At 62.6% G+C, this 57,671-nt stretch carries 50 protein-coding genes and 1 pseudogene (1 of these 51 running past the window's edge); 30 read left to right on the top strand and 21 right to left on the bottom strand.

What is annotated here, in order from left to right:
• The first annotated feature begins 306 nt into the window (after positions 1-306).
• On the top strand, positions 307-1,755 hold the full coding sequence (locus HU806_RS22500) for a catalase (protein ID WP_186614513.1): 1,449 nt from the start codon (positions 307-309) through the stop codon (positions 1,753-1,755).
• Between the two features lie 158 nt (positions 1,756-1,913).
• Positions 1,914-2,378 carry a bacterioferritin gene (gene bfr, locus HU806_RS22505; RefSeq protein WP_024778335.1) on the top strand — a complete coding sequence of 155 codons (465 nt, stop codon included), beginning with the start codon at positions 1,914-1,916 and terminating at the stop codon, positions 2,376-2,378.
• 107 nt (positions 2,379-2,485) lie between these two features.
• Here the strand turns inward: bfr and uvrA are convergent, their stop codons facing one another.
• The gene (gene uvrA, locus HU806_RS22510) at positions 2,486-5,320 is read right to left on the bottom strand and encodes an excinuclease ABC subunit UvrA (RefSeq protein WP_186614515.1); all 2,835 of its coding nucleotides are present in this window, start codon (positions 5,318-5,320) and stop codon (positions 2,486-2,488) included.
• 168 nt (positions 5,321-5,488) lie between these two features.
• Between uvrA and HU806_RS22515 the strand changes: the two genes are divergently transcribed.
• Both HU806_RS22515 and HU806_RS22520 read left to right on the top strand, forming a co-directional pair.
• Entirely contained in the window at positions 5,489-6,886 is a 1,398-nt protein-coding gene (locus HU806_RS22515; protein ID WP_186614517.1) for an MFS transporter, read from the top strand.
• Positions 6,887-6,895: 9 nt separating this feature from the next.
• Entirely contained in the window at positions 6,896-7,420 is a 525-nt protein-coding gene (locus HU806_RS22520) for a single-stranded DNA-binding protein (RefSeq protein WP_186614519.1), read from the top strand.
• Positions 7,421-7,509: 89 nt separating this feature from the next.
• Here HU806_RS22520 and HU806_RS22525 read toward each other — a convergent pair whose 3' ends face one another.
• A complete protein-coding gene (locus tag HU806_RS22525) occupies positions 7,510-8,073 on the bottom strand; it encodes a cysteine hydrolase family protein (protein WP_186614521.1) in 564 nt (187 codons plus the stop codon).
• Between the two features lie 97 nt (positions 8,074-8,170).
• On the opposite strand from HU806_RS22525, the gene HU806_RS22530 reads away from it, so the two are divergent.
• From HU806_RS22530 to HU806_RS22540, 3 genes are all read left to right on the top strand, one after another.
• Positions 8,171-9,154 carry a GlxA family transcriptional regulator gene (locus HU806_RS22530; protein WP_186614523.1) on the top strand — a complete coding sequence of 328 codons (984 nt, stop codon included), beginning with the start codon at positions 8,171-8,173 and terminating at the stop codon, positions 9,152-9,154.
• A gap of 203 nt (positions 9,155-9,357) precedes the next feature.
• A complete protein-coding gene (locus HU806_RS22535; protein WP_186614525.1) occupies positions 9,358-10,467 on the top strand; it encodes a DUF3182 family protein in 1,110 nt (369 codons plus the stop codon).
• A complete protein-coding gene (locus tag HU806_RS22540) occupies positions 10,457-11,215 on the top strand; it encodes an alpha/beta hydrolase family protein (RefSeq protein ID WP_186614527.1) in 759 nt (252 codons plus the stop codon). The genes HU806_RS22535 and HU806_RS22540 overlap by 11 nt, the downstream gene beginning before the upstream one ends.
• A 65-nt stretch (positions 11,216-11,280) precedes the next feature.
• Here HU806_RS22540 and HU806_RS22545 read toward each other — a convergent pair whose 3' ends face one another.
• The 4 genes from HU806_RS22545 to HU806_RS22560 are packed head-to-tail and all read right to left on the bottom strand — an operon-like array spanning position 11,281 to position 15,299.
• The gene (locus HU806_RS22545) at positions 11,281-12,282 is read right to left on the bottom strand and encodes a lysylphosphatidylglycerol synthase domain-containing protein (protein ID WP_186614529.1); all 1,002 of its coding nucleotides are present in this window, start codon (positions 12,280-12,282) and stop codon (positions 11,281-11,283) included.
• Positions 12,269-13,567 (bottom strand): cardiolipin synthase ClsB, encoded by a 1,299-nt coding sequence (gene clsB, locus HU806_RS22550; protein WP_186614531.1) that lies wholly within the window; start codon positions 13,565-13,567, stop codon positions 12,269-12,271. Before clsB ends, HU806_RS22545 begins: the two co-directional genes overlap by 14 nt.
• The gene (locus HU806_RS22555; protein WP_189672547.1) at positions 13,564-14,376 is read right to left on the bottom strand and encodes an endonuclease/exonuclease/phosphatase family protein; all 813 of its coding nucleotides are present in this window, start codon (positions 14,374-14,376) and stop codon (positions 13,564-13,566) included. The genes clsB and HU806_RS22555 overlap by 4 nt, the downstream gene beginning before the upstream one ends.
• A complete protein-coding gene (locus HU806_RS22560) occupies positions 14,373-15,299 on the bottom strand; it encodes a DUF72 domain-containing protein (RefSeq protein ID WP_186614533.1) in 927 nt (308 codons plus the stop codon). The genes HU806_RS22555 and HU806_RS22560 overlap by 4 nt, the downstream gene beginning before the upstream one ends.
• 276 nt (positions 15,300-15,575) lie before the next feature.
• Here HU806_RS22560 and HU806_RS22565 point away from each other — a divergent pair, with 276 nt between their 5' ends.
• Positions 15,576-17,687, top strand: coding sequence for a mechanosensitive ion channel family protein (locus tag HU806_RS22565; protein ID WP_186614535.1), 2,112 nt, complete (start codon positions 15,576-15,578; stop codon positions 17,685-17,687).
• Positions 17,688-17,737: 50 nt separating this feature from the next.
• Here HU806_RS22565 and HU806_RS22570 read toward each other — a convergent pair whose 3' ends face one another.
• Entirely contained in the window at positions 17,738-22,051 is a 4,314-nt protein-coding gene (locus tag HU806_RS22570) for an Lhr family helicase (protein ID WP_186614537.1), read from the bottom strand.
• 204 nt (positions 22,052-22,255) lie between these two features.
• On the opposite strand from HU806_RS22570, the gene HU806_RS22575 reads away from it, so the two are divergent.
• Both HU806_RS22575 and pgnE read left to right on the top strand, forming a co-directional pair.
• Entirely contained in the window at positions 22,256-23,140 is an 885-nt protein-coding gene (locus HU806_RS22575; protein WP_186614538.1) for a sugar nucleotide-binding protein, read from the top strand.
• Positions 23,133-24,062 (top strand): UDP-N-acetylglucosamine epimerase PgnE, encoded by a 930-nt coding sequence (pgnE, locus tag HU806_RS22580; RefSeq protein ID WP_186614540.1) that lies wholly within the window; start codon positions 23,133-23,135, stop codon positions 24,060-24,062. Before HU806_RS22575 ends, pgnE begins: the two co-directional genes overlap by 8 nt.
• A gap of 95 nt (positions 24,063-24,157) precedes the next feature.
• Here pgnE and HU806_RS22585 read toward each other — a convergent pair whose 3' ends face one another.
• From HU806_RS22585 to HU806_RS22605, 5 genes are all read right to left on the bottom strand, one after another.
• A complete protein-coding gene (locus HU806_RS22585) occupies positions 24,158-24,856 on the bottom strand; it encodes an OmpW/AlkL family protein (protein ID WP_186614542.1) in 699 nt (232 codons plus the stop codon).
• 98 nt (positions 24,857-24,954) lie between these two features.
• Positions 24,955-25,473, bottom strand: a complete 519-nt coding sequence (locus tag HU806_RS22590; RefSeq protein WP_186614544.1) for a DUF3299 domain-containing protein — start codon at positions 25,471-25,473, stop codon at positions 24,955-24,957.
• An 11-nt stretch (positions 25,474-25,484) separates the two neighbouring features.
• Positions 25,485-26,750: an ABC transporter permease gene (locus HU806_RS22595; protein WP_186614546.1), complete on the bottom strand. Its 1,266-nt coding sequence runs from the start codon at positions 26,748-26,750 to the stop codon at positions 25,485-25,487.
• A 1-nt stretch (position 26,751) separates the two neighbouring features.
• Positions 26,752-27,462, bottom strand: a complete 711-nt coding sequence (locus HU806_RS22600) for an ABC transporter ATP-binding protein (protein WP_186614548.1) — start codon at positions 27,460-27,462, stop codon at positions 26,752-26,754.
• A gap of 70 nt (positions 27,463-27,532) precedes the next feature.
• Positions 27,533-28,123 carry a DUF2796 domain-containing protein gene (locus tag HU806_RS22605; protein ID WP_186614550.1) on the bottom strand — a complete coding sequence of 197 codons (591 nt, stop codon included), beginning with the start codon at positions 28,121-28,123 and terminating at the stop codon, positions 27,533-27,535.
• 119 nt (positions 28,124-28,242) lie between these two features.
• Here HU806_RS22605 and HU806_RS22610 point away from each other — a divergent pair, with 119 nt between their 5' ends.
• Positions 28,243-28,587, top strand: a complete 345-nt coding sequence (locus HU806_RS22610) for a hypothetical protein (protein WP_186614552.1) — start codon at positions 28,243-28,245, stop codon at positions 28,585-28,587.
• A gap of 73 nt (positions 28,588-28,660) precedes the next feature.
• Here the strand turns inward: HU806_RS22610 and trxA are convergent, their stop codons facing one another.
• From trxA to HU806_RS22625, 3 genes are all read right to left on the bottom strand, one after another.
• Positions 28,661-29,533, bottom strand: a complete 873-nt coding sequence (gene trxA / locus HU806_RS22615) for a thioredoxin (RefSeq protein WP_186614554.1) — start codon at positions 29,531-29,533, stop codon at positions 28,661-28,663.
• Positions 29,534-29,614: 81 nt separating this feature from the next.
• Positions 29,615-30,274 carry a class I SAM-dependent methyltransferase gene (locus tag HU806_RS22620; protein ID WP_186614556.1) on the bottom strand — a complete coding sequence of 220 codons (660 nt, stop codon included), beginning with the start codon at positions 30,272-30,274 and terminating at the stop codon, positions 29,615-29,617.
• Positions 30,271-30,735 (bottom strand): YbaY family lipoprotein, encoded by a 465-nt coding sequence (locus HU806_RS22625; RefSeq protein ID WP_186614558.1) that lies wholly within the window; start codon positions 30,733-30,735, stop codon positions 30,271-30,273. Before HU806_RS22625 ends, HU806_RS22620 begins: the two co-directional genes overlap by 4 nt.
• A gap of 127 nt (positions 30,736-30,862) precedes the next feature.
• Between HU806_RS22625 and nrdR the strand changes: the two genes are divergently transcribed.
• The 12 genes from nrdR to HU806_RS22685 all read left to right on the top strand — a co-directional run bounded on the left by nrdR (position 30,863) and on the right by HU806_RS22685 (position 39,699).
• Positions 30,863-31,327, top strand: coding sequence for a transcriptional regulator NrdR (gene nrdR / locus HU806_RS22630; protein WP_013694316.1), 465 nt, complete (start codon positions 30,863-30,865; stop codon positions 31,325-31,327).
• Complete coding sequence (ribD, locus tag HU806_RS22635) at positions 31,324-32,457, top strand: bifunctional diaminohydroxyphosphoribosylaminopyrimidine deaminase/5-amino-6-(5-phosphoribosylamino)uracil reductase RibD (RefSeq protein ID WP_186614560.1); 1,134 nt, start codon at positions 31,324-31,326, stop codon at positions 32,455-32,457. The genes nrdR and ribD overlap by 4 nt, the downstream gene beginning before the upstream one ends.
• Positions 32,458-32,503: 46 nt before the next feature.
• A complete protein-coding gene (locus HU806_RS22640; RefSeq protein ID WP_186614562.1) occupies positions 32,504-33,178 on the top strand; it encodes a riboflavin synthase in 675 nt (224 codons plus the stop codon).
• A 16-nt stretch (positions 33,179-33,194) separates the two neighbouring features.
• Positions 33,195-34,286, top strand: a complete 1,092-nt coding sequence (ribBA, locus tag HU806_RS22645; protein WP_186614564.1) for a bifunctional 3,4-dihydroxy-2-butanone-4-phosphate synthase/GTP cyclohydrolase II — start codon at positions 33,195-33,197, stop codon at positions 34,284-34,286.
• 258 nt (positions 34,287-34,544) lie between these two features.
• A complete protein-coding gene (gene ribH, locus HU806_RS22650; RefSeq protein ID WP_186614566.1) occupies positions 34,545-35,021 on the top strand; it encodes a 6,7-dimethyl-8-ribityllumazine synthase in 477 nt (158 codons plus the stop codon).
• The gene (gene nusB, locus HU806_RS22655) at positions 35,018-35,518 is read left to right on the top strand and encodes a transcription antitermination factor NusB (RefSeq protein WP_186614568.1); all 501 of its coding nucleotides are present in this window, start codon (positions 35,018-35,020) and stop codon (positions 35,516-35,518) included. Before ribH ends, nusB begins: the two co-directional genes overlap by 4 nt.
• A 17-nt stretch (positions 35,519-35,535) precedes the next feature.
• On the top strand, positions 35,536-36,501 hold the full coding sequence (thiL, locus tag HU806_RS22660) for a thiamine-phosphate kinase (protein WP_186614570.1): 966 nt from the start codon (positions 35,536-35,538) through the stop codon (positions 36,499-36,501).
• Positions 36,498-37,001, top strand: a complete 504-nt coding sequence (locus tag HU806_RS22665) for a phosphatidylglycerophosphatase A family protein (protein ID WP_186614572.1) — start codon at positions 36,498-36,500, stop codon at positions 36,999-37,001. Before thiL ends, HU806_RS22665 begins: the two co-directional genes overlap by 4 nt.
• Positions 37,002-37,012: 11 nt before the next feature.
• Positions 37,013-37,771, top strand: a complete 759-nt coding sequence (locus HU806_RS22670) for a substrate-binding periplasmic protein (protein ID WP_186614574.1) — start codon at positions 37,013-37,015, stop codon at positions 37,769-37,771.
• Positions 37,772-37,880: 109 nt separating this feature from the next.
• The gene (gene ribA / locus HU806_RS22675; RefSeq protein ID WP_186614576.1) at positions 37,881-38,498 is read left to right on the top strand and encodes a GTP cyclohydrolase II; all 618 of its coding nucleotides are present in this window, start codon (positions 37,881-37,883) and stop codon (positions 38,496-38,498) included.
• Positions 38,495-38,914, top strand: coding sequence for an MFS transporter (locus HU806_RS22680; RefSeq protein ID WP_186614578.1), 420 nt, complete (start codon positions 38,495-38,497; stop codon positions 38,912-38,914). Before ribA ends, HU806_RS22680 begins: the two co-directional genes overlap by 4 nt.
• Entirely contained in the window at positions 38,914-39,699 is a 786-nt protein-coding gene (locus tag HU806_RS22685) for a cobalamin-binding protein (protein WP_186614580.1), read from the top strand. Before HU806_RS22680 ends, HU806_RS22685 begins: the two co-directional genes overlap by 1 nt.
• 35 nt (positions 39,700-39,734) lie before the next feature.
• Here the strand turns inward: HU806_RS22685 and HU806_RS22690 are convergent, their stop codons facing one another.
• The 5 genes from HU806_RS22690 to HU806_RS22710 form a co-directional block, all read right to left on the bottom strand.
• Entirely contained in the window at positions 39,735-41,615 is a 1,881-nt protein-coding gene (locus tag HU806_RS22690) for a TonB-dependent receptor domain-containing protein (RefSeq protein WP_186614582.1), read from the bottom strand.
• 76 nt (positions 41,616-41,691) lie between these two features.
• Positions 41,692-43,590, bottom strand: a complete 1,899-nt coding sequence (dxs, locus tag HU806_RS22695) for a 1-deoxy-D-xylulose-5-phosphate synthase (protein WP_186614584.1) — start codon at positions 43,588-43,590, stop codon at positions 41,692-41,694.
• A 113-nt stretch (positions 43,591-43,703) separates the two neighbouring features.
• Positions 43,704-44,591, bottom strand: a complete 888-nt coding sequence (ispA, locus tag HU806_RS22700; RefSeq protein WP_186614586.1) for a (2E,6E)-farnesyl diphosphate synthase — start codon at positions 44,589-44,591, stop codon at positions 43,704-43,706.
• Positions 44,588-44,830, bottom strand: a complete 243-nt coding sequence (locus HU806_RS22705; RefSeq protein ID WP_003185917.1) for an exodeoxyribonuclease VII small subunit — start codon at positions 44,828-44,830, stop codon at positions 44,588-44,590. The genes ispA and HU806_RS22705 overlap by 4 nt, the downstream gene beginning before the upstream one ends.
• 231 nt (positions 44,831-45,061) lie before the next feature.
• Complete coding sequence (locus tag HU806_RS22710; protein WP_186614588.1) at positions 45,062-46,198, bottom strand: Fic family protein; 1,137 nt, start codon at positions 46,196-46,198, stop codon at positions 45,062-45,064.
• Between the two features lie 268 nt (positions 46,199-46,466).
• Here HU806_RS22710 and HU806_RS22715 point away from each other — a divergent pair, with 268 nt between their 5' ends.
• Genes HU806_RS22715 through HU806_RS22740 form a run of 6 tightly spaced genes read left to right on the top strand, consistent with a single transcriptional unit; the run spans position 46,467 to position 56,661 of the window.
• Positions 46,467-47,255, top strand: a complete 789-nt coding sequence (locus HU806_RS22715; protein ID WP_186614590.1) for a DUF2135 domain-containing protein — start codon at positions 46,467-46,469, stop codon at positions 47,253-47,255.
• A gap of 29 nt (positions 47,256-47,284) precedes the next feature.
• Positions 47,285-48,994, top strand: coding sequence for a DUF2138 domain-containing protein (locus HU806_RS22720; RefSeq protein ID WP_186614592.1), 1,710 nt, complete (start codon positions 47,285-47,287; stop codon positions 48,992-48,994).
• Positions 48,979-49,638 carry a DUF1175 domain-containing protein gene (locus HU806_RS22725; protein WP_186614594.1) on the top strand — a complete coding sequence of 220 codons (660 nt, stop codon included), beginning with the start codon at positions 48,979-48,981 and terminating at the stop codon, positions 49,636-49,638. Before HU806_RS22720 ends, HU806_RS22725 begins: the two co-directional genes overlap by 16 nt.
• On the top strand, positions 49,635-54,203 hold the full coding sequence (locus tag HU806_RS22730) for an alpha-2-macroglobulin family protein (protein WP_186614622.1): 4,569 nt from the start codon (positions 49,635-49,637) through the stop codon (positions 54,201-54,203). Before HU806_RS22725 ends, HU806_RS22730 begins: the two co-directional genes overlap by 4 nt.
• Position 54,204: 1 nt before the next feature.
• Positions 54,205-55,824, top strand: coding sequence for a DUF2300 domain-containing protein (locus HU806_RS22735; protein ID WP_186614595.1), 1,620 nt, complete (start codon positions 54,205-54,207; stop codon positions 55,822-55,824).
• 3 nt (positions 55,825-55,827) lie between these two features.
• Entirely contained in the window at positions 55,828-56,661 is an 834-nt protein-coding gene (locus HU806_RS22740) for a YfaP family protein (RefSeq protein ID WP_186614597.1), read from the top strand.
• Between the two features lie 216 nt (positions 56,662-56,877).
• Here the strand turns inward: HU806_RS22740 and HU806_RS22745 are convergent.
• A pseudogene (locus HU806_RS22745) lies at positions 56,878-57,000 on the bottom strand (type II toxin-antitoxin system RelB/DinJ family antitoxin); the annotation flags it as partial.
• 284 nt (positions 57,001-57,284) lie between these two features.
• On the opposite strand from HU806_RS22745, the gene HU806_RS22750 reads away from it, so the two are divergent.
• Positions 57,285-57,671, top strand: partial view of an MBL fold metallo-hydrolase gene (locus tag HU806_RS22750; protein ID WP_186614599.1) — the start only. Its footprint extends 501 nt past the window's final position; the window shows 387 of its 888 coding nt (coding positions 1-387); the start codon lies at positions 57,285-57,287; its stop codon lies off the right edge, out of view.

A 57,671-nucleotide genomic window follows, 5' to 3' on the forward strand; every position in this document is an offset into this window, starting at 1 on the left:
GTCTCGATACTGGATACGATTAACGGTTTATCCGTATAACCTGAACCGCCGTATACGGAACCGTACGTACGGTGGTGTGAGAGGACGGCGGCTGTGAGGCCGCCTCCTACTCGATGCGTAACAAAAGCGTTATCCATACAAGCTTTCACGCCTCAGTGGGCTTCACTATGAACGTTGGGACTATTGGTAGAGAATTTCTATTGATGCCTACAATTTAATGAATTTGTGGGCGTCATGTTGTTGATCAATACTCCTCACCAGCCGATTAGCCGGCAGTTCGAAGACCGACCTAGGAAGAAATTGAGCATGAGCCAGACCAAAACGCTTACGACCGCCAGTGGCGCTCCTGTCGCCGATAACCAAAACTCTCGCTCAGCCGGCCCACGCGGTCCGCTGCTGCTCGATGACTTCCACCTGATCGAGAAGCTTGCTCATTTCAACCGTGAGAACATTCCCGAGCGTCGCGTGCACGCCAAGGGGTCGGGTGCTTACGGCACGTTCACCGTAAGGCGCGATATTACCGAATACACCAGCGCAAAATTGTTCGAGTCGATCGGTAAGCAGACGCCTACCTTCCTGCGTTTCTCCACGGTAGGTGGTGAACGTGGTTCCGCCGATACCGAGCGCGATCCACGCGGTTTTGCGCTGAAGTTCTACACCGAAGAGGGCAACTGGGACATCGTCGGTAACAACACACCGGTATTTTTCATCCGTGATCCGTTGAAATTCCCTGACTTCATTCATACCCAGAAGCGCCTCCCACAGAGCAATCTGAAAAGCGCGCAAATGATGTGGGACTTCTGGTCGCACTCGCCTGAGGCACTGCACCAAGTCACCATTCTGTTTTCCGATCGCGGGATACCTGACGGCTACCGCCACATGCACGGCTTCGGTAGCCACACTTACAGCCTGATCAACGCCCGGGGCGAGCGTCACTGGGTGAAGTGGCACTACAAGACCAAGCAGGGGATCAAAAACCTCGCACCGGCCGAAGCCGCGCGTCTGGCGGGCACCGATCCGGATTACGCCCAGCGTGACTTGTTCAACGCTATCGAGCGCGGCGACTTCCCGAAATGGAGTGTGTGCATTCAGGTCATGACCGAAGCTCAGGCCGCCGCTCATTACGAAAACCCGTTTGATGTGACCAAGACCTGGTCGCAAAAAGAGTTTCCATTGATCGAAGTCGGCGAGCTCGAACTCAACCGGAACCCGTCGAATTACTTCGCCGAGGTCGAGCAGGCGGCATTCGGGCCAAGCAACATGGTGCCGGGCGTGGGACTTTCGCCTGACCGCATGCTGCAAGGCCGTGTATTTGCCTATGCCGATGCACACCGCTACCGCGTAGGCACCAATCACCAGCAATTGCCAGTGAATGCCCCGCGCAGTCCGGTCAATACCTATCAGCGCGACGGTGCGATGGCGTTCGGCAGCAACGGCGGCGCAGCGCCGAACTACGAGCCTAACAGTTATGTTGAAGCACCCAAGCAGGCCCCCCGTTATGCGGAGCCGGCATTGGCCCTCAGTGGTGCGGCGGATCGTTACGACCATCGCGAGGACACCGATTACTACAGCCATGCCGGTGCGTTGTTTCGCTTGATGAGCGATGAGCAGAAGGCCCTGCTGATCAGCAATATCGCTGGTGCGATGGCCGGTGTATCGGCGGATGTTGTCGATCGCCAACTGCAGCATTTCTTCAAGGCAGACGCTGCTTATGGAGAAGGTATCGCGAAGGCGTTGGGCGTACAGCTTAACTAAGTCTAAACGAGAAGCAGAACCGCCCTCATTTGGGCGGTTTTTGCGTTATTTAACCTGCTTTTCTCGGATTTTCTTCACTTTTATTGCGATCAGCGAGTGACCTCCAAGTCAGCTTGGTTCAAACTAGGGCCTTTCAAAGCTTGTGGAGATGTAGGGCGATGCAAGGTCACCCAGACGTAATCGATTACCTCAACACGCTGCTGACCGGCGAGCTGGCAGCCCGTGATCAATATTTCATCCACTCGCGGATGTACGAGGATTGGGGTTTTACCGAGCTCTACGAACGTATCAACCACGAGATGGAAGAAGAAGCTCAGCACGCCGATGCATTGATGCGCCGCATCCTCATGCTCGAAGGCACGCCACGCATGCGCCCGGATGACTTGGACATCGGCACCACCGTGCCCGACATGCTCGCTGCTGACCTGCGCCTGGAATACAAAGTCCGTGCAGCGCTGTGCAAGGGCATCGAGCTGTGCGAGCAGCACAATGACTATGTGACCCGCGAGATTCTGCGAGTCCAGCTCAACGATACTGAAGAAGATCACACCTACTGGCTGGAGAAGCAGTTGGGCCTGATCAAGCTGATCGGGTTGGAAAACTACCTGCAATCGCAGTTCTGATTGCAGGAAACGCAGAGCGTCCTGAGCTGCATTCCCACGCAGAGCGTTGGAACGAAAAAGCCCCTGTCATCGTGAGATGGCAGGGGCTTTTTGTTGAGCGGGCGAAATCAGTCCCGATCACGTTCCAGCAACGGCTTGAGGTAGTAGCCGGTGTATGACTGCTTCATCTCGGCCACCTGCTCCGGCGTACCGACGGCAATGATCTGACCGCCCTTGGAACCGCCTTCCGGGCCCAGGTCTACCAGCCAGTCAGCAGTCTTGATCACGTCCAGGTTGTGCTCGATTACCACCACGGTGTTGCCGTGGTCGCGAAGGCGATGCAGCACGTCGAGCAACTGTTGGATATCGGCGAAGTGCAGACCTGTGGTCGGCTCGTCGAGGATATACAAAGTCTTGCCGGTATCGCGCTTGGACAACTCGCGTGACAACTTGACCCGCTGCGCCTCACCGCCAGACAAGGTCGTCGCCGACTGCCCGAGCTTGATGTAGGAAAGCCCTACGTCCATCAACGTCTGGAGCTTGCGAGCCAGCGCCGGTACCGCGTCGAAGAACACCCGGGCTTCCTCGATGGTCATTTCCAGGGTTTCGTGGATGTTCTTGCCCTTGTATTTGATCTCCAGGGTCTCGCGGTTGTAGCGCTTGCTCTTGCACACGTCGCACGGGACATAGATGTCGGGCAGGAAATGCATTTCCACCTTGATCAAGCCGTCGCCCTGACAAGCTTCGCAGCGTCCGCCCTTGACGTTGAACGAGAACCGACCAGGGCCATAGCCCCGTGAGCGGGACTCCGGTACCCCGGCGAACAGTTCGCGGATTGGCGTGAACAACCCGGTGTAGGTCGCAGGATTGGAGCGCGGCGTCCGACCGATCGGGCTCTGGTCGATGTCGACGACTTTGTCCAAGTGCTCCAGGCCCTTGATACTGTCGTGAGCGGCAGCCTCAAGCGTGGTGGCGCCGTTCAAGGCCGTGGCGCTGAGAGGAAACAGCGTGTTGTTGATCAGCGTCGACTTGCCGGAGCCGGAGACCCCGGTAACACACGTCAGCAGGCCGATCGGGATTTCCAGGTCGACGTTGCGAAGGTTGTTGCCGCGAGCCCCCTTAAGGGTCAGCGACAGCTTTTTATTGCGCGGGGTGCGCTTGGCCGGCACTTTGATCTTCACTCGGCCCGACAAGTATTTGCCTGTCAGCGAGTCGGGGTGCGCCATGACTTCGGCGGCGGTGCCTTGAGCGACGATATGCCCACCGTGCACGCCGGCGCCTGGGCCGATGTCCACCACGTAATCGGCCAGGCGAATCGCGTCTTCGTCGTGCTCGACCACGATTACTGTGTTGCCGATGTCCCGCAGGTGTTTCAGCGTTCCGAGCAACCGGTCATTGTCGCGTTGGTGCAGCCCAATGGACGGTTCGTCGAGGATATACATCACCCCGACCAGGCCCGCGCCGATCTGGCTGGCCAGGCGGATACGCTGAGCTTCGCCGCCGGATAGAGTGTCTGCGCTGCGGTCGAGGGTCAGGTAGTCCAGGCCGACGTTCACCAGGAACTGCAAACGCTCACGGATTTCCTTGAGGATCTTGTCGGCGATTTCGCCACGGCGGCCAGTGAGCTTGAGGCCGCCGAAGTAATCGGTGGCATCGCCGATTGGCAGGCTGGTCACCGCCGGTAGGGTTTTTTCACCGACCCACACATGTCGCGCTTCCCGGCGCAAGCGGGTACCGCGGCAATCCGGGCAAGGCTGGGTGCTGAGGAACTTCGCCAGTTCTTCGCGCACGCTGGCCGACTCGGTTTCGCGGTAACGCCGCTCCAGGTTCGGCACGATGCCTTCGAACGGGTGGGAGCGCTTGACGATATCGCCGCGGTCATTCAGGTATTTGAAATCGACGTTCTGCGAGCCGCTGCCGTGCAGGATGAATTTTTGCTGGTCGGCGGGCAGCTCGTTGAACGGTTTGTCCAGGCTGAATTTGTAGTGGGCCGCCAGCGAACCGAGCATCTGGAAGTAATAGACGTTGCGCCTGTCCCAGCCGCGTATCGCCCCCTCGGCCAGGGTCAGCTCGCCATTGACCAGCCGCTTGGTGTCGAAGAACTGCTTGACCCCCAAGCCGTCGCAGGTCGGGCAGGCGCCGGCCGGATTGTTGAAGGAGAACAGCTTGGGCTCCAGTTCGCTGATGGCGTGGCCGCAGATCGGGCAGGCGAAGCGTGCGGAGAAGATGATCTCTTCGCCGGGCTCGTCATCCATCGGGGCTACCAATGCTATGCCGTCGGCCAGTTTCAGCGCGGTTTCGAAGGACTCCGCCAGGCGCTGTTGCAGGTCGGCCCGGACCTTGAAGCGGTCGACCACTACATCGATCGAATGCTTCTTCTGTTTATCCAGCTTCGGCAGCTCGTCCAGCTCGCACAACTTGCCGTTGACCCGCGCACGCACGAAACCCTGGGCGCGCAGTTCTTCGAAAACCATCAGGTGCTCGCCCTTGCGTTCGCGAATCACCGGTGCGAGCAGCATCAGCTTGCTGCCTTCCGGCTGGGCCAGTACCAGGTCGACCATCTGGCTGACGGTCTGGGCTTCCAGCGGGGCGTCGTGATCAGGGCAGCGCGGAATACCGACTCGCGCATACAGCAAGCGCAGGTAATCGTAGATCTCGGTAATGGTGCCGACCGTCGACCGCGGGTTATGCGAGGTCGACTTCTGTTCGATGGAGATCGCCGGCGACAAGCCTTCGATGGTGTCGACGTCGGGTTTTTCCATCATCGACAGGAACTGCCGGGCATAGGCCGACAGCGATTCGACATAGCGTCGCTGGCCTTCGGCGTACAGGGTGTCGAAGGCCAGGGAAGATTTGCCGGATCCGGACAGGCCGGTGATGACGATCAGTTTGTCCCGTGGCAGGGTCAGGTCGATGTTCTTCAGGTTGTGGGTACGGGCCCCACGAATCAGGATCTTGTCCAAAAGTGGCCTCGCTCGGCGGGCATCGAAAACGTAGGAGTATACGGGCAAATACTGGATGGATGCACACTATCGGAAGCCATCATGAAGACTGCGCGGCAAACGGTCGCCCTATACCCCCTCAATCGATGGGACTGGTAGAATCCCCGCCGGTTCACACGAGGTTTTTCCATGCAAGATCCCCACAGCGAACGCATGAGTAGCGGCGAGACCCGCGCGGCAAGCGGCCTGGCCCTGGTGTTCGCCTTCCGCATGCTAGGCATGTTCATGGTGCTGCCGGTGCTGGCGACCTATGGGATGGACCTGGCGGGCGCGACCCCGGCCCTCATCGGCTTGGCGATCGGTGCCTACGGCCTGACCCAGGCGATTTTCCAGATTCCATTCGGGATGATTTCCGACCGTATCGGCCGACGGCCTGTGATTTACCTGGGGCTCATTGTGTTCGCTCTCGGCAGTGTCCTAGCGGCGAATGCGGACTCGATCTGGGGCGTGATTGCCGGACGGATCCTACAAGGAGCGGGTGCTATTTCCGCAGCGGTCATGGCCTTGCTGTCAGACTTGACCCGCGAACAGCATCGGACGAAAGCCATGGCCATGATCGGCATGACGATTGGCCTGTCCTTTGCGGTCGCCATGGTTGTAGGCCCGCTGTTGACCCGGGCTTTCGGCCTGTCGGGCCTGTTCCTGGCCACCGGCGCCATGGCCTTGGTCGGCATCCTGATCGTCGCGTTCATCGTGCCGCGCTCCACCGGGCCGTTGCAGCATCGTGAATCCGGCGTGGCTCGCCAGGCGCTAGTGCCAACGCTCAAGCACCCGGACCTGCTGCGCCTGGACCTGGGCATCTTCGTGCTCCATGCGATGCTGATGTCGAGTTTCGTGGCGCTGCCGCTGGCATTGGTCGAGAAGGCCGGCCTGCCCAAGGAACAGCACTGGTGGGTCTACCTGACTGCGCTGCTGATTTCATTCTTCGCCATGATCCCTTTCATCATCTATGGCGAGAAGCGACGCAAAATGAAACGAGTTTTGCTCGGCGCCGTCGTGACGCTCATGCTCACTGAGCTATTCTTCTGGCAGTTCGGCGACAGCCTTCGAGCGCTGGTGATCGGCACGGTGGTGTTCTTCACCGCGTTCAATCTGTTGGAAGCGTCGCTGCCGTCGTTGATCAGCAAGGTTTCGCCAGCGGGCGGCAAGGGCACGGCCATGGGGGTTTATTCCACCAGCCAGTTCCTCGGTTCGGCGCTGGGCGGCATCCTCGGCGGCTGGTTGTTCCAGCATGGCGGTTTGTCGGTTGTGTTCCTGGGTTGTGCCGCGCTGGCTGCACTTTGGCTGCTCTTTGCTGTTACCATGCGCGAACCTCCGTATGTGACGAGCCTGCGCTTGCCGTTGTCGCCCGAAGCCATCCGCGAAGCAGGCCTGGCCGAGCGCCTCAGGGCCGTCGTCGGAGTAACCGATGCAGTGGTGGTCGCCGACGAAGCGGCCGTTTATATCAAACTGGACACCGAATTATTGGATCGTGCGACGCTCGAGCGCCTGGTGAACAACCCGGCCCCGGTAGCGTGCGAAGCCTAGGAGAACGTTATGGCCCGTGGGGTTAACAAAGTCATATTGGTCGGTACTTGCGGCCAGGATCCAGAAGTTCGCTACCTGCCCAATGGCAACGCCGTGACCAACCTGAGCCTGGCGACCAGCGAACAATGGACCGACAAGCAGACCGGCCAGAAGGTCGAGAAGACCGAATGGCACCGCGTGTCGATGTTCGGCAAGGTGGCTGAGATTGCTGGCGAATACCTGCGCAAGGGTTCGCAGGTGTATATCGAAGGCAAGTTGCAGACCCGCGAGTGGGAAAAAGACGGTATCAAGCGCTACACCACCGAAATCGTGGTCGACATGCAAGGCACCATGCAATTGTTGGGCGGCCGTCCGCAGGGCGACCAACAGCAAGGTGGCAACAACTACCAGCAGTCGGCTCCGGCTCCGCGTCAGCAGGCGCCTCGTCCGCAGTCGGCGCCACAGCCACAACGCGAGCGCCCGGCCGCGCCGCAACAGGCCGCGCCGCAACCGGCTCCGGATTTCGACAGCTTTGATGACGATATTCCGTTCTAAAGCAGCTCATAGCTTCAAGTCGCAAGCTTCAAGCTAAAGACAAAACCGCGCTTCGGTTTCCGAGGCGCGGTTTTTTTTTCGCTTGAGGCTTATGGCTGCGTCCGACTGCCAGCCAAAAACTGCTCGGTACTCACCACACTCGCATAAGCAAACCCCAGCGCCGACATGAAGGCCGCATGTGCTTGGGCGGCTGGGACGATCACGCCATTGAATTCGAGATCGCGAGTCGCGCAAGCGTCATGAATCACCGTGACGCCGTAACCCAGGTCCGCCGCTGCACGAGCGACGCCATCGATGCACATATGGCTCATGCTGCCGACCACTACCACTTGCTCGATGCCATGCTGGTCGAGGATGGCTTGCAGCTCGGTTTCACGAAACGAATTGACGAAGTGCTTGAGGACCACCGGTTCGTCAGGGCGGTTGAGCACCTTGGGATGCAACTGCGCGCCTTCGGAGCCGGGCGTGAAGAATGGCGCTTCGTCGGAAGTGAATTCGTGGCGAATGTGCACCACTTGCTTTGCCGCCTGACGAAACGCTTCGATCAACCGAGCGGCGTTATCGGCGGCGGCGTCGACACCGACCAGTGGCCATTTTCCCTGGGGGAAGTAGTCGTTCTGGATATCGACTACGATGAGCGCTTGCTTGGACATGAGGCTTCCTTGATCAGGTTGGGTAGGGCGTCAGTATTGGCGTTTACCGCCGGGTCGAGGATTGGCCGCAACGACAATAAGCGAGGGAAAACTGACAATGGCGCAGCAAACGGCAATCGCCGAGCTTGGGGTACTCATCTATCCCGGCGCGCAAATGGCCGCGGTGCATGGCTTGACCGATCTATTCGCCGTGGCACAGCGGATCGCGGCCGAGCATGCCAGCGCAGCGTTGCCGCGGTTACGAGTGAGTCATTGGCAGACCGACAACAATGAGGCGCCACGGCGGGTATTCGACAGCGAGGCCGGCCCGGCGGGCCCGTTGGTGGCATTGCTCATCCCGCCATCTATCGCCGGCTTCAACGAAGACTTGGTCTCGCCGACGCTAATGGATTGGCTGCGCACGCTCCATGCCGGCGGCACGGTGCTGGGTGGGGTGTGCATCGGGTCTATCCTGCTGGCCGAAAGCGGCTTGCTGGATGGGCGCAGCGCCACGACCCACTGGACCTCGACGAAGACGTTTGCGGCGCGTTATCCGAAGATCAAGCTCGACGCCGATAAACCCATTGTCGACGACGGCGACCTGATCACCACGGCCGGGCTGATGGCTTGGTCGGAGCTTGGACTGCGCCTGGTCGATCGTCTGCTCGGGCCCAGTATCGCCACGCGCACGGCGCAGTTCCTGGTGATTGAGCACAGCGACAGTGCGAGCCAGTGCGGCAGCAATTTCGCGCCGATCCTCGGGCACGGTGACGGGGCGATCCTCAAGGTCCAGCATTGGCTGCAACGCAGCGGCGCGGTGGACGTTTCCCTTGGCGCGATGGCTGAGCAGGCCGCGCTGGAAGAGCGCACTTTCCTGCGCAGGTTCCGTGCGGCCACCGGGCTCAAACCCACCGAATACTGCCAGCACCTGCGGGTGGGCAAGGCCCGGGAAATGCTTGAGTTTACCAACGGCACCATCGATCACATTGCCTGGACCGTCGGTTATCAGGATCCCGGCGCCTTTCGATCGACCTTCAAGAAAATCACCGGGCTGGCGCCGAGTGACTACCGTACGAGATTTGGGGTAAGCCCAAAGGGCTGAGCGCATCCTTGGATTTTTGTGCCCTGCGTCGTGCAATTTGCCGGATGCGCACTGCCGGTCGTGCAGAATGAAACAGGCCCTGTGCCACAGGGTCGACCGTTTTGTCCCCGTTTCCTTGACCGTTCGTCCCCCGACACGCCGTTGGCCTGATCTCTGCAATCCTTATAGCTACAGCTATTGAGCGCAGTTAAGAAGGACAACGCATGACGTCCATCCATCGCAACAAAATGGTAGTGGCCCATTCGGTCAATCCCCACGCACCGCAGCATGAAGTCGAGACCAACCGGGCGCTGGCCCGCTGGCTGGCGAACATCCTGGGCTTGGAGTACGGAGGTAGTCATGACAGCCGCCAGCATGCAGGACGGGACCTGTATCTGTTGCCCACGCAAACCCTGATCGGTGCCGAGGCGGCATTGCGCCTTGGCATCAAGGGGCCAGAGGACTTGTGGGGCGGCTATGTCGACCATGATTTTATCTGCACCAAGGCGATCGCCCATGGTCTCTTGAACAAGGATGCGGTTGCGCCGAAGGGGTGGTCGCCGCTGTTCGCCAAACTGACCCGTGGCGTGGTGCTCGACGGGGTCAGCGTATTCTCGCTCAAGGATGCGCGCCCAGCCGCTGAACATTTGCTTTACGCGGGGCCGATTCGCTTCAAGCCGATTCATGCCTGTGCGGGACGTGGTCAACGGGTGATCAACAGCCTCGCCGAGTTTGATGAAATTGTCGCTGCGCCTGACGCCCAGTCAGTGTTTCGCGACGGTGTCGTGCTTGAGCAGAACCTCAGCGGAGTCAGGACCCAGAGCGTCGGCCAGAGCTTCATCAATGGCAAGGTCATGAGCTATTGCGGGGTGCAACACCTCACCCACGACAATGAAGGGCTCGAGGTCTACGGCGGCTCGGACCTGTTGGTGGTGCAGGGTGGCTACATCGAGTTGCTCGGCCTGGAGCTGCCGGACGATGTGCGTGAGGCGGTGCGGCTGGCGCAAGTATTTGACGACGCGGCCAACCAGGCATTTCCGACCTTCTTTGCCTCGCGGCGCAATTACGACATCGCCCAGGGCATCGACACCGGCGGACAACCACGCGGCGGTGTGCTGGAACAATCCTGGCGCATGGGCGGCGCCAGCAGCGCGGAACTGGGGGCACTTCAAGTGTTTGTCGAAGACCCTTCGACCCGCGCGGTTCGTGTCTCTTCGGTGGAAACCTACACCGACCAGCCGCTGCCTGTCGGCGCCACTGAAATCTATCGCGGCGCGGCGGAAAATAGTGATTTCCTACTCAAATACGTAACGGTTCAACCCTATGACGGCTAGAAGCGAAACGATCCAGATTGCAATAGATGACGAGCACATGAACGGGACCTTCCTGAGCCCAAAATCGAAGGTTCCCGGCGTGCTGTTCGTACACGGTTGGGGCGGCAGCCAGGAGCGTGACCTGGAGCGGGCCAAAGGTATCGCCGGCCTGGGCTGCGTGTGCCTGACCTTCGATTTGCGCGGGCACACGGGCGGGGCGGGAATCCCGCTGTCGCGGGTCACACGCGAGGACAATCTGCGGGACCTGTTGGCAGCCTACGACCGGCTGCTCGCCCACCCAGCGTTGGACACCTCGGCGATTGCCGTGGTGGGCACCAGCTACGGCGGTTACCTGGCTTCGATCCTGACCGCGCTGCGACCGGTGCGCTGGTTGGCCTTGCGGGTGCCGGCGCTGTACCGCGACGAGCAATGGCACACGCCCAAGCGCGACCTGGACAAGGCCGATCTGCTCGATTACCGCAGTACTCTGGTACACGCCGACACCAACCGCGCTTTGCAGGCCTGCTCGCAGTTCACCGGCGACGTGTTGCTGGTGGAATCCGAGACCGACGACCATGTGCCCCACGCGACCATCATGAGTTACCGAGCCGCCTGCCAGCAGACTCATTCACTGACTCATAGGATTATTGATGGCGCCGACCATTCGCTGAGTGACCCCATATCACAGCAGGCTTACACCTCGATCCTGGTGGGCTGGATCACGGAAATGGTGGTGGGCGAGCGCTTGAGCATCATTCAGGAGCGGTAATTTCCAGCATCAATGAGACCCGGCCCCGCACGTCTGCCCGTGCAGGGGCCAACCCAGCCGATCCCTCACTTGGTTCCAGGCTTGACCCGCAGCGCCTTGGCCTTCGCCTCGATCACCAGGTACATCACCACGGTCACCAACAGCGGCAGGATGAAGTAGATCGCCCGGTAGGCAATCAATCCCGCTAACAGGCTGCCCCGCGATACCTCGTGTTGCAGCAGCGCAATGAACACCGCCTCCAACACCCCGAGCCCCGCCGGAATGTGCGTGATTACCCCGGCAATGCTGCTGATCAGCAACACCCCGAGCACCACCGGATAATCCAATTTGCTTGGCAGTAATGTGAAGATCACTGCCGCCATCAACGACCAGTTCAACGCTCCAAGCGCCAGTTGCAGCACGGCCATGCGCAGGGACGGCAGATTGATTTCCATGCCGCGAACGGTCCAGGCCCGGCGCTTGGAAAAGCGGCAGGCCACCAGGTAGCCGGCGCTGATCAGCAACAGCAGCACGCCGACGCCTTGCAGTGCGTTGCTGCTCAGCTTCCAGCCCGGCGGCATCGTCACCAGGCCGCTGCTGAACACCACGCCGGCCAAGGTCATGTAGCCGAACCAGTTGGTAGCCAGGCTCAGGCCGAGGATCTTGGCGATGTTGCCGTTACTGACCCCGAGTCGCGAATACAGCCGATAACGCATGGCGATGCCACCGACCCAGGCGCTGAGATTGAGGTTGAAGGCATAACTGATCACCCCCACCGGCAAGATCTGCCGCCAACCCAGCTTTTGTCGGATATAGGTGCGGCCAATCAAATCGAAGCAGGCGTAGGTGATGAAACTGGTCACTGTCAGCGCGGCGGCGATGAGCAAGGTGCGAAGCTTGAAATCGGCCAGGGTGGTGAACACCTCCGACCAGTCGATGCGTCGGGCCAACGCGGTAAACAGGACGATCAGCAGCAGGAAGAAGGCCAGCGTCAGCGGCCGTTTCCAGCGGCTCCAGCGGGATTTTGGCTTGGCCTGTTCCGGCGCATGGGCATCTCTCGGCGCGGTGTGCGCGTCAGAGTGGTTCATGGGGTTCGCTCCGGACCGCCGTCGGCGGTGAGAAAGGTTTCAAACGGGGTTTATGAGCCGGCAGCCATCCGGCCCAGGCCGGGAAGTGACGCAAGAAGTGGAACACCATGAAGCCGATGGTCATGCGCCAGAGCAGCCCACGCGGGGCGTGGTTCTCGGGCATGACCGTGCAATGGTTGCGACTCAGGTGATCGAGGCGCTCGAACAGCTCGCGGTTGAACGCCCGGTCGCGGATCAGCACGTTGGCTTCCAGGTTCAACGACAGGCTCAACGGGTCGAGATTGCTCGAGCCCACTGTGCTCCAATCCTCATCCACCAAGGCGACCTTGCCGTGCAATGGTCGCTCGCAATATTCGTAGATCGTCACACCGGCCTTGAGCAGATAGTCATAGAGCATCCGCGCGGCGAGCTTGGCGATCATCATGTCCGGCTGCCCTTGCAGGATCAGCCGCACTTCGACGCCACGCCGGGCGGCGTTGCGAATCTCACGCAGCAAGCGATAACCGGGAAAGAAGTAGGCGTTGGCAATCACCACCCGACGCTGGGCGCTGCGCAGCACCTGCAGATAGACCTCCTCGATGTCGGTCTGGTGCTCATGGTTATCGCGATAGACCAGGCGCACCTGGCCGTCATGGTCATTGAACGCCAGCTCGGAGCGCCGGTTGCGGCGACGTTGCCACCAATATTTGGCCCGTGCCGGACGACCGCTTTGCAGCAGCGCGAAGTGATGGATATCCACCACCGCCGGGCCTTTGATCTCCACCGAGTAGTCCTGCTTGGCCTCGGGGCCGAAGTCGCCGAGGTGATCGGCGGAAAAGTTGATCCCGCCAATAAACGCGATGACGCCATCCACCACCACGATCTTGCGGTGCAGGCGGCGGAACCAGTTGGTGCGGATCCCGAGGTGTCGGGGCGCCGGGTCGAACATCTGCAAGCGCACCCCGGCATCGCTCAACGATGCGAGGAATTCGGTAGTCAACTCGCCGCAGCCGAAACCGTCCAGGTTGACGGTGATGCGCACGCCGCGCCGGGCGGCATCGACCAGCAAGTCGCGTAACTCAACGCCGACCTTGTCCTCGAACAGAATAAAGGTCTCCAGGAGAATTTCCTCTTGGGCGCGGCGAATGGCCTCAAAAACCCTTGGGAAAAATTCCTCGCCATTTTCCAGCAGCGTGACGCGGTTGTTGCCATGCCAGCCGTATTCGATATCGGCCAGCGCCGGGTTGCGTTCGGTCGGCGGGACTTCAATCTTTTCCACCGTCGCCTTGTTCATCGTCGCGCTCATAATTCGATCTCCACCGACAGCGGTGCGTGGTCGGAAAGGTGCGACCAAGGACGTACATTCAATACCTGGGTATGATGGGCCTTGAGGTTGCGCACATAGATACGGTCCAGGCGCAGGATCGGCAGGCGCGCAGGGAAACTGCGCGCCGGTTTGCCCCATTGTTCGGCGAACACTTCCCGCAGGCCGCAAGGCTCGAGCAGATCATTGGCTTTGCCGCGCCAGTCGTTGAAGTCGCCCGCGACAATCACCGGGGCGCCGGCGGGCAATTCGCTCAGGCGCTGGCAAAGCAGTTTCAGCTGTTCAATGCGATGGCCTTCGCGCAGCCCCAAATGCACGCAAATCGCGTGGACTTCTTGGCCTTCGCCGCCGGGCAGGCGCAGCACGCTATGGAGCATGCCGCGGCTTTCATGGCCGCTGATGGAGACGTCTAGATTGTCATGGCGGATGATCTGGAATTTCGACAGCAACGCGTTGCCATGGTCGCCCGCCGGGTACACCGCGTTGCGCCCGTAGGCGAACTGCGGCCAGAGGGTGTCGGCGAGGAATTCGTATTGCGGCATGCTCGGCCAGTTGCTGTAGCGCTGGGGATGGTGCTCGTGGGTCCCATGCACTTCCTGCAGGAACACCACGTCGGCGGACACGCTGCGTACCGCTTCGCGCAGTTCCGGCAGGATGAACCGTCGATTCAACGCCGTGAATCCCTTATGTGTGTTCACCGTGAGCACCGTGAAGCGGTTTACTCGATCAAGGTCTTGCGCCACGTCTGGGATCGGCTCGCGGGTGGCTTCGCTGGATTCTGGCGTGGTCATGGCAAGACCCCTTCGGCCGGGCGCACGCCGGGAGCAGTGGCGAGATGCTTGGCCAGGTCAAAACGCTCCAGCAGATGGCGCGCGTCATACGGCGCGCGAACCTTGATGTCGTTGTCGAAATAGCAGAACACCTCCCGGCTCTTGCGGGCCCGGGGTTTCTTTTTCGGATCGATCAGGTGCGCGTCGCCCGGTTGGCTGCCGTGGCTCCAGGCTTCGATTCGATCGCCCCAGCGTTGCAGCGCCTCGTCGGTGTAGCCACTGGCATACAGCTCCTCGGCACCGTGCAGGCGCAGATAGACGAAATCGCTGGTGACGTCTTCGCGATAGGGCCACTTGCCGGCGGTGTCGGCGACCACCAAGGCGACGTCGTAGCGCTTGAGCAGGGCAACGAAGCGCGGGTCGATGAAGCTTTCATGACGGATCTCGACCGCATGGCGCAGCTGACGCTTTTTGTCCGCCTCGGTGCTGGCATGGCCATCCAGGCGCGGCTCGTGCTCGCGGGCCAGCGCGGCGGCGGCTTCGGTGTCGTGGGGCAATTGCTTGAGAAAATCCTCAAACAGTTCCGGGTCGAATTTGAAGCTGGGCGGAAACTGCCAGAGGATGGGGCCGAGCTTTTCCTTGAGCTCCAGCACCCCGGAGGCGAAGAAATTCGCCAACGGCTTATGGATGTCTCGCAGGCGCTTGATATGGGTGATGAAGCGCGGCGCCTTGACGCTGAACACGAAGTCGGACGGCGTCTCGGCGTACCACTGGGCATACCGTTCGGGACGTTGCAGGGCGTAGAACGATCCATTGATTTCGATGCTGTTGACCGCTCGCGAGGCAAATTGCAATTCCCGTTTCTGAACCAGCCCCTTGGGGTAGAAATCTCCCCGCCAAGGCGTGTAGCGCCAACCGGAAATGCCAATGTGGATCGCCGTCATGTATCCCTCCCGTCCCAATGACCTCGTACCGCCTGTGTCTTTTGATGACTGCCGCGTGGGCTGGAAAGTTTCGCTGGAGTGCCCGGCGGCAGTGAACCTGTGGCGAGGGAGCTTGCTCCCGCTGGGCTGCGCAGCAGCCCCAAAAAACAGGGCCGCTGCGCGCCCCAGCGGGAGCAAGCTCCCTCGCCACAAGGTTTTGTATTGACCTTCCGAGCGAACTTGCCGGCCCATTATCGATCAGTTCCTTACCGACCCTGTCCGAAGGAGCCTCGCGTTTTGTCTCGATTGAGTACTGCATTGCTGCTGGTCTTGTTGACGTTGACCGGTACCAGCGCCTACGGGACCGCCGCTGTCCCTGGCACCGCTGCGCCCAGTGAGGCCCCCGCCGAACCCGAGCCGCTGGTCCAGGGCGGTTTGCTCGGGGCGATCAGTTCGAGCATCGACGATGTCCAGGATAAACTTGATCTCAACCAGAGCCTGGTCGATGCCTGGCGCCTGCGTGCGGACCGGGCGGCGGACGAAGTGGATCGCCTGGTGGACCAGACCTCTCGTTCCACGTGGCGCGTGGCGGGGGATTTCCTCTTGCTCTCAGGCGTCTGGCTAGGGGCGTTTGCGCTGATCTGGGCCAGCGCGCGATTGTTGGTGCGGCGCCTGGGTCGCCGCCGCTGGTTACGCACCCGCCAGCGTGTGCGAGACCTGCTCGGTTACCTGCTGCCCTACACCTTGCCGGCCGTGGCTTGCCTGCCGTTGACCCTCTACGTCAGCCATTTCCTGCAAGTCTCGGTCGGCCGGGCGTTGGCGCTTTGCTTTGCCTACGCCACCAGTAGCGGCATCGTCTCGACATCGGTGCTGCTCTGCGTGATCGTCATGTTCAACGCCGGCCACAAACGGCGGGCGGTAGCGATGATTCGACGTTTCTGTCCGCGGCCGCTGTTCATGATCGGTTTTCTGGCTGCCCTCAGCGATGCCTTGACCAGCCCGCAGATCGCTCGGCAACTGGGCGGCAACATCACCAGCAGCGTCGCGGTATTTACCGGGCTGTCGGCCTCGATGATTTTCGGCTGGTTGGTGATTCACATGCGCCGCCCGGTGGCCCACCTGATCCGCAACCGCCCGCTGGCCCAACGCCTGAAACAGCCGGCGTTGCAGGAATCGCTGCGGATTTTTTCCGGGCTCTGGTACTGGCCGATCCTGCTGATGTTGCTGGTCTCGGCGGTGAGCCTGATCGGTGTCGGCGAGGACAACCAGAAAGCCCTGCGTTGTGCCTTGTTCACCACCCTCCTGCTGATCGCGACGGTGTTCCTCAGTACCGTGTTCCAGCACATTTTCAAATCCCCCAAGGCCGAGGTCATCCAGCGCAACAGCGCTTACAAGGGGCGACTGTTGAGCTTGCTGCACGCGTTGTTGCGCATCGTCATGGCGGTGGCGTTCATAGAGATCCTTGGACGGATCTGGGGCATTTCCCTGTTCGAGTTCGCCTCGCGCAATGCCCTTGGCCGGGCAATCAGCGATTCCTTGAGCCGCATCGGGCTGATCTTCCTGGTGACGTGGCTGACGTGGGTCGTGCTTGATACGGCGATCCAGGAAGCCCTGAAGCCGCCGCTCAACAAGCGCGGCGCCCGTCAACCCAGCACGCGGGTCAAGACCATCCTGCCGTTGTTGCGCAACGCCGCGAAAATCATCCTGGTGGTGATCTGCGCAATCACCACCATGGCCAACCTTGGCATCAACGTCGCGCCTTTGCTGGCCGGTGCCGGAGTGGTGGGGCTGGCGATCGGTTTTGGTTCGCAGCAACTGGTGCAGGACGTCATTACCGGGCTGTTCATCATCATTGAAGACACGCTGTCCATCGGCGACTGGGTGGTGCTCAGCTCCGGCCATGCCGGCACCGTGGAGGGCCTGACCATCCGCACCCTGCGCCTGCGCGACGGCAAGGGCTTCGTGCATTCGGTGCCGTTCGGCCAGATCAAGGCCGTAACCAATCAGTCCCGGCAATTTGCCTTTGCGTTTTTCTCGGTGCAGTTCACCTATGACACCGACGTGGACCGTGCCATTGAATTGATCCGCGAAGCCGGGGATTCAATCTCTGAAGACCCGTTTCTCAAGTTCAATTTGCAAGGGCCACTGGATGTGTTCGGGGTGGACAAGATGGACCTCAACGGCGTGGTGCTAACGGCCCAGTTCCGCACCGTGTCGGGTGGGCAATATGCGGTCAGCCGGGCGTTCAACCAGCGACTGAAAAAGCTTGTGGATAACGACCCGGCGGTGCATTTCGCGCAGACTTATCCACAGCAGGTGATGATGCCGAAGCGGTTGGATACGCAAGCTGAACACTCACCGCCTTCGCCGGAGGAGTCATCGAAGCCGTCCGACCAGCCTGCCCGATAACCCCGTGGCGAGGGAGCAAGCTCCCTCGCCACGGGTTATTGCGTTTCTGGTTAATGGTGTTGAATCAGCTTGGTGCGAATCTCAGACATCACTTGGGCATCCAGCTCCGCCCAAAACTGCGCCTTGCCGGCAATCTGCGCCGCCACTGGCAACCCATCGCGGTATACCAGTCGATTACTCACCAGCGCCGGTACTTTCGCCCCCGGCAGCAAAGTGCCGGCGAGGTTCAGCGGATCAACGCCGCATACCGCGACCAGGCTGCCATCGGTGGGGCGGCGGCGTACTTCGCGCAGCAACGGGATGGCTTCGGGCAAGGCGAACTGTTCGCCGGCCAGCCCGCTGACGAAACGCCCGCCACGAATCTCGCCCCGTGCTTCCAAACGATGAAAAGTGCGCAGCAGTTCGCGCCAGCTCGGCAACCAATCGGCTTCGCGCTCCAGCAGCCGCCAGAACACCACACCGTAGCGGCGCAACAGGGTCATGGCGATGTGTTCCAGAGTCTCGGGCGGCGTCGGCGCGGGCTGGTTATCCGGCGCTGGGGCGGGTGAGCTGCGGCGCAACAAGGCCCAGCGCCCGGCGTCTTCCATGCCGCCGACAAACGCCCCGCGCCCGCGCCGGCTGCTGCGGGCCTGGCGCTTGCTGGCAGGCGTGATCAACGCCCGCAGCCCGGCGAAGCTGTCGGCATTCACCCGTCCGGCGCCCACCAGTTCCTGCAGGGCGATTTCCAGTTCGCTACGCAGCAGGTGAGCTTCGTGCAGCAGCTCATCGAAAAACAGCGCGCCCTGTTCGCTGAGGGCGTGATGGACTTTTTGCGTCTTGGGCGACAGTTCGCTGACCGGCGTCTGCTCGGTCAGGTTGCTCCACAGCGCGACCCTGGCGCGCGGCAGCAAGACAATCGGCGTGCTGCGCAAGGCGCTGGCGGCCAGCTTCTGGCGGGCACTGAGGCGTGTCCAGACGAATTTGCCGCTGCGACAGAGCTCGTCGAGCCAGCTCGGCGAGTAATCCTTGATCCGTGCCGGCAGCAGATCGCTGTCCCAGGCCGAGGCAGCGGCCGGGTAACCCTCGAACTGGCTGACGATCGACGGCAGCACGGCGCTGCCCCGGCCTTGGGTCGACGGCGCCAAGTGCTGCCAGTCGAACAGGAAGCGCATGAAGTCCTGCAACATCACCGGCTCGATTTCCCGCCGCAGACGCTTGACGGTGTAACGGTGGATACGCGCCAACAGATGCCGCTCGCACCATTCTTCCTGGCCAGTGCCCGGCGTGAACCGCCCGCGCAACACGTAGCCTTGTTGTTCCAGCTGGGCCAGGGCCTGGGTCGCTTGTGCCGGTGACAGCCCCAGCGGGTAGGCAATCGCCGTCAAAGGCTGCGGGCCAAAGGCACTGAGCCGCGCCCGGAGTACTTCCACTACCGCGTCGTCGGCGTCCCACTGTTCATCGAACCCTGGCAGCGGTGTCAGCGCTGGCTGCCATTGGGCCTGTGGATAAATCGCTTGCAGGCAAGTCAGCCGTTCCAGCGGCACCCACAGGCCGCGTTCGTCGCTGATCTCGACATGACTGGCGCGACCCTGCTCGGCCAGGGTCCGCAACCCCTCCAGCCACGCCGGCTCGGCGCAGGCTTCGCTGTCGGCGATGCATGCCAGGCTCATGAGTGCTTCATGGATCTCATCGAGGTTGGTCGGCGTCGGCCAGGCTTCGTCCCGCACGGCCTGGATGGCATCGGCGTCCAGCGCGCCCAGGTCATCGGTGGACTGCGGATCGCTCCAGCGGCGGTTGATCACCGCTTGGGTGCGGCGCTCTTCCAGCGGCGCGTCGTCGAGAAAGGTGTAAGGACGGGCGCTGAGAATTTCCGCCGCCAGGGGCGAGGGTGCCGGCAGGTCGCGGCTGATCAAGCGAATCTCGCCTGCCTCCATTCGCCGCAACAGGGCCAGCCAGCCTTCGCTGTCCATGGCTTCGTGCAGGCAATCGTCCAGGGTTTGTTCGACCAGCGGATGGTCGGGAATCTCGCGTTCGCCGGCGAGGTTTTCCAGGCAGGCGATCTGGTCCGGGAACACGCTGGCGATCAGATCTTCGCTTTTCATGCGCTGGATCTGCGGGGCGACTTTGCGCCCGCCGGTATAGCGTGGCAAGGCCAGGGCCACGCCGGCGTTCCAGCGCCAACGAACGCCGAACAGCGGCGCATCCAGCACCGCTTGGACGAGAATCTGCTCGGCGCTGTGACTGTTGAGGTAGCGCCAGACCTCGTCCAGCTCGAAGCTGTGGCTGGTGGACAGCGAAAGCACGATGGCGTCCTCGCTGGCGGCAGCCTGCAGTTCGAAGTTGAAGGTGCGGCAGAAGCGCTTGCGCAGCGCCAGGCCCCAGGCGCGGTTGATCCGGCTGCCGAACGGCGTGTGGATGATCAGTTGGGTGCCGCCGGACTCATCGAAGAAGCGCTCCATCAGCAGCGTTTCCTGGGACGGCAAGGCGCCGAAGGCCAGGCGCGCCGGGGCCAGGTAATCAATTAATTGTTCGGCGCTGGCGAGGTTCAGTTGCAAGGTGCCGGTCAGCCAGTCCAACGCCGGTTGCAGGCTGCCCGGCGTGGCACCGAGCAACGGGTCCAGCTGGGCTTGCAGGCGGGCGACGGCCAGGGACAACTCGGCGCTGCGCCCCGGCGCCTCACCGAGCCAGAACGGAATGGTCGGCGGCTGGCCCTGGGCGTCCTCGACCCGCACGCGGCCGGTTTCGACGCGAATGATGCGATACGAGGTATTGCCCAGTTGGAACACGTCGCCAGCGATGCTCTCGACCGCGAAGTCTTCGTTGACGCTGCCGATGTTCAAGCCCTGGGGTTCGAGCAGCACGCTGTAGTCGGCGTTGTCCGGAATCGTCCCGCCACTGGTCACGGCCGTCAGCTTGCTGCCCCGACGACCGCGCAAGGTCCGTGTCACGGCGTCCCGGTGCAGGTAGGCGCTGCGCACGCCCTGCCTGCCATTAAGACCTTCAGCGAGCATTCGCAGCAGCGCCTGGTAATGCTCCTCGTCGAGTTCGGCATAGGGTGAGGCGCGGCGAAACATCTCCAGCAGCGCCGGTTCGTGCCATTCCTGGCAACTGACCTCGGCGACGATCTGCTGGGCCAGCACGTCCAGCGGCGCCTTGGGGATGTGCAGGATGTCGAGTTCGCCACGGCGCACGCAATCGAGCAACGCGGCGCATTCGATCAAGTCGTCGCGGGTGGTGGCAAACAGGCGACCCTTGGGCGTGCCGCCCACCTGGTGACCGGAGCGGCCGACTCGTTGCAGGAACGCCGAGATCGAACGGGGCGAGGCGATCTGGCAAACGAGGTCGACATCGCCGATATCGATACCCAGCTCCAGGGACGCGGTGGCGATCAAGATTTGCAGTTCGCCGCGCTTGAGGCGTTGTTCGGCGTCCAGGCGAAACTCCTTGGCTAGGCTGCCGTGGTGGGCGGCCACGGCGTCTTTGCCCAGGCGCTCGCTCAAATGACGGCTCAGGCGTTCGGCCAGGCGCCGGGTGTTGACGAACACCAGCGTCGTTCGGTGCTCGCGCGCCAATTCGGCGAGGCGGTTGTAGACCAGTTCCCACACATCGTTAGCCATCACCGCCGAGAGCGGCACCGGCGGCACCTCGATGTCCAGGTCTCGCGGACGGGCGTGGCCGATGTCGACGATTTCGCAGCTCCGCCCGTGACCCACGAGGAAGCGCGACACCGCCTCGATGGGTTTTTGCGTGGCGGACAGGCCGATGCGCACCAGCGGTTCGGCGCACAACGCTTGCAGCCGTTCCAGGCTCAACGCCAGATGACTGCCGCGCTTGCTGGCGGCGATGGCGTGGATTTCGTCGACGATCACCGTGCGGGTGCTGGCGAGCATCTGCCGGCCGGAGTCGGAGCCGAGCAGCACGTAGAGCGATTCAGGCGTGGTCACGAGGATATGCGGCGCGGTCTTGCGCATCGCCGTGCGCTCTTTTTGCGGAGTGTCGCCGGTGCGCACGGCGGTGGTGATGGGCAAGGGCGGCAGGCCCATTTGCTGCAATTGCCCGGTGATACCAGCGAGGGGATTTTGCAGATTGATCTGGATGTCGTTGCTCAAGGCCTTGAGCGGCGAGACATAAACCACCAGGGTCTGGCCCGGCAGGCCACCCTGTTCCAGGCCGCGATGCACCAAGTCATCGAGCACCGCCAGGAACGCCGTCAGGGTCTTGCCCGAGCCCGTGGGCGCCGCGACCAACACCGAACGGCGCTGGCCGATCAACGGCCATGCCTGGGCCTGGGCGGCCGTGACCGCCGGGAATGTCTGATTGAACCAGGCGCGAACGGCAGGGTGAAAGCCTGCCATGGCGTGGTCGGCTGCAAGGGGCAGATTCATGGGGGCAGTTTAGGCGGGTGGGGTGGGGGAGGTGCAAGTACCGCTTGAGCCTCTCATCGACGGCCCAAGGCCTGCACCAACCCGGCGATCTACACTTTACGGATGACGGTTGCGCACTAAACCCGCAAAATGCAACGATTCCGGCGACGCCCACGGGCGTTGTCGACCAAATTCTTGTGCCAACAGACTGGGCCTGCTGACTTTATGCGAATGCGCCTTATGTTACTGGGCGGCGGAAATGCCCTTGGGCAGGCGCTGATTCGCCTCGGTGCAGAAGAAGACATCGGTTTTCTTGCCCCCCGCCCGCCCGAAGACGGCTGGGATGCCGCGAGCCTGACTCAATTGCTCGACGACACCCGGCCGGACGCCTTGATCAACCTGGCGTACTACTTCGACTGGTTCCAGGCCGAGGCTGTCAGTGAACAGCGCCTGGCCAGCCAGGAGCGGGCGGTCGAGCGCCTGGCCGAGCTTTGCCAGCATCACAATATCGTTTTGCTGCAACCGTCGAGCTACCGCGTGTTCGATGGCTCCCGCGCCACCGCCTACAGCGAAAAAGACGAGCCCGTGCCCCTGGGTTTGCGTGGACAGGCATTGTGGCGCATCGAGCAAAGTGTGCGCGCCACTTGCCCGCAGCACGTGTTGCTGCGTTTCGGTTGGCTGTTGGATGACAGCCCCGACGGCATCCTCGGGCGTTTCCTGGCCCGGGCCGAGCAGCCCGAAGAATTGCTACTGGCCGACGACCGGCGGGGCAATCCGACGCCAGTGGACGATGCCGCGCGGGTAATCATCTCCGTGCTCAAGCAACTCGACTGCGCCGCACCGCTGTGGGGCACCTATCACTACGCGGGGCACGAGGCGACCACGCCGCTGGCGCTGGGTCAGGCGATCCTCACCGAAGCCCGCGCCCTGCACCCCCTGGCCATCGAGTCGCCCACGCCTCAGGCCCATGCCGCAAGGCCGGACGCGGCGGAAGAACCGCAGCACGCGGTCCTGGCCTGCAAGAAAATTCTGCACACCTTCGGGATCAAGCCCCGCGCCTGGCGCGCGGCACTCCCGAGCTTACTGGATAGGTTTTATCGCCATGGCTGAAGGCCCTGTTTTAATCACCGGCGGCGCGGGTTTCATTGGTTCGCACCTGACCGACGCCTTACTCGCCAAGGGGCATTCGGTGCGCATCCTTGACGACTTGTCCACCGGCAAGCGCAGCAATCTTCCGCTGGACAACCCCGCGCTCGAACTGATCGAGGGCGATGTCGCCGACGCCGCGCTGGTCGCCCAGGCCATGCTCGGTTGCAGTGCCGTGGCGCACTTGGCGGCCGTGGCTTCGGTGCAAGCTTCGGTGGATGACCCGGTGCGCACGCACCAGAGCAATTTCATCGGCACCCTGAATGTTTGCGAAGCCATGCGCCAGGCCGGCGTGAAGCGTGTGTTGTTTGCCTCCAGTGCGGCGGTCTATGGCAACAACGGCGAAGGTCAGTCCATCGACGAGGACACGCCCAAGGCTCCGCTGACGCCCTATGCCTCGGACAAACTGGCCAGCGAGTTCTACCTCGACTTCTACCGTCGCCAGCATGATCTCGAGCCGGTGGTGTTCCGCTTCTTCAACATCTACGGCCCGCGCCAGGATCCGTCCTCGCCCTATTCCGGGGTGATCAGCATCTTCAGCGAACGGGCACAGAAAGGCTTGCCGATCAGCGTATTCGGCGATGGCGAGCAGACCCGCGATTTTGTCTATGTCGAAGACCTGGTGGACGTGCTGGTGCAGGCCCTTGAAAAAACTGAAGTGGACGCAGGCGCGGTGAATGTCGGCTGGAACCAGGCCACCAATCTCAAGCAGATGCTCCAGGCCCTGGCCGAGGTCGTGGGTGACTTGCCGTCGATCAGCTATGGCCCGGCGCGCTCCGGCGACATTCGTCATTCGCGGGCCGATAACCGTCGGTTGCTGGAGCGTTTCCAACTGCCAGCGCAGACGCCAATGAACGTGGGGCTGGCGCGGTTGCTGGGGCGCTGAGTTTCCATCGGCCAAAAGAAAGGCGCCTTTCGAGGCGCCTTTCTTGTGCGTCATGCATCGCTGTTGTGGCAAGTGGAAACCTGTGGCGAGGGAGCTTAGAACTTGTAGCCCAAGCCCACCATGTAGACGAACGGGTCCACGTCGACGTCCACCTTGGCCCGGGTGCCGCCGGCCACGGCGTTGTTGTCGACATAGGCGGTGGTGTCGATGTCGATGTAGCGGACCTGGCCGTTGATCATGATGTTATCGGTCAGCATGTAGTCGGCACCGACTTGCCACGCCATGCCCCAGCTGTTTTTCGCCCGGAAATTGCTGAAGCCGTTGGCGCTGGCTTCGCTGCCGACGTGTTCATCGTAGATCCAGGTGTAGTTGATGCCCGCGCCGACGTAAGGCTGGAAGGCCGACTTGGCGTCGAGCGGGTAGTAAACCACGCTCAGGGTTGGCGGCAGGTGCTTGAGGGTGCCGAGCTTGTTATTGGCCGCGCCCAGGGCGGTGCCTTTGATTTTGACGTCGTGCTCGAATGGCGAGGCCGCCAGCAACTCGATACCCCAGTTGTTGGTGAGCATGTAGGCGAAGTTCAGGCCCAACTGAGTGTCGCTGCTCATGGTTGCCTTGCCGCCCAGATCAGCGCCGGCCAGCGGGCCACGGTCAACCTTGACGCTGGAGCTGTCGGCATCCGGATTGACGGTGATGGCGCCCGCGCGAACGATGATATCACCGGCGGTATGGGCCTGGGCGAGCGGGGCAGCGAGCGCGAGGGCAACGAGGGAAGCGCTGAGCAAGGACTGGTTCATGGGGGCTCCAGAGGGCATCGAAAATTGATGTCCCATGGTACGAAGCCGTCTGGTCCGGTCTTTTGATTCAGCTCAATGAAAGTGTTATGAGCACGGATTCACTCCGGCAGTTCATACACATAAATTTTCTCGGCCTCCATCTGATACCCGGCATCGGCCAGTTCACTGCTGGACGGCTTGACCTGCATCGGCCCTTCGACCCAGTACGGCTGGTACAACTCGTCGAGCTTGACCCCGACCTCGCTTTTCACATGCACGATCTGGTTCGACGGCGGTGGCGGCACGTGGATGCAGGCGCCGAAATACGGCACTAGCAGAAAGTCGGTGGTGCGGCCTTCCTCGCTGACTTCCAGCGGTACGATGTAGCCCGGCAAGCGAATCTGCTGGCCGTCCAGCGCCTTGACCACCGGCGCGTTGGGCAGGTCCTGCTTGGCCGCAGGCGCGGATTCGGCCGCCAGGGCATCGCTCATCTTCGACAGGTCGTGCAGGGGTGTCATGTTTGGCACTTCCGGCGGCGCGTCCGGTGGGATCATTTCCGACCAGGCCAAATCCCTCGGTTCGGCTGCCCACAGCGGCAGGGCGACCAGCATCAACAGCGCAAGCAGGGCGCGGGGCATTTTCAACGTCCTCATAAACGGATCGACAGGCCATCGGCCAGCGATTGGCGATAGGCGCGCCAGGCCGGCACGCTGCCCATCAGCAGGGCGGCGACCAGAATGCCAGCCAGCAGCGTCCATTCATACTCGCTCGGCCAACTCAATGGCAGGTACAAGCCATAGGCCGACTGCACGTAACCCTGGGCGGCGGCAATGCCAACGTAAAGCAGCGCCAGCCCGGCGACCACCCCGGCCAACGCCAGGGCGAAGGCTTCGAGCACCAGCAGGCTTGCGATGTGCCACGGCCGCGCGCCCACCGAGCGCAGGATCGCCATCTCCCGACGGCGCTCGTTGAGGCTGGTGAGGATCGCCGTGAGCATGCCGATCAACCCGGTCAGCACGACGAACAACGAAATCACGAACAAGGCTTTTTCGGCAGTGCCCATCAGGCTCCAGAGTTCCTGGAGTGCCACGCCGGGCAGGATGGCAAGCAGCGGTTCGCCACGGAATTCGTTGATCTCGCGCTGCAAGGCAAAGGTTGAAATCTTGTTGTTGAGGCCAAGCATGAATGCGGTAATCGCCTGGGGCGTGAGGTCCATGTTGCGAGCCTGGTCGGCGCTGATGCGTCCGTTGCCCTGGGCCGGCGCGCCGTTTTTCCAGTCGATGTGGATCGCTTCCATGCCGCCGAGGCTGATGTGCAGCGTGCGGTCCACCGGCGTGCCGGTGCGCTTGAGAATCCCGACCACGGTGAACGGCTTGTCGTCATGCTTGACCAGGCTGATCGCCGCCACGCCGTGGGCCAACACCAGTTTGTCGCCGAGCTTGTAGTGCAACGCTTCGGCCACTTCGGCGCCGAGCACCACTTCGAACGGATCGGTGGCGAACGCACGGCCCTCGGCCAGCGCCAAGTGTTGCTGGCGGCCGTACTGGTAATGCTCGAAGTAGGCTTCGGTGGTGCCCATCACTCGATAGCCGCGATGGGAGTCGCCGAGGGACATGGGGATTGCCCACTTCACCTTCGGGTTATTGGCGAACTGCTCGAAGCTGTCCCAGCGGATGTTGTTGGTGGCGTTGCCGATGCGAAACACCGAGTACAACAGCAGGTTCACCGAGCCGGAGCGAGCGCCGACGATCAGGTCGGTGCCGCTGATGGTACTGGCAAAACTGGCCCGCGCTTCGGTGCGCACCCTCTCCACCGCCAGCAACAGGCACACCGACAGGGCGATGGCGAACGCGGTGAGGATCGCGGTGAAGCGGCGGTTAGCCAGGCTGGCCATGGCTAGACGGAACAAATACATCTCAGACCTCGAGTGGCGTGGCGGCGCGATTGAGATCGGCCAGCGACAGATTGCGGTCGAACAGCGGCGCCAGGCTCTGGTCATGGCTGACGAACAACAGGCTCGACCCGGCCTCACGGCATTCGGCGAAGAGCAACCGCAGGAAGTTTTCCCGAGCGTCGTAGTCCAGCGCTGATGTCGGTTCGTCGGCGATCACCAGTTCCGGTTGGCCGATCAAGGCCCGGGCGGCGGCGACCCGTTGTTGCTGGCCGATGGACAGGGAATCGGCGCGGCGCTCCAGCAGGCTCGAGTCGGACAGCCCAAGGTGGGCCAGCAGCGTGGCGGCGGCTTGATCGACACTGCCGTGGCGCTGGATGGCGCGTTGCGCGCGCAGCTTGGAAAAGTGGCAAGGCAACTCGACGTTCTCGCGCACCGAGAGAAACGGCAGCAGATTGAACTGCTGGAAAATGTAGCCGGTGTGATCCACGCGAAAGCGGTCGCGACTGCCGGCGCCCAGTTCGGTGAGTTCCTGGCCGAGCAGGCGGATACTGCCGCGATCCGGCGTCTGCACACCGCCCAGCAGGCCCAGCAGCGTCGTTTTCCCGCTGCCGCTGGGACCTTTCAGGAACAAGGTTTCGCCGGCTTCCAGGCGAAACGCCGGAATATCCAGCAACAGCGGATGCCCAGGCCAACTGAAGCCCAGGTCGGACAGTTCGATGAGTGCTTGGGTCATGTTTGCCGCTTCAACAAATAATGGAGCCCTGTGGAAGCGAACACGCTCCCCACAGGGTTCTTGCAGTGAATCAGAATTTCAGGGCTGGCGCCTTGGCCGTGACCTCAACGCCTTGCTGGCCGCTCGGGCTGATCAGCTGTACCTGGATTTTCTGGGTCGCGGGGAAGGTTTTGAACAGGCTCGCCAGGTCCAGGTTCTTCAACGCGCCAGGCGCTGCGCAGGTGAACTGGTAGTGGGCATGGATTTCGCTGTGCTCGCCGTGGTGCTCGTCGCCATCAGCGTCTTCGTCATGGTCTTCGTGGTCTGGCTCGTCGCCGAACAACGGGCTTTCCAGCTCTTGCTGGGCCACGGTGCACTTGGCGGCGGCCGGCAGGTTGAACAGCGCCAGGGGTTTTTCCAACTGCGCCCGCACGGCGGCGGCCTTGGCTTTGTCGGCATCGCTGGTGGCGGCATGTTCAAAGCCCACCAGATTCATCGCCGGGCTTTCCAGTTCCAATTCAAGGGTCTGGCCATCCAGCGCGGCGTTCAGCCGAGCGACGCCGTGTTCATGGGCGCTTAGGCTGCCGTGCTCATGGTCATGGTCGTGATCATGCTCGACAGCCGCATGAGCGACAGCCAGCGGCAGCAGGGCGAACGGCAAAGCGAGAAGCAGACGACGCATGACGAGTCTCCGAAAGGTTATGTGATCTTATAACGAAAGTGCGCAGAGTTTGACCGTCTGCTTGGCCTCGCGCAAGGCCCATGGGAGCATGCGCAGATGAAATCTTCAGGAGCACGGTGATGTTGCGGATACGCGGAACCGTCGGCGAATGGCCGGTGGACTTGTCGATCGAAATGGATGAGGGCGACTGGGCGCAGCTTGGCGCCCAGTTGCAAGCGGTCAAACCCGAGGGCGCGCCGGTAGCTGCGGCCAAACCAGTGAACCCGGACGACACCCAGTGGCAGATCGCCCGGGAATTGCTGCGCAAGGCGGGGCAACTGAGCGGTCCAGACTTGCTGGAACAACTGGAAGGGCTGACCGGCAGCGCCTCGTCAGGCAAGCGCCTGTTGGTGCGCCTGCGCCATAGCGCCGAGGTCAAAGTGTTGAGCGGCGGGGATACGCCGCTCTATAGCTGGGTGGGATAAAAGCAGCGAGGAGCTGCAAGCTTCAAGCTGAAATCATCTTGCCGCTCGATGCTTGGCGCTTGCAGCTAAGCCTTCAATACAACGCAGCGAACAGCTTGCGACGGTAAGTCGTCACCAGTGGATGATCGTTGCCCAGCAGTTCGAACACTTGCAGCAAGGTCTTGTGTGGCAGGCCTTCGCTGTAGCTGCGATTGCGGACGAACAGCTTGAGCAATGCATCGAGCGCCGGTTCGTACTGCTGGCGCGCCAGTTGTTGGATTGCCAGTTGATAGGTCGCTTCGTCGTCCTGCGGATCTTTTGCCAGGCGCGCCTTGAGGTCGGCGGCGTCCGGTAGATCCTTGGCCAGGCCGAGGAATTGTATCTGCGCCTTGGCGCCGGCCAGGGCCGCCTTGTGCTCATCGCTTTTCACAGCGTCCAGGACGGTCTGTGCCTCACCCAACTCGCCGCGCTCGGTCAGGCAGCGCGCGTAGAGGATCAGCGCCTTGGCGTTGGTATTGTCTTCGCCCAGCAGCACCTTCAGCACGGCTTCGGCGTCGGCGAAACGGCCCTCGTCGAACAGCGCCTGAGCCTGTTCGAACGGGTCGGCGGCGGCCGGAGGCGGCATCTGCACATGCGGTTCGAGCAGTGCCCGCACCGCCGATTCCGGCTGGGCCCCGGCAAAACCGTCGACCGGTTGGCCGTCCTTGAACAGCACCACCGTCGGCAGGCTGCGAATGCCAAAGCGGGCGACGATGTCTTGCTCGGCGTCGCAATTGACCTTGGCCAGCAGCAATTCACCCTGATAACTCTCGGCGATGCCTTGCAGCATTGGCATCAATGCCTTGCACGGTGCGCACCACTCGGCCCAGAAATCCACCAGCACCGGTTTGTGGAAGGAGTTGGCGATCACCGACTGGTCGAAATCGGCGGTAGTGGCGTCGAAAATGTAGGGCGTGTTCTGGGTCATGGGAATCTCGTAGAACGCTTGAATAGCGCAACTATACGGCCTGGCGAGGCGCGGCTCAAAGGCCGGCGGTTCGCGATGCTTTCAGGGCTGGCGCTGCGCGTGATACAGGCTCACATGCCGAAACTCCTCGGGCTCGGCCAGGTCCGGCAAGGTCATGGCTTCGAGCATTTCGATGCGCCGGTACAACGGATGCTGGAAATCCCGCACCCGCGAGTCGGCCACCAGGGCCTCACGGCCACGGCTGAGGAATTGGTCGAGCAGCGGCAGGTTGGCCCGGTCGTAGAGCACGTCGGCGACCAGGATCAGGTCGAAGCGATCGGCTTCGGCAAAAAAATCCATTGAATAATTCAGCGCTGCGCCGTTAAGCGAGGCATTCGCCCGTGACGCGGCAAGCGCCAACGGATCCAGGTCGCAGGCCACCACCTCCAGCGCCCCGGCCTTGGCCGCCGCGATCCCCGCCACGCCGGAACCGGCGCCGAAATCCAGCACCCGCTTGCCCTCGACCCACTGCGGATGTTCGGCCAAGTAGCGGGCCATCGCCAGGCCGCTGGCCCAGCAGAAGCTCCAATAGGGCGGTTCGTGGAGGATGCGGCGGGTTTCTTCCGAGCTGAAGGCACGGGCCATGTTGTCGCCGTCGATCAGCCATAACATCAGGTCAGTGCCGGGTAACGGGCAGGGCACCAAGCGTGCGTCGCCAAGCAACTCGCCCAAGGCGTACTGCAGGTCTTGCGGTGCATTCATGGTGCTTTGACAAATTGCAGCACGCCCAGGGCCTGGGTGGTCGGTTGGGCAATACGTTGCTCAGGCAGATGCAGGATCAGTTGGCCCGACTGGCTGGCACGGCCGCGCAATTCCACGCGGGCACCGACTGGAAAGGCTTCGGGGTTGAAACGCAAGCGGAAGGGCAGCGCCTGGTTGGTGCCGATCAGGCTGGAGCTGGCGAGCAACTGTTGCGGACGGTCCTTGTCGTCGATCACCAGCAGCGCCAATTCGACTTCGGCCCCGGCCGGCACGCCTTGCAAGGTGCCACTCAGCTCGCGCTGATGGGCCGGCAGCGGCCCCAGCTCGGTGGCCTGCCGGGCTTTTTCCTGGGCCTGTTTCGGCGCCGGGGCTGGAGCGGGCGCGGTGGGCTTGGGGGCATCGCTGCTGCACGCCATCAGCAGGCTGAAAAAACTGAGCAAAACGAGCGATCGTAGCGGCATGTGTGGCTCCAGCAAGGTGAATTCCATGGATCTGACGGTAAGCCCGTCTGTATACCGTAAACCCTATGGCTTGTCTTGCCAGTGGGATGCGCTACCATGGCCCTCCCTTTTTTTGTTGCCTGCCACCATGCACTGTCCCTTCTGCGGTGCCAACGACACCAAGGTCATCGACTCGCGACTGGTCGCCGAAGGCGAACAAGTCCGCCGCCGCCGCGAATGCCTGGCCTGCGGCGAGCGTTTCACGACGTTCGAGACTGCTGAACTGGTGTTGCCGCGCCTGATCAAGACCGACGGCAGCCGCCAGCCGTTCGACGAAGAAAAACTGCGCGCCGGCATGCAGCGCGCCCTGGAAAAACGCCCGGTGAGCGTCGAGCGCCTGGAAGCGGCGCTGGTGCACATCAAGCACAAGCTGCGCGCGACCGGCGAACGCGAGGTCAAGTCCCTGGTAGTCGGCGAGCTGGTGATGGCCGAGCTGCAGAAGCTCGATGAAGTCGCCTACATTCGCTTCGCCTCGGTGTACCGGCGCTTCCAGGATCTCAACGAATTCCGCGAAGAAATCGACCGCCTGGCCCGCGAGCCGGTGAAAGAATGACCGGCCCCGCGCAGCAAGCCATCCTCGACGCCCACTACATGGCCCGTGCCTTGGAACTGGCGCGGCGTGGGCATTACACCACCCACCCCAATCCCCGGGTCGGATGCGTGATCGTGCGGGACGGGCAGATTATCGGCGAAGGCTGGCACATCCGTGCCGGCGAACCCCATGCCGAAGTCCATGCCCTGCGCGCCGCCGGTGCTAACGCCCGGGGCGCCACCGCCTACGTGACTCTTGAGCCGTGCAGCCACCACGGGCGCACGCCGCCCTGCGCCGATGCGTTGGTCAACGCCGGCGTGAAGCGGGTAGTCGCGGCGATGCAGGACCCCAATCCGGAAGTCGCCGGCCGTGGTTTGCAACGGCTGGCCCAGGCCGGTATCGCCACCCAAAGCGGTGTGCTGGAGGGCGAGGCGCGCAAGCTCAACGAAGGTTTCCTCAAGCGCATGGAACAGGGCCTGCCGTTCGTGCGGGTCAAGCTCGCCATGAGCCTCGATGGCCGCACCGCCATGGAAAACGGTGAAAGCCAGTGGATCACCGGTCCGGCTGCACGTTCGGCGGTGCAACGCCTGAGAGCCCAGGCCAGCGTGGTGCTGACCGGCGCCGATACGGTGTTGGCGGACAACGCCCGGCTGACCGTGCGCGCCGACGAACTCGGGTTGGACGCCGAACAAACCGCGCTGGTCATGAGCCGTCCGCCGCTGCGGGTGCTGGTCGACGGTCGCCTGCGGGTGCCGCTCGATGCCGCGTTCTTCAAGGCCGGCCCGGCGCTCGTCGCTACCTGCATGGCGGTGGAAGAACAATACGCCAACGGTCCCGAGTGCATGATCGTCGCGGGTGACGACGGCCAGGTCGATTTGCGGCGCCTGCTGGTTGAGCTGGCGAACCGTGGCGTCAACGACGTGCTGGTGGAGGCCGGTCCGCGCCTGGCGGGGGCATTCGCCCGACAAGGGTTGGTGGACGAATTCCACATTTTTGTCGCCGGCAAGTTCCTCGGTTCTACGGCGCGGCCATTGCTTGATTGGCCTCTGGCGCAGATGAAAGACGCGCCGCAGCTGAAAATCACCGACATTCGCGCCGTGGCCGATGACTGGCGAGTCATCGCCGTCCCCGTTCCGCTGGCCAGCGTATAATTCCCGGCTTTCGCCCAAGCGACGGCCCGTTCTCGAGGAGGACTCCATGTTTACCGGCATCATCGAATCCATCGGCAGCATCCGCGCACTCACCCCCAAGGGCGGCGATGTGCGGGTCCATGTCGAAACCGGCAAGCTCGACCTGAGCGACGTCAAGCTGGGCGACAGCATCGCGGTAAACGGCGTGTGCCTGACCGCCGTCGAATTGCCGGGCAACGGTTTCCTGGCGGACGTCAGCCGCGAAACCCTCGACTGCACGGCCATGAACGACCTCAAGAGCGGCAGCCCGGTCAACCTGGAAAAAGCCCTTACGCCGACCACCCGCCTGGGCGGGCACCTGGTCAGCGGCCATGTCGACGGCGTCGGTGAAGTGGTCTCGCGCACCGATAACGCCCGTGCCGTGGAGTTTCGTATCCGCGCCCCGAAAGACCTTGCCAAGTACATCGCCCATAAAGGCTCGATCACCGTCGACGGCACCAGCCTGACGGTCAATGCGGTGGACGGCGCCGAATTCCTGCTGACGATCATTCCGCATACCCTGAGCGAAACCATCATGGCTTCGTACCGGCCTGGGCGCCGGGTGAACCTGGAAGTCGACTTGCTGGCCCGTTACCTGGAGCGCCTGTTGTTGGGCGACAAGGCCGCAGAATCCAGCGCCTCGCAAAAGGGCGGCAACATCACTGAAAGCTTTCTGGCCGCCAACGGCTACCTCAAATCCTGACCCAAGGGGGTGCCGCGTGGCGCTCAATAGCATCGAAGAACTGGTTGAAGACATCCGCCAAGGCAAGATGGTCATCCTCATGGATGACGAAGACCGCGAGAACGAAGGCGACCTGATCATGGCCGCCGAATGCTGCAAGGCCGAACACATCAACTTCATGGCCAAGCACGCCCGTGGGCTGATCTGCATGCCGATGACCCGCGAACGCTGCGAACTGCTGAAGCTGCCGCTGATGGCGCCGCGCAACGGTTCCGGGTTCGGTACCAAGTTCACCGTGTCGATCGAGGCCGCCGAGGGCGTCACTACCGGTATCTCCGCCGCTGACCGGGCGCGGACCGTGCAAGCTGCCGCTGCTGCTTGCGCCAAGGCTGAAGACATCGTCAGTCCCGGCCACATCTTCCCGCTGATGGCCCAGGCCGGCGGCACCCTGGCCCGCGCCGGCCACACCGAAGCGGCGTGCGACCTGGCGCGCATGGCCGGTTTCGAGCCCGCCGGTGTGATCTGCGAAGTGATGAACGACGACGGCACCATGTCCCGCCGTGCGGAGCTGGAAACCTTCGCCGCTGAACACAACATCAAAATCGGCACCATCGCCGACCTGATCCACTACCGCATGATCCACGAGCGTACCGTTCAGCGGATTGCCGAGCAGCCGCTGGACAGCGAACTGGGCCAGTTCAACCTGGTGACCTACCGCGATTCGGTAGAAGGCGACGTGCACATGGCCCTGACCCTGGGCACCGTGTGCGCCGAAGAGCCGACCCTGGTTCGCGTGCACAACATGGATCCGCTGCGCGATTTGCTGATGGTCAAGCAGCCGGGCCGCTGGAGCCTGCGCGCCGCCATGGCCGCCGTGGCCGAGGCCGGCAGCGGCGTTGTGCTGTTGCTCGGGCACCCGCTCGACGGCGACGTGCTGCTGGCGCATATTCGCGAAACCACCGAGCAGCAACCGCTGAAAAAACCGACCACCTACAGCATCGTCGGTGCCGGTTCGCAGATCCTGCGGGACTTGGGCGTACGCAAAATGCGCCTGATGAGCGCACCGATGAAATTTAATGCGATATCCGGTTTCGATCTGGAAGTTGTAGAATACGTGCCCTCCGAATAATGGCCTGCGAATTCCGGCATTATTGTTCAGGCTTGTTAGATCATTGTGGCGAGGGAGCTTGCTCCCGCTGGGCCGGTCCGACGCTTCGGGCGTAGCGGCCCTTCTTGTGGGTGCTGCGCACCCAAGCGGGAGCAAGCTCCCTTGCCACAGAAGATGTGCAAATGAACGAGATGGCGGGATTTGCGGCGCTGTATTCGAGACTAATATCACTGAGGAGTGCGTATAGAACGCGCTCCGGCTCTTTAAGAGATCTGACGAATGACCCTGAAGACCATCGAAGGTACCTTCATCGCCCCCAAAGGCCGCTACGCTTTGGTAGTAGGCCGTTTCAACAGCTTTGTGGTTGAGAGCCTGGTCGACGGTGCGGTCGATGCGCTGGTTCGCCACGGCGTGAGCGAAGGCGACATCACCATCATCCGTGCGCCTGGCGCCTTCGAAATCCCGCTGGTTGCGCAGAAAGTCGCTCAGAAGGGCGAATATGCGGCAATCATCGCCTTGGGCGCGGTCATTCGTGGCGGTACTCCGCATTTCGAATACGTGGCCGGCGAATGCACCAAGGGCCTGGCCCAGGTGTCCATGGAATTTGGCGTACCGGTCGCCTTCGGCGTGCTGACCGTTGATTCCATCGAGCAAGCCATCGAACGTTCCGGCACCAAGGCCGGGAACAAAGGTGCCGAAGCTGCCCTGTCCGCCCTGGAAATGGTCAGCCTGCTGACGCAGTTGGAGGCCAAGTGATTAGCGACGAAAGCGATCGTTTCAATCCGCGCGATCCGAAGCCGGCCGACGCCGGCAAACCTTCGAAGAGCGTCAAGCGCCGCGAAGCCCGTCAGCTCGCGACCCAGGCCCTGTACCAATGGCACATGGCCAAGCAGTCGCTGAACGAGATCGAAGCGCAGTTTCGCGTCGATAACGATTTCAGTGATGTCGATGGTGCGTACTTCCGCGAAATCCTCCATGGCGTCCCGGCGCACAAGAGCGAAATCGATATCGCCCTGGCACCTTGCCTGGACCTGGCCATCGATGAGCTGGACCCGGTTGAACTGGCCGTGTTGCGCCTGTCCACCTGGGAGCTGATGCAGCGCGTCGACGTACCGTATCGCGTGGTGATCAACGAAGGGATCGAACTGGCAAAAGTCTTCGGTTCCACCGATGGCCACAAGTTCGTCAACGGCGTCCTCGACAAGCTTGCCCCGCGCCTGCGTGAAGCTGAAGTGAAGGCGTTCAAGCGCTGATTGGCGCTTGAAATCCCATGGGTGAGTTCGAGCTGATCCGTAAGTACTTCGCTGCCGCTGCGTGTGCGCAAGGCGGCGAAGGAGTAGCGCTCGGAATCGGCGACGATTGCGCCCTGCTGGCCGTTCCTCCCGGGGAACAGCTGGCGGTTTCCACCGACACGCTCGTGGCCGGTGTGCATTTTCCAGACCCTTGTGACCCGTTCCTGCTCGGCCAGCGCTCGTTGGCCGTGGCGGTGAGTGACCTGGCCGCCATGGGCGCCGACCCGCTTGCCTTTACCCTTGCCCTGACCTTGCCGACGGTGGCCGCCGATTGGCTGCAGGCCTATGCTCGCGGTTTGAGCCAGATGGCCCAGGCCTGCGGCGTGGCATTGGTCGGCGGCGATACCACGCGGGGGCCGCTGAGCCTGACCCTGACCGTTTTCGGCCGCGTGCCGTCCGGTCAGGCCTTGACCCGCAGCGGCGCGCAGCCCGGCGATCTGCTCTGCGTCGGCGGGGAGCTGGGCAATGCCGCTGGTGCGCTGCCGCTGGTTCTCGGCGAGCGCTGCGCCGAGGCTGACGTCGCCGAGCCGCTGCTGGCGCATTACTGGTCACCGCGACCGCAGATCGACTTGGGCCTGGCGCTGCGCGGCAAGGCCAGCGCAGCGATGGATATTTCCGATGGCCTGCTGGCCGACTGTGGGCATATCTCATTGGCGTCCGGCGTGGCGCTGACGGTTGAACGGGACCGCTTGCCGCTGTCCATGCCGCTGGTGACGCTGCTTGGCCGATCGGGCGCAGAACACGCCGCCCTGAGCGGTGGCGACGATTACGTGTTGCTGTTCACATTGCCGCCGGTCCGATTGTCGACGCTTCTGGTCGAAGGCTGGCCGATCCATGTGGTCGGCAGTGTCACGGCGGGGCAGGGCGTCACGTTGGTCGACAGCCTCGGACGCGACATCACCCCACAGATCCGGGGCTATCAACATTTTCGGGAGACACCGTGACAGATCATCCCAATCAGGTTCCGGCAGAATTTGTTCCACCTTCGGTCTGGCGTAATCCCTGGCATTTCCTGGCGTTCGGCTTCGGTTCGGGTACCTTGCCCAAAGCGCCGGGCACCTGGGGCTCGCTGGTTGCGCTACCCTTCATACCGTTGTGGCAGATGTTGCCCGATTGGGGCTACTGGCTGATGCTTGGCATCACCATGCTGTTCGGCTTCTGGCTGTGCGGCAAAGTGGCGGATGACCTGCGAGTGCACGACCATGAAGGCATCGTCTGGGACGAGATGGTCGGCATGTGGATTACCCTGTGGCTGGTGCCGGAAGGCTGGTACTGGTTGTTGACGGGTTTCCTGGTATTCCGCTTCTTCGATATCCTCAAGCCATGGCCGATCCGCTGGATCGACCGGCAGGTACACGGGGGTGTTGGCATCATGCTCGACGACGTACTGGCCGGCGTCTTCGCCTGGTTGGCAATGCAAGGGTTGGTGTGGTGTTTCACCTGAGGGATCCAGGCATGGGCGTAAGCCGCGCACTTCTGCTGTTGCTGTGTTTCGGGGCCTTGCTCGGCTTCCGGGTGGCCGAAGCGGCGCCGCTGCCGGGCAAGATTCGCGCGGCCAGCGAAGAATGGGCCGATTACACCCAAGCGGACGGCCAAGGCATGGCCTGGGATATCCTGCGTGAGGTGTTCGAGCCCGAAGGCATCAAGTTGGAAACCCGCAGCGTGCCCTACACCCGTTCGATCGGGTTGGTGCAGCGCGGCGAAGTCGATGTCCAGGTCGGTGCTTATCGCGACGAGTCCGAAGGGGTGCTTTACCCGGAGATGCACTACGATGTCGATCACATCTATGCCCTGGGGTTGGCCTCCAAGCCGACGCCCACCCTGGCGACGATTGGTAACTATCGGCTGGTATGGATGCGCGGGTACGAATACAACAACTACCTGCCCAATATCCGGCGCTTCAATGAAATCCATCGCTCCGTGGGTATCCTGCCGATGCTGGCCCATGATCGCGCCGATTTTTACATCGATGCGTTGATGGAAATCCAGGACGTGCTTGCCAAAGCCGACAATCCACAGCAGTTCAAGCTTTCACCGCTGATCAACTTGCCGCTCTACCTGGGTTTTGCCAACAACGCCAACGGAAAGGCATTGAGCGAACTGTTCGACCAGCGGATGAAAGTGCTGGTGAAAACCGGCCAGCTCAAGCCGATTTTCGAACGTTGGAAGCAACCTTATCCCTTCGACGAGAGCGGCAAGCCACCGAAGCCGTGATCAAACTTTTTGATGTTTATGGCCGATAATTCAGCCTAAGCGTCTGCGGGAGCCTGCTGTTACAATGCGCGCCTCTGCGAAACTCCAGTACTAGATCAGGAGCACACCGGTGCCTGTCGTTTTTGTTGCCGCTTCCAAGCTGCCAACGCCCTTTGCGCAATTCACCATGCATGGTTTCCTCGATGAAACCACCGGTCGCGAGCACGTCGTGCTGAGCTTGGGCGATTTCGCCGATGGTGCTCCGGTGCTCGGTCGCCTGCACTCCGAATGCCTGACGGGCGACGCCTTGTTCAGCCAGCGCTGCGACTGCGGCTCGCAACTCGAAGCCGCGCTGCAGGCCATTGCCCGCGAAGGCCGTGGCGTGCTGTTGTACCTGCGCCAGGAAGGGCGCGGCATTGGCTTGCTGAACAAGATCCGCGCCTATGAACTGCAAGATGGCGGCGCCGATACCGTGGAGGCCAACGAGCGCCTGGGGTTTGCCGCCGACATGCGCGACTACAGCATTTGCCAGCCAATGCTCGAACACCTGGGTATCAAGTCGTTGCGGTTGATGACCAATAATCCGCGCAAGGTCAAGGCATTGACCGACATGGGCATCGTGGTGGCCGAGCGTGTGCCGTTGCACACAGGGCATAACCCGCACAACAAACTGTACCTGGCGACCAAGGCCAGCAAGCTCGACCACATGATGGGCAACGAGCACCAGGGCGAGGTTGACCGGGCGTGACGCGCGGTCAGGTCCGGCGGCGGCTGTCCGTCAGTTGGTGGCAATACTTGGCGCTGGCCTTGCTGCCGCTGTTCGTGATCAACGCGGTGTTTGGCCAGGGCGAAGCGATTCTACCGGTGCTGGCGATGCCATTGTTCATCGCCGGCGTGGCGTCGATGTTTGTCAGCCTGCGGTTCTTCGGTGGCTATAAAAACGCCCTGATCGCCACGCAAAAATCCCTCGATACACCTGAAGAGCCTCAGTCCTGGATCGCCCTCGCAGCCCGGCGTCGCGCAGCCTTCCTGGCCGCCGGCCTGCCGGCCTGGATTGGCGCATTGGCAGTATTCGTCGGTCTGGAAGCCGTGCCGCTGATGCTGTTGGCGCTATCCACCGCAGTGCTGTTCTACCTGTATCGCATTCCGCGCCAGCTCGGCTGATGCGCCTTTGGCTGGCGGTCCTGCTGCTGGCCGCCAGCGCCTCGACGGCGGCGGCTTCCCGCGTCGTCAGCCTGGCGCCGTCGCTGTCTGAAATCGTCGTCGAACTGGGTTCTACCGACCTGTTGGTGGGCGTGCTGGACGGTGGCGATCGCCCACCAGCCCTCAAAGACCTGCCTTCGGTGGGGCGCTACGGCCAACTGGATATGGAGCGCTTGCTCAGCCTCAAGCCTGATTTGCTCCTGCTCTGGCCTGGCAGTGTCGGCCCTGCCCAGCGCGAGCAGCTCAAGGATTTGCACATCCCTGTCTACGTCGCCGAACCCCGCAGCCTCGACCAACTCATTACGCAAATCGAAGAAATCGCCCAAAAACTCGGCCGCCCGGAACGGGGCGCTCAGCGAGCCGCGCAGCTGCGCGTGCGTCTTGATGCGTTGCGTCTGCGCTATCGGCGGGACACGCCATTGCCGGTGTTTTATCAGGTCTGGGACCGGCCGTTGTACACCGTGGGTGGCGGGCAGATCATCAGCGATGCGCTGGCCACCTGCGGTGCATACAACGTCTTTGCCGACCAGGACCTGCCGGCGCCTCAGGTGAGCGTGGAGTCGGTGTTGCAGCGTAAACCGCAAATGATCCTGGCCACGGACCAGGCGCAGCTCGATGCCTGGAAAGCCTGGCCGGTGGCGCAGGGGCGGCTGTTGCTGGTCACTGACAAGGGGTTGGAGCGGCCCAGCGGGCAGATGATCGAAGCCGTTGCCCGATTGTGTGAGCTGATCGCGCCGGACCGGTAGGCCGCGACGTCGTCATCGCGGTGCACGGGTTCCGATCAGAGGGTCGGTGTCCACGTCACCCCAAACAACCAGGTCCGTTGCTCTTCGCGATAACCATATTGCGCCCCGTCGTGGCTATACAGCGCCCGGCTGTAATCCTTGCCCAGCAGGTTATCCACTTTCATTTCCAGCTTCACCTCCCGGGTCCACGCCCAACTTGCGCGCAACCCGAGCAGGGCGTAGCCGCCCAAGCCATTGCGGTTGTTTTCATCATCGTAGCTGCCGCTCACCGCTTGCCAGCTTGCGCCGAGGCCCAGGCGATCGAATTGCCGGTCCAGATCCAGGCTCAAGGTCCGGCGGGCGCGGCGGGCAAGGGTGTGGCCGCTGTCACGGTCGCGCGGATCGATAATCGCCACGCCCAGGTTGCCCTGCCAGCCGAACAACTCCTGCCGCAAGGCCGCTTCGAAACCGTTGATTCGTGCGGAGGCAACGTTCTGCGGACGCGAGTTGCTGCCAAAGATGATCGCGTCTTCCAGGTCGGTGCGGTACAGCGATGTTTCCAGGCGAGCGCTGTCGCTCAGTTGGCTGCGCCATTGCAGCTCGTAACTCTTGGCGGTTTCGGGCGCAAGGTCTGGGTTGCTGAAGTCCGGGTAGTACAAGTCGTTGAAAGTCGGTGCGCGGAAGCTTTCGCTGTAGGTCAGCAGCAGATCATTGTCTGGAGTCATTGGCACGGTGAGGGTGCCGCTCCAGCTGTTCTGGCCGCCAAATTGCTGGTTCTGGTCGCGACGCAGGCCCAGCTCGGTGGAAAACGTCTCGGCCTGGAAGCGGTGCTGAATGAATGCCGCGCGGTTCCAGCGGCTGTCTTCGTCGAACGGCGTGCTGCTGTTGACCCGGTCCTGGTACCAGTCTCCGCCCAGGATCAGGCTGTTGCGCTCGTCCAGTGTCACGTCGTTCTGCCAGGTCACCGAGTCGCGGTAGGTGTTGAAGGTCTCGCGCACATCGTTGAGCTTGTCGAAGGTCTTTTCACGGTTTTCGCTGTGGCCCAGTTCGAGGCGGGATTTCCACGCGTCGTTGATCCGTCCATCGACATAACCGCTGAAACTGCTCACGGCAAATTCACTGTAGGGCTGTTGGGCTAGGGACTCGAACGTGTTCGGGTCGAAGCGGCCGAATGGGTTGTCGTATTCGCTTTTGCCCCGGTTATCCAGCAGGTTCAGGCCGAACTCCAAATCTTCGCTGGCCGCATGACTCAGGCTCAGGCTGAAGGACTGGTTGCGGTTGGCATCGGCGTCCCGGTCGCTGGCGTAGGATTCGTGAGTGCGATTGCTCCCCTCGGTTTCGTCCAGGCTCGCACCGAGGTTGAAACGGGTCTGCTGGTCACCGCCGGACAGGCCGAGGCTGCGTTCCCAAGTCTGCTGGCTGCCAACACCCAGGTGCAGGCGCGGTTGCAGGCCTGGTTCGTTGCTGCGCCGGGTGAAAATCTGAATGACACCGCCCACCGCATCGGCGCCGTAGATCACCGAGCGCGAACCGCGCAACACTTCCACCCGTTCGATCTGGTTGATGTTCAGGCGCTGCAAGTTACTGTCGCCGGACGTGGCGTTGCCGATACGCTGCCCATCCACCAGCACCAGGCTCTGGGCCGATTTGGTGCCGCGAATGTAGATCCCCGGCAGGCTGCCGCGTCCACCCAGTGGCGCCACCTGCACGCCGGGCACGCGGCTGAGCAGATCGGTGACGCTGGCGGGTTGCAGGCGTTCGATGTCGTCGCGGGTGAAAACGGTATTGGCGGCGCTGCTGTCGTTGCGGGCTTCGACCTGACGGTTGGCGCTGATCACGATGTCGGGCAGCTTCAGGGCTTGGTCGCGTTCGAAGGTGTCCGCCAGCAGATCGGGGGCGGGCAGCAGGGAAAGGGTGAGGGCGAGACGGAGTTTCATGGGGGTTCCGCAATATCGGGCCTGCACCGACCTTGTGGGGCAGACGCGCCCCCACAAGGTCGTGCGCTGGATGAGCCTACAGGCCCAGCAACTGCAATCGCAGACGCACCGACGCTTCGAGTCCAACCTCGTCCAGCCCACATTCGGCCAGCATCTGCGCAGGCTTTGCGTGCTCGACATAGGTGTCCGGCAGGCCCAGGTGCAGTACGGGCTTGAGGATGTTTTCCCTGGCCAGGTATTCGCTGACCGCCGAGCCGGCGCCACCCATGATGGCGTTCTCCTCGATGGTCACCAGCAGGTCATGGCTGCCGGCCATTTCGCGTACCAAGGCTTCGTCCAGGGGTTTGACGAAGCGCATGTCCACCACGGTGGCGTCGAGCTTTTCGGCGACTTTCAAGGCTTCGGCCAGTTGCACGCCGAACACCAGTAGGGCGGTTTGCTTGCCCTGACGGCGGATCACGCCTTTGCCGATCTCGATCGGCTCCAGGTCGCTTTCAATCGTCGCATTCGGGCCGTTGCCACGCGGGTAGCGCACCGCCGCCGGACCGTTGAACAAATGCCCAGTGGTGAGCATTTTGCGCAGTTCGTTTTCATCGCTCGGCGTCATTACCAACATGCCGGGGATGCAGCGCAGGTAAGACAAGTCGAAACTGCCGGCGTGGGTCGGACCGTCTTCGCCGACCAGGCCCGCGCGGTCGATGGCGAACAGCACGTCGAGATTCTGCACGGCCACGTCATGCACCAGCTGGTCGTAAGCCCGTTGCAGGAACGTCGAATAAATCGCCACCACCGGTTTCGCGCCTTCGCAGGCCATCCCGGCAGCGAAGGTGACGGCGTGCTGCTCGGCAATCGCCACGTCGAAATAACGTTGCGGGTAGCGTTCGCTGAAGGCCACCAGGTCCGAGCCTTCCTTCATCGCCGGAGTGATGCCGACCAGGCGCGGGTCGGCGGCGGCCATGTCGCACAGCCACTGGCCAAACACGCCGGAATACTTCGGCCCGCCGGCCTTTTTCGGCGCGGCGGCCGGGGCATCGAGCGGTTCGAGCTTGGTGATCGCGTGGTAGCCGATCGGATCGACTTCCGCCGGGGCGAAACCCTTGCCCTTCTTGGTCACTACATGCAGGAATTGCGGGCCCTTGAGATCGCGCATGTTGCGCAGCGTGGCGATCAGCGTCGGCAAATCGTGGCCGTCGATGGGGCCGATGTAGTTCCAGCCCAGCTCTTCGAACAGCGTGCCGGGGACCAGCATGCCCTTGGCGTATTCCTCGGTGCGCCGGGCGATTTCCCAGGCACCGGGCAGGCGCGACAACACCTTCTTGCTGCCCTCGCGCATGCTCGCGTAGGTGCGGCTGGAAAGGATCTTCGCCAAGTAGTTGGACAGCCCGCCGACGTTGCGCGAGATCGACATGTCGTTGTCGTTGAGGATCACCAACATGTTGGCGTTGACTTCGGGCGCGTGGTTAAGCGCCTCGAACGCCATGCCCGCGGTCAGTGCGCCGTCGCCGATCACGGCAATCGCCTTGCGCTCGCTGTCCTGCAGGCGGGCGGCAATCGCCATGCCCAGGGCGGCGCTGATGGAGGTGCTGGAATGGCCGACGCCAAAGGTGTCGTATTCGCTCTCGGAACGGCGCGGGAAGGCCGCGATCCCGTCTTTCTGGCGCAGCGTGCCCATGCGCTCGCGACGTCCGGTGAGGATTTTGTGCGGATAGGCCTGATGCCCGACGTCCCACACCAGCCGGTCATCCGGGGTGTCGAAGACGTAATGCAGCGCGATGGTCAGCTCGATGACGCCCAGGCCCGCGCCGAAGTGCCCACCGGTCTGGCCGACCGTGTAGAGCAGTTCCAGGCGTAACTCATCGGCCAGGGTTTCCAGCTCGGCTTCACCCAGGCGACGCAGGCCGTCCGGCGTGTTGGCGCGGTCCAGCAGTGGCGTGCTCGGGCGTGTGCGGGGGATCTCTTGGAACGTCGTCGGCATCAGGCGAATCGTTATAGGTATAGAAAGAGGCGGCAGTTTACCTTATGCATCGCAAGCTGCCCACGCGTTGGCCGGAACTTGGCCGATACGCACTATGAATGGTTGACCCTGTATCAGCTGCGTCGTTCGACGATATAACGCGCCAGCTCGCGCAGCGGCTCGGCCGCCGCGTCAAAGGGTCGCAGCGCGTCGAGGGCGTGGTCGCGCAATTCCAGGGCGTAGGCCTTGGCGGCGTCGAGGCCGAGCAGCGCTGGGTAGGTCGGCTTGTCCCGCGCGATGTCGGCGCCCTGGCGCTTGCCGAGGGTCTGGGTATCGCTCTCGACGTCGAGGATGTCGTCCTGCACCTGGAACGCCAGGCCGATGGCCCGGGCATATGTCTGCAAGGCGTGAAGCTGATCGGGCGTGGCCCGGCCACTGGCCAGGGCGCCGAGCCGGACGCTGGCCTCGATCAGGGCGCCGGTCTTGTGCCGGTGCATGTATTCCAGGGCGTTTTGGTCGAGTTTCAAGCCCACCGAGCCGAGGTCGATGGCTTGGCCGCCGACCATCCCGGCGGGGCCCGCGGCCAATGCCAACGCGCTGACCATGTCCAGGCGAATCTGCGCCGGGCAGTTACTCAGGACCGGGTCCAGCAGGGCGCTGAACGCCAGGCTCTGCAGGCCATCGCCGGCCAGGATCGCGCAGGCTTCGTCGAATTGCTTGTGTGTTGTCGGTTGGCCGCGCCGCAGGTCGTCGTCGTCCATGGCCGGCAGATCGTCATGCACCAGGGAGTAGGCGTGGATCAGTTCAACCGCGCAAGCCGCGCCGTTGGCCTGCTCCGCTGCGCCGCCAAGGGCTTCACACGCCGCATAGGCCAGCAGCGGACGTACACGCTTGCCGCCGTTCATCACGCTGTAGCGCATGGCTTCGTACAGGCGCGCCAATTCCGGGCTCGGGGCGCTGAACAAGGTATCCAGTGCAGCATTGACCCGGGCCTGGCTGCTGGCCTGATAGGCGCCGATCATTCGGGTTGTTCCGCGTCGAAAGGCTCTTCGGTCAGCTCGCCGTCGCGCTCGAGCAGCAATTGCACCTTCTGCTCGGCCTGGGCCAGCGCCGCCTGGCAGTCGCGAGTCAAGCCGATGCCTTGCTCGAAGGCTGTCAGCGAGTCTTCCAGCGACAATTCGCCGTTCTCCAGCCGTTCGACCAGCGTTTGCAGGTCGGCCAGAGATTGTTCGAAATCCAGTGCAGCTTTTTTGCGGGCCATGGCGGCTATTCCGGTTGACTGTTAAACCGGCGCGACACTAGCAGACATGGGGTTTTGGGGCAAATCAGGGCGGGGTTTATCGCGGCGCAACGGGTGAGCTGAGACAGACGGTTTTTGTGGCGAGGGAGCTTGCTCCCGCTGGGCTGCGCAGCAGACCCAAAGCTGCGCAGGCTTACCCAGATTGCGACTGCTGCGCAATCGAGCGGGAGCAAGCTCCCTCGCCACGGGTGTTCAGTCAGCGGGATAGTTGATTCGATACCGGGTACTGCGCCCGCCGCCGGGCATCCTCTCCAGGCAGCCTTTTTCCAGCAGCTCCGCCAAGTGTCGTGTGGCCGTTGCCTTGGAGACCTTGGCTACGGCTTGATATTGAGCGGCGTTGATCCCCTGCTCGAAGCCCTTCTCACCGCCATCGAGCAAGCGGTTCAGGACCTTGATCTGCTCCGGGGTGAAGGTTGAGGCGCGATGGGCCTGCCAGAACCGCGTCTTGCCCAGCACGCTTTCGATCTGCGCCATCGCTGTGTGCAGGCTGCGCAACAGCGTTTGCAGAAACCAGGTCAACCAACCGGTGATATCCAGCGTCGCCTTCTGGCTGTTTTCCAGGATTCGGTAATAACCGGCGCGGTCGTCGAGGATGCTCACGGACATGGCGTAGAAACGGATTGCCTGAGCCTCGCCCTGGGCCAGTGCCAAGTCGGTCAGGGTGCGGGTCAGGCGGCCATTGCCGTCGTCGAATGGATGCAGAGTGACGAACCAGAAATGAGCGATGCCAGCACGCAACAACGGATCGAGATCGGCCTGATGACGACTGACCTCGAACCAGTCGATGAACGTTTGCAATTGCTGTTCGAGGCCTTGGCGAGGAGGGGCCTCGAAGTGAACGGTAGGTCGGTCCAGCCTGCCCGAAACTACTTGCATCGGTTCGTCACCGCGCAACGCACCTACACGGATCTGTCGATGGGCTAGGTCGCTGGCTTGATCTGGAAACAACCACGCATGCCATCCCAGCAAGCGTGCGACAGTCAAGGGTTGGTTGAAATGCCGGGTCGCGTCCAGCAGCAGGTTCGCCAAGCCTTCGCTGCGCTGGCTGACCGACGTGTCGTCGCCTTGTTCCAGACCGAGGCGGCGAGCCAAGGACGAGCGCACCGAGCCGACATTCAATTGTTCTCCTTCGATGGCCGAGGAGGTCACGATATTTTGCAGCAAGGCATCCAGTTCGTTCTGAGCGCTGAGCGAAGCCGTGACCGCGCCCGTCATTCCGAGCAATTGACCTTGGGCCTGCACGCATTCTCGCAGCAGCGGTGCCAATGCTTCAGCTTGCCAGTGGAAGTCGGGCCAGTCGGGCCGTTGCCAGATCCAATGAGGTGCCATGAGCCTGTCCAGAGATGAATGAGCCGAATAATAGCCCTATTCGGCTCATTTCGTGAGCCGAATAAAACGCCTATTCGGCTCACGCCCCTCTCTGTCCGTGATTTCCCACACAGAATCGCGCGTTGCCTGATTGTGAAAAAACCGTCAAATGGCTACTCTTCGCGCCATCTACGGCCCCGTGTGACGGGGCCTTCAGACGAAACCCGAATAATGACAAGCAGCGCCTGGGAAGGGCGCCGGGTTGCGTCGTGCATGGCAGGAGGCATACGTGCGTTTTCTTTCTCTATTGATCGTGTTGCTCGGTGCGCCGCTGGCGTGGGCCGGGCCTTCGGCCGAGTTGTCGGAGCCGGTCGGCGGCTGGCGCTACAGCGGCTTGCTCGATCGTACGGAAAACCCGCAAGTTGCCTACCCCACGCCGCCCATTGATCGTGGTATTCAGCGCAATCGCACGATGATCGAGGGTCGGCTCAAGGCCATGGGCACGGCGCGGCAGCCCCACAGCCTGGCGGTCAATGGCAACCCGCTGAACCTCTATACCGATGACGAGGGGCGTTTTGCCCGGCCCTACGCGTTCGGCGCCGGCTCCAACAGCGTCGAGGTGCGCAGCTCCGAAGGCCAGTCCCTCAAGCGCGTGCAATTTTATGAAGCCAACAACCTGCGCACTCCGGCGCAGATCCGCGTGGTGCTGGGCTGGGACGATCCAAACGCCGAGCTCGATCTGCATATCGTCACGCCCGACGGCCAACATGCGTTCTTTGGCCAACCGGCGCTGAGCAATGGCGGCGGCCTCGATCCGGACGGCGTCGATGGCCCCGGCCCCGAGATGTTCACCATGACCGCGCCGATGCACGGCACCTATCTGGTCTACGTGAACTATTGGGGCAACTACGGCAGCGGCGGCTACAACTTCGATGAAACCAGCAACCAGAACGAGGTGATCACCTCGCAGATCAACCTGGTGCTCAACGAAAACACCGTCGATGAAAAACGCGAGACCTTTGTCGTGCCCCTGCGCGCCATTGGCGATCTGTTGCTGGTCAAGACTTTCAATTACTAAGCTCCACGGATGAACAGGCCCTAGTGAATATGAGCGACAACACTGCTTCCCCGACCACGCCGACACCTGTCGCCAAACCTGTGCGCCGCTGGCCGGCGATACTGATCGGGCTGTGCCTGGTCGCCGGTGTGGCCGCCGGGTTGGGCTGGTTCATGACCAAGCCCAAGGCGCCGCCGATGGAGCTGGCACTGGAAAAGCTCGGCGTGAGCCGCCCCGACGGTTTGCTCGAAGCGCATTCCCTGAGCCAGTTGCCCAAGGACCTGCTGGCGGTGCCGTTCCTCAAGGCCACGCTCACCGAGGATTTCGTCTTCTATTACGAAGCCCACGCCGACCGCCTCGGGTTGATCGGCAGCCTGCGCCGGATTATCTATGAGCATGACCTCAAGCTGCAGGACAGCCTGATCGAGGCGCTTTTCGACCAACCGGCGGAAGTGGCGCTGTGGCGCGGTGCGGACGGGCGGCTCAAGGATTTCCTGCTGGTGATGGACCGTGGCGGGCTGGCGAAGGTGCTGGAGCCGCTGGCGAAAGTCGCGTTGGATGACACCCAGTTGAGCAAGCTCGGCGACTTGAAGGTCAGCGGCGACGAAGTTGCCCTCTATCAACTCAGCTACAACGCCAGCAAATCCCTGGTCTTCGCCTCCCATGGCGACAAATTGGTCGTGCTGTCCAACCCGACCAAGCTCTATGACAAGGGCAACGGCCCTACCGATGAACCCGGCATGGTCTCGACCCAGGCCATAGAGGCCTTGCTGGCCGGTGAAAAACTCTTCCCCGAAGCTTTCGGCCTGCCGCCCAAGGCGCCTGAGACCAAGCAACGCATCTCGGTCAATGCCAGCGTGCTTGCCATGGGCTACCAGCGTTTCATCCCGAACTTCGCCGGGTTGCGTTTCGATATGGATGACAAGGGCTGGCACAGCTTCCTGGCCATGGACGAGTTGGAAAACCAGCCGGACTTCGACTTCAAGCCAATCTGGCAAGCCATGCCCATGGGCGCCAGCGCCTGTGTCGCCTTGCCACTGGCGGCGGAGCAGCAGAAGCCGCTGCTGGTTAAACTCGGTGCCGACGACAAGGCCGCCCAGGCCATGGTCGACCACATGGCCGGCGCGGCGGGCCTGTGCTGGTACGCCGACTCACGCCTGTACACGCCGCTGCTGGTGGCAAGTTTGAATGACGACGACGGCAAGCTCGACGCCGACCTGGGCAACCTGTTCGGTTCGATGGTCGGCGCCTACGAAAACAACGTCGCCGAGCACGCGTTCCCGGTCGTCGAGAAGCAAGAAGGTTCGACGCACCAGTGGCAGCGCCAGGTCAGTTCAAACTTCGGCCCTTACCTGGCCAAGGACGCCGCGCAACCTGAGTCCATCACCGGCAAGGCGTTCATGCGCGTGAGCCTGGCGCGCCACGGCTCGACGTTGCTGTTCTCCCTGGACGACAAACTGGTGGACAAGGCCCTCGGCACCCTCGACAAGCGCTTCCCGCCCATGGCCGACGTCGTGCCCAAGGACGTGCTGATGCCGATCTACTTCGGCCCCGATTCCATGGCGCAACTGATGCAGCGCGAAACCCTCGACAGCCTGCCCCAGGACATGGAGCCAGTGTTCTACAACGCCGCGCAAACCTACCTGATTCCGAAACTGCGCACCCTCGGCGGCTACGGCAAATATGCCCTGACGTTGCCTGAAGGCAGCGAGCCGGACGGCCATTGGCAATGGCTGCCGCTGGAATGGAAAGCCCTGTGACAGCACTGATCCGCAACCCGGCGTTGGCGTTGCTACTGGCGTTGCTGCTTGGCGGGCCTGCGCTTGCCGTCGAGGCGCCGCCGCTGGACGCCCAGCAGTCCCAGGTCTTTCGCGCCTGGTTCGTGCGCATCGCCCAAGAGCAACTGGCCAAAGGCCCGAGCCCGCGCTGGTATCAGCAGGATTGCGCCGGCCTGGTGCGCTTCGCCGCCAACGAAGCGCTGAAGGTCCACGATGACAAATGGCTGCGCAGCAATGGTTTGTCCAATCGCTACCTGCCGCCGGAATTGCCCCTGAGCGATGCGCAACGGCGCCTCGCCCAGCAATGGCAACAGGGCGGCGGCAAAGTCGGGCCGTATGTCAACGCGATCAAGCTGATCCAGTTCAACAGCCGCCTGGTGGGCCGCGATGTCACCCAGGCCCGGCCCGGCGACTTGATGTTCTTCGATCAGGGCGACGACCAGCACCTGATGATCTGGATGGGCCGCTACATCGCCTATCACACCGGCACCACTACCCCAACCGACAACGGCATGCGCTCCGCGAGCCTGCAACAACTCATGAACTGGAAGGACACCCGATGGATACCCGACGCAGCCAACCCCAACTTCATCGGCGTCTATCGACTCAACTTTCTCACCCAATGACCGGTGCCCGCATGCTGCGCTTGTGTTCGAAACTGCCCCTGCTGTTTGCATTGTTGCTGGCTCCCCTGGTGAACGCCGAAGACACCGTGGCGCCCAGCGGCTACACGCCGGTGTCCGGTGAAAGCTTCTTCCTGCTGGCCGACAGCAGCTTTGCCAGCGACGAGCAGGCGATGGTCCGTCTCGAAGCGCCGGGTCGCGATTACCGCCGGTTCCGCATGGAGCCCTACGGCGGCGCCGACATCCGCGTCTATCGCATCGAAAAGCCGCTGGACTTCCTCAAGCGCCAGAAGAACCTGCACCGCGTGGTCAGCGATGGCCAGTTCAAGGGCGAAGGGCTGTCGAACACCCTCGCGTACCTGTGGGACAACTGGTACCGCAAGTCCCGTCGCGTGATGCAGCGGGCGTTCTCCTATGAGTCCCGCCAGCAGGTCACTGAAGAAGTGCCGGAACTGAAGATCGGCAACGCCCTGGTCGCGCCGACCCCTTACGACGCCCCGGCACAATTCGCCTTGATCCCCGGTTTGCCGGTGGTCAGCCAGTTCCGCTATCCGCTGTGGCAGGCCAAACCGATCCAGCCACCGGCCGGCGTCAACCTGGCCGGTTCGTCCAGTGAGTTTGTCAGCGTCGCGCCGGGCAACGTCTATGTGCCGCTGGGTCAGTTGAAGCCGGGCCTGTACCTGGTGGAAGCGCTGATCGGTAAATATCGCGCGACCACCATGGTCTTCGTCTCCAACACCGTGGCCGTAAGCAAGATTGCCGGTGACGAGTTGTTGGTCTGGGCCGCGCGCAAGCATGAAGGGCGTTCGGTGCCCAAGGTCAACGTACTGTGGACCGACGGCCTGGGTGTGATGAGCAGCGGAGCCACCGATGAAGATGGCCTGCTGCGCCTCAAGCACGTAAGCCCGGAGCGTTCGTTCGTCATCGGTGAAGACGAAGAGGGCGGGGTGTTTGTCTCGGAAAACTTCTACTACGACAGCGAAATCTACGACACCAAGCTCTACGCGTTCACTGACCGTCCGCTTTACCGGCCGGGGGATTGGGTGTCGCTGAAAATCGTTGGCCGTGAGTTCAAGAACGCCCGTGAATCGGTGCAACCGACCGCCGCCGACGTCAACGTCAGCGTGCTCGACGCGACCGGCACCGCGCTGCAAACCCTGGCCTTGAAGCTGGACTCCAAGGCCGGCACCCAGGGCCGTTTCCAACTGCCGGAAAACGCCGTGGCCGGTGGTTATGAATTGCGCTTGCGCTACAAGGACCAGCTCTACAGCAGCGCCTTTCGCGTAGCCGAATACATCAAGCCGCATTTCGAGATCGCCCTGAACCTCGCCAAACAGGATTACCGCACCGGCGAGCCGGTCAAAGGCAACCTCGTGCTGCTCTACCCCGACGGCAAGCCGGTGGCGAATGCCAAGGTCAGCCTGAGCCTGCGCGCCCAGCAATTGTCGATGGTCGATAACGAGCTGCAATACCTGGGGCAATTCCCGGTCGAGCTGACCAGCAGCGAAGTGACTACCGACGACAAGGGCAACGCCACCCTCGACCTGCCGGCCGCCGACAAGCCGAGCCGCTACACGCTGACGGTGTTCGCCAGCGATGGAGCGGCGTACCGGGTCAAGACCACCAAGGAAATCCTCATCGACCGCGGCGCGGCGAACTTCCGCTTGAGCGCGCCCCAGCGGTTCAGCGCCGCCGGTCAAAAGGTCTCGTTCAGCTACGCCAACGAGGGTGGTAACGAGCAAGCCAAGGCTGTAACGCCGGGCAGCTACGCCTGGGTGCGCCTGGAAGACCAGACCACAGGTGAAGGCAAGTTGGCGGCCAAGGACAAGGGCTTCAGCCTGACCTTCGAGCGTCCGGGCACCTACAACCTGACACTCAAGGACGACCACGGCCGGGTCATTGGCGCCGCGGCCCATGCGGTGACCGGCGAAGGGATCAAGGCCGTGCCAGGCACGGTCGAGATCGTTTTCGACAAGCCTGAGTACAAGACCGGTGACGAAGCGCTGGCGCTGATCACCTTCCCCGAGCCGGTCAGCGACGCGCTGCTGTCGCTTGAGCGGGACAAAGTCGAGGCCACCGCCCTGCTGACCAAGGGCGCCGACTGGCTGAAGATGGAAAAGCTCAGCGACACCCAATACCGCGCGCGCATTGCCGTGAAAGATAACTTTGCGCCGAACCTGACCTTCTCCGTGCTGTACACCAAGGGCGGCCAGTACAGCTTCCAGAACGCCGGCATCAAGGTCGTTGCGCCGCAAATCGACGTGGCCATCACCACTGATAAAGCCACCTACCGGCCGGGCGACACCGTGACCGTGGACCTGGGCACCCAGTTCGCCGGCAAGGCGATCCCGGCGCACCTGACCGTCAGCGTTGTCGATGAAATGGTCTACGCGCTGCAACCGGAAGTCGCGCCGACCATTGACCAGTTCTTCTATCACCCGCGCCGCAACAACGTGCGCACCAGCGCCAGCCTGTCTTTCATCAGCTACGACGTGGCGCTTCCGGGCAGCCCCGGCGCGCCGGGCAAGGCCAACCGCAGCGAGCGTGGCGTCAAGGTACTGGAACGGCCGCGTCGTGAAGACGTCGACACCGCCGCGTGGCAACCGGAGCTGGTCACCGACGCCAATGGCAAGGCCCGCTTCACCTTCAAGATGCCGGACTCGCTGACCCGCTGGCGCATCACCGCCAAGGCCATTGCCGACGACGGCCAAGTGGGACAGAAAAAGCAGTTCATCGCCTCGGAAAAACCGCTGTACCTGAAGTGGAGCGGTCCGACCCGTTTCCGCGCAGGCGACAAGCCGCAACTGGGCATGTTCGTCTTCAGCCAATCGGAAAAGCCGCTGAAGGCCGAGCTGCTGATCCGTCACGCCGGCGCCGAACAGCGCGTCGTCGCGGACCTGAAAAGCGGCATCAACTACGTGGCGTTGCCTGCCATGGAGCTGAGCAATGGCGACTTGAACGTGCAGTTGCAATTGAACGGCGAAACCCAGGACGCCCTGGCCATGCGCTTGAACGCCAGCGGCAACGGCTGGCAAGTCAGCCAGAGCCAGCGCCTTGACGTAGCCAGCGGCGACACCCCGCTGACCCTGCCGGCCGACGCCAGCGATATTCGCCTGCGCCTGGATGACAGCCCGCAAGCGCTGTTCCGTTCGGCCCTCGACGACCTGTTGAGCTACCCGTACGGCGGCGTCGAGCAGACCGCCAGTCGCCTGTTGCCGTTGAGCATCGCCTACCCGACCCTGGCGTCAAACCCGCAGATCCGCGACCGCTTGCGGTTGATCATGCAGAACAGTCGCCTGCGCCTGGTGCAAATGGCCGGTCCATCGGCAAGCTTCACTTGGTGGGGCCAGGACGGTGAGCCGGATGCATTCCTCACCGCCTATGCCTATTACGCCGACTGGCACGCCAGCCAGGCGCTGGACTTGAGCCTGCCGCCGGAACACTGGCAGCGAGTGCTCGAGGTCTACGCCAAGCAGGCCGGTGATACGCCGCTGTTGCAACGTGCGCTGATCCTGTCGTTCGCCAAGCAGATGCAACTGCCGGTGAACACCTTGCTCAGTGGCTTGATGGATGATCTGGCGAAGGCCAGTGAAGACAGCACCGAGAGCGTGCTGGACAGCGGTGAAGACAGCTTGGTCATGAACGCGCCGGATTCGGCCCTCGGCTTGGCCAGCGCACGGGTGCTGACCGCGTCCCTGGCGAAACAGGCGAAGGTGCCGTTGCCGGCGGCCTTCAGCCGTCAAGCCGAGGCGGCACAGCAGCAACTGGAACTCAGCTCGCAACCGTTCGTCGAGGCCTTGCTCTTGTCGTTGCAAAGCTTCGACCAGGCGCGCGCGACTGCATTGTTGGAACGCGTGCTGCCACAGCAGTCCACCCTCGAACGAGCCCTGGCCCTGACCTGGCTGCAACGCAGCATCGAGCAGGCGGCACCGGCCGTGGCCCTGGCGCCAGGCGAAGGTTGGAAAGCCCAGCAAGGCGCGACCGGTGAAACCTACTGGCAATGGCAGGGTGCGCAGCTTCCAACGATGCTGACCCTGACCGGTGCCCAGGAGCGTCCGTTGCAAGCGGCGTTGAGCTTCCAGAGCCAGCAAGCGCCCTTGGCGCCGATGGCGGTGTCCATCACCCGTCGCCTGTCGCGCCTGGTGCCGGGCGACGAGGCCTTCACCTTCAAGCTCGAAGCGGTGGGCAACAAACCGTTGTCCAGTGACAGCCTCTATCTGGATGAAGTGATCATCAACAGCAAGGCCCCGACCCCGCTGCGCTACGGCATGCTCGAAGTGCCGCTGCCGCCGGGCGCCGATGTGGAGCGCACCACGTGGGGCATCCAGTTGATGGGCAAAGCCGACAGTGAGCCGACGTCCCTGGAAAAGGCTCGTTTCGAGCCGGGCCAGATGGCCTACGCGGTGCCGGTGGATGCCCTCAGTGGCGAGCTGCGCCTGCGGCATTTGGTGCGCTTCTCCCAGAAGGGCCAGTTCAGCGTACCGCCGGTACGCTTCACTCAGGTCTACGCGCCACAGCACCAGGCTCGGGAGCAAAAACCGGCCCTCGGTCAGGTCACGGTCGACTGACATGCGCAAGCGGTGGGGATGGTGGTGGCTGTGCTTGATTCCTGCGCTGGCGACAGCGCAGGAGGAGCCGTTGCGCCTGGCCTTCGACGGCGAACTGCTGCGAGTGAGCCAGACTCAGGTGCTGGACCGCCAGCCATTGCCCGATTCGTTGCAAGCGCCGCTCGGCAGCTTATGGAAGTTGTTCGTCTACGCCTGGCTGGTGGACACCGATGCCCGCGAGCCAGTGTATGAATGTCGCGGTGAATCGAAAGAGGAAGTCTATTGCTGCACCGCCGGAAAGAGCATTGGCCGCGACCAGGCGCTGGTGAAGTCCTGCGGCTTGTATTTCGAACCGCAACGGCTCGGGCTTTCGGCCGCGGCCTGGCGTGATTACTGGCAGGTCCGCCAAGCACCGCATTGGTTGTTGGACTTGTCGGCCTTGCAGCCGCAAACCCAGGTGCCTGTCGCGCAATTGCTCAAGGCGCTGGCCACGCTGCCGGCCCAGGATCAAGCCCGCCGGGTGTTGCTCGACGTCGTGCTTGGCGCGGCGGACGGGCGAGTGGTCGGCCAGTTGGGCGGCCGTCTGCGGGTCAAGACCTGGAGTTGGCTCGGCGACCAGGGACCTGCGTCGCGACAGGGCGGTTTCGCCGGTTGGCTGGTTGACGGTACGCCGGTTTGGGCCGGTGGCCGCGGCACCAGCCAGCAAATCCTGAAGAAGTATGGCGATGGCCTGGCCACGGCCTTGCCATCCCGCTGGCCGGCGGAAACCGGGCGTTGCGTGGAAGTCGACCTGTTTGCCCGTTATCCCTTGCAGCGGGTGATGTCCGGCGATCGCCCGGCCACGGTGGGTCAATTGCGCGGCGACTACCGCGTCGAATTCACCAACGGCAACCAGTTGGATATCCACAGCGACGGCGAATTGTTCTTGATGCCCGGCAAACTGGTGGCGCGCCTGGACCGGGAGGAATACGTCGCCCGGGTCTTGCAACGCGAAGCCAAGGCCGAGCCCGCCGAAGCCGCCAAGGCGTTGGCCGTGGCGATCCGCACCTATCTGCTGCAAAACGCCCAGCGCAATGGCGATTGCCTGAGCATCGACGACAGCAGTCATCGCCAGCGCGTTGCGCCGCGCCCGGCGGCGCCGGAAACCCGTGCCATTGCTGCGTGGACCACTGACCTGGTGCTGGCCGGCACCGATGTCACTTACCACTCCGATCAGGCCGGTCCGGACAAATTGTCCTGGGCGCAAGCGGTGGAGCAAGCCAACGCCGGCCAGCGTTATGACGCCATCCTGCTACACGCTTACCCGCGCGCCAGCCTCAGCCGCTGGGACAATCCGGTGGCGTCCTGCGAAGCATTGCCCGCCGCCCAGGACTGGCTGTTGAAACAGCGACGCGGCTGGCGTCAACGCTTGGAAAGCGAGGTGGGCTACAACGAAATCAGCGCTTTCGCCGTCTGCCGCGTTGCCTTCGGCCGGCCTTACGTTGACCGCGAGCGCCAGCGCATCTATGTGCGCGGCGTACTGACGCTGCAGGACCGTCTCGACCTCACACATGAATACCTCCACCTGGCCTTTGAAGCTCATCCCAACGGCCAGGACGAAACCTATATCGAAGGGCTTGCCCGTCACCTCTTGCTGGAATAGACCATGACACTCCGTTATCCACAGGTCTTGCTGTTGCTCTGCGCCCTGACCGCGTTGCCCCCGGCCATGGCCGCCGACTCCCTCAAGCTTGATACACCGGTTGGCGGCTGGCGCAGCGGTGCGCCGGGCGGCGAGGGCGAAAGCTTCAGCCAGACCGTCAACTACCCGGCCTCGTCGGTCAACACGCCTGCGGGCCAGGCCGACACGGCCCGCATCAGCGGCCAGATCAAAGGAGCACCCAAGGACAGCAATGCGCCGGGCCAGCTCATCGTCAACGGCGTCAGCCTGCCGCTGAAAGTGGATGAAGAAGGTCGTTTCGACCGCCCGTTCTCATTCCCCAACGGCAGCAACAGCGTTGAAGTGCGCAGCGCCGACGGCCAGCAGCGCCACCGCACGCAATTCCTCAACACCAGCGGCGGCGCCACCCCGGCCAAGCTGCGGGTCCTGCTGACCTGGGACAGCGACGGCACCGACCTCGACCTGCACCTCGTCACACCCGACGGCGCCCACATCTGGTACGGCGACCGCGCCGTGGCCAACGGCGCCGCGCTCGATGTCGACGTCACCACCGGCTATGGCCCGGAAATCTTCGCCATGCCCGCGCCTATCAAAGGCCAGTACCTGGTGTACGTGAATTACTACGGCGGCGGTTATCGCAGTGACGAGGACGAAGAGGGCGACGGCGAACAAGTGGAACAGGCACAACAAGCCCTGACCACGGCCCAAGTCACCGTCATCACGGAAGAGGGCACGCCGAGCGAGAAGATGGAAACGTTCGTGGTGCCGATGCGCGCCGTCGGCGAGCTGACGTTGGTCAAGAGCTTCAGCTACCCCTGAAGCCGACGCGATCCATGGGGTGAGGGAGCTTGCTCTCCCGCTGGGCGTAAAGCGCCCTAAACCATGCGACACGGAGGGTCAGGCTGATCGCATTGAAGCCTGATGGGGCTGCTACGCAGCCCAGCGGGAGCAAGCTCCCTCGCCACGAAGAGCGCTGATGGCGCCCCCACGAACAGCGCCAGTCAATCCTTCAGGGCACGTCGATCAAACTCCAGGCTATAGATCATCCAGGCTTACCTTGATCCTTTGTGGCTTGGCGAGTCGCTCTGTTACGACTGCAATGAGCGCCTCATCTTCCTCGCTGAGTAGCGCAGCTTTGAAAGGCAGCTTGCCTCGCTCCATGTGGCGAGGGAGCTTGCTCCCGCTGGGCTGCGCAGCGGCCCCAACAGGGTTGGATGCGCTCATCCTGGCTAACCGCGCCGGCTGATTTTAGGGGCGCTGCGCACCCCAGCGGGAGCAAGCTCCCTCGCCACAGGTGGTTCACTTTATTCCTCCTCGCCAGGTGCTGCACTAAGCGGCCCGCCCGTCGCCTTCTCGGAATTACCTCAACTTCCCGCCAGTCGATTCCACAGAGTCCGTAAAAAACCTGCAACAAAAGCCCCACCCGGGAAAGGAGGCCAGCCATGCGTATCCATCATTTGAACTGCGGTTGCATGTGCCCGGTGGGTGGTGCGCTGTTCGACGGCTACAGTCGAGGGCTGACCGCATGCCTGGTGTGTCATTGCCTGCTGATTGAAACCGACACCAACGGTTTGGTCCTGGTGGACACCGGTTTCGGCCAGCGGGATGTGCAAACGCCCGAGCGGCTGAGTCGTTTTTTCCGCGTGTTCAACAACATCAAGTTCGAGCATCGCCTCACGGCTTTGGAACAAGTGCGGCGCCTGGGCTTCGATGCCAATGACGTGCGGCATATCTTGCTGACGCACCTGGATTTCGATCATGCCGGTGGACTCCAGGATTTTCCCCAGGCCCGAGTACATGTCATGCGCGACGAGATGGCGGCGGCGCGT

It is taken from the genome of Pseudomonas sp. SWRI154 (genome assembly GCF_014268645.1).
GTDB classification, from domain to species: domain Bacteria; phylum Pseudomonadota; class Gammaproteobacteria; order Pseudomonadales; family Pseudomonadaceae; genus Aquipseudomonas; species Aquipseudomonas marvdashtae.

Bases quoted from the DNA above. Each gene is read 5' to 3' on its own strand.
- HU806_RS22710 (WP_186614588.1), bottom strand. From the start codon at position 46,198: ATGGCACCTCATTGGATCTGGCAACGGCCCGACTGGCCCGACTTCCAC.
- HU806_RS22730 (WP_186614622.1), top strand. From the start codon at position 49,635: ATGACCGGTGCCCGCATGCTGCGCTTGTGTTCGAAACTGCCCCTGCTG.
- HU806_RS22600 (WP_186614548.1), bottom strand. From the start codon at position 27,462: ATGACCCAAGCACTCATCGAACTGTCCGACCTGGGCTTCAGTTGGCCT.
- HU806_RS22605 (WP_186614550.1), bottom strand. From the start codon at position 28,123: ATGCGTCGTCTGCTTCTCGCTTTGCCGTTCGCCCTGCTGCCGCTGGCT.
- HU806_RS22620 (WP_186614556.1), bottom strand. From the start codon at position 30,274: ATGAATGCACCGCAAGACCTGCAGTACGCCTTGGGCGAGTTGCTTGGC.
- HU806_RS22545 (WP_186614529.1), bottom strand. From the start codon at position 12,282: ATGAACCACTCTGACGCGCACACCGCGCCGAGAGATGCCCATGCGCCG.
- HU806_RS22735 (WP_186614595.1), top strand. From the start codon at position 54,205: ATGCGCAAGCGGTGGGGATGGTGGTGGCTGTGCTTGATTCCTGCGCTG.
- HU806_RS22590 (WP_186614544.1), bottom strand. From the start codon at position 25,473: ATGCCCCGCGCCCTGCTTGCGCTGTTGATGCTGGTCGCCCTGCCGCTG.
- HU806_RS22725 (WP_186614594.1), top strand. From the start codon at position 48,979: ATGGAAAGCCCTGTGACAGCACTGATCCGCAACCCGGCGTTGGCGTTG.
- HU806_RS22625 (WP_186614558.1), bottom strand. From the start codon at position 30,735: ATGCCGCTACGATCGCTCGTTTTGCTCAGTTTTTTCAGCCTGCTGATG.
- HU806_RS22530 (WP_186614523.1), top strand. From the start codon at position 8,171: ATGGCGCAGCAAACGGCAATCGCCGAGCTTGGGGTACTCATCTATCCC.
- HU806_RS22610 (WP_186614552.1), top strand. From the start codon at position 28,243: ATGTTGCGGATACGCGGAACCGTCGGCGAATGGCCGGTGGACTTGTCG.
- HU806_RS22670 (WP_186614574.1), top strand. From the start codon at position 37,013: ATGGGCGTAAGCCGCGCACTTCTGCTGTTGCTGTGTTTCGGGGCCTTG.
- ispA (WP_186614586.1), bottom strand. From the start codon at position 44,591: ATGATCGGCGCCTATCAGGCCAGCAGCCAGGCCCGGGTCAATGCTGCA.
- HU806_RS22585 (WP_186614542.1), bottom strand. From the start codon at position 24,856: ATGAACCAGTCCTTGCTCAGCGCTTCCCTCGTTGCCCTCGCGCTCGCT.
- dxs (WP_186614584.1), bottom strand. From the start codon at position 43,590: ATGCCGACGACGTTCCAAGAGATCCCCCGCACACGCCCGAGCACGCCA.
- HU806_RS22535 (WP_186614525.1), top strand. From the start codon at position 9,358: ATGACGTCCATCCATCGCAACAAAATGGTAGTGGCCCATTCGGTCAAT.
- HU806_RS22560 (WP_186614533.1), bottom strand. From the start codon at position 15,299: ATGACGGCGATCCACATTGGCATTTCCGGTTGGCGCTACACGCCTTGG.
- nrdR (WP_013694316.1), top strand. From the start codon at position 30,863: ATGCACTGTCCCTTCTGCGGTGCCAACGACACCAAGGTCATCGACTCG.
- trxA (WP_186614554.1), bottom strand. From the start codon at position 29,533: ATGACCCAGAACACGCCCTACATTTTCGACGCCACTACCGCCGATTTC.
- ribD (WP_186614560.1), top strand. From the start codon at position 31,324: ATGACCGGCCCCGCGCAGCAAGCCATCCTCGACGCCCACTACATGGCC.
- HU806_RS22595 (WP_186614546.1), bottom strand. From the start codon at position 26,750: ATGTATTTGTTCCGTCTAGCCATGGCCAGCCTGGCTAACCGCCGCTTC.
- HU806_RS22640 (WP_186614562.1), top strand. From the start codon at position 32,504: ATGTTTACCGGCATCATCGAATCCATCGGCAGCATCCGCGCACTCACC.
- pgnE (WP_186614540.1), top strand. From the start codon at position 23,133: ATGGCTGAAGGCCCTGTTTTAATCACCGGCGGCGCGGGTTTCATTGGT.
- HU806_RS22740 (WP_186614597.1), top strand. From the start codon at position 55,828: ATGACACTCCGTTATCCACAGGTCTTGCTGTTGCTCTGCGCCCTGACC.
- thiL (WP_186614570.1), top strand. From the start codon at position 35,536: ATGGGTGAGTTCGAGCTGATCCGTAAGTACTTCGCTGCCGCTGCGTGT.
- HU806_RS22500 (WP_186614513.1), top strand. From the start codon at position 307: ATGAGCCAGACCAAAACGCTTACGACCGCCAGTGGCGCTCCTGTCGCC.
- HU806_RS22685 (WP_186614580.1), top strand. From the start codon at position 38,914: ATGCGCCTTTGGCTGGCGGTCCTGCTGCTGGCCGCCAGCGCCTCGACG.
- HU806_RS22690 (WP_186614582.1), bottom strand. From the start codon at position 41,615: ATGAAACTCCGTCTCGCCCTCACCCTTTCCCTGCTGCCCGCCCCCGAT.
- HU806_RS22570 (WP_186614537.1), bottom strand. From the start codon at position 22,051: ATGAATCTGCCCCTTGCAGCCGACCACGCCATGGCAGGCTTTCACCCT.
- HU806_RS22575 (WP_186614538.1), top strand. From the start codon at position 22,256: ATGCGAATGCGCCTTATGTTACTGGGCGGCGGAAATGCCCTTGGGCAG.
- bfr (WP_024778335.1), top strand. From the start codon at position 1,914: ATGCAAGGTCACCCAGACGTAATCGATTACCTCAACACGCTGCTGACC.
- HU806_RS22525 (WP_186614521.1), bottom strand. From the start codon at position 8,073: ATGTCCAAGCAAGCGCTCATCGTAGTCGATATCCAGAACGACTACTTC.
- clsB (WP_186614531.1), bottom strand. From the start codon at position 13,567: ATGAGCGCGACGATGAACAAGGCGACGGTGGAAAAGATTGAAGTCCCG.
- HU806_RS22555 (WP_189672547.1), bottom strand. From the start codon at position 14,376: ATGACCACGCCAGAATCCAGCGAAGCCACCCGCGAGCCGATCCCAGAC.
- HU806_RS22720 (WP_186614592.1), top strand. From the start codon at position 47,285: ATGAGCGACAACACTGCTTCCCCGACCACGCCGACACCTGTCGCCAAA.
- HU806_RS22515 (WP_186614517.1), top strand. From the start codon at position 5,489: ATGCAAGATCCCCACAGCGAACGCATGAGTAGCGGCGAGACCCGCGCG.
- HU806_RS22705 (WP_003185917.1), bottom strand. From the start codon at position 44,830: ATGGCCCGCAAAAAAGCTGCACTGGATTTCGAACAATCTCTGGCCGAC.
- ribH (WP_186614566.1), top strand. From the start codon at position 34,545: ATGACCCTGAAGACCATCGAAGGTACCTTCATCGCCCCCAAAGGCCGC.
- HU806_RS22520 (WP_186614519.1), top strand. From the start codon at position 6,896: ATGGCCCGTGGGGTTAACAAAGTCATATTGGTCGGTACTTGCGGCCAG.
- HU806_RS22540 (WP_186614527.1), top strand. From the start codon at position 10,457: ATGACGGCTAGAAGCGAAACGATCCAGATTGCAATAGATGACGAGCAC.